Source organism: Lyngbya confervoides BDU141951 (genome assembly GCF_000817775.3).
Lineage (GTDB): Bacteria > Cyanobacteriota > Cyanobacteriia > Thermosynechococcales > Thermosynechococcaceae > Lyngbya > Lyngbya confervoides.
Map to the genome: position 1 here is coordinate 57,672 of NZ_JTHE03000109.1, position 57,671 is coordinate 115,342.

Annotated in this window: 47 protein-coding genes and 1 tRNA gene (2 of these 48 cut by a window edge); 19 read left to right on the plus strand and 29 right to left on the minus strand. The window is 54.4% G+C overall.

Features of this window, described 5'->3' with window-relative positions; translation table 11 throughout:
- The 3 genes from QQ91_RS19515 to QQ91_RS19525 all read left to right on the plus strand — a co-directional run.
- A protein-coding gene (locus QQ91_RS19515; protein ID WP_166277638.1) for an ATP-binding protein crosses the window boundary here: on the plus strand, positions 1 to 214 show its end. 959 nt of this gene lie to the left of the window's left edge; 214 of the gene's 1,173 nt are visible here — the last part of the coding sequence; its start codon lies off the left edge, out of view; the stop codon is at positions 212 to 214.
- Positions 214 to 2,424 carry a tetratricopeptide repeat protein gene (locus tag QQ91_RS19520; protein ID WP_166277641.1) on the plus strand — a complete coding sequence of 737 codons (2,211 nt, stop codon included), beginning with the start codon at positions 214 to 216 and terminating at the stop codon, positions 2,422 to 2,424. The genes QQ91_RS19515 and QQ91_RS19520 overlap by 1 nt, the downstream gene beginning before the upstream one ends.
- 150 nt (positions 2,425 to 2,574) lie before the next feature.
- A complete protein-coding gene (locus tag QQ91_RS19525) occupies positions 2,575 to 3,630 on the plus strand; it encodes a potassium channel family protein (RefSeq protein ID WP_166277644.1) in 1,056 nt (351 codons plus the stop codon).
- Between the two features lie 85 nt (positions 3,631 to 3,715).
- Here the strand turns inward: QQ91_RS19525 and QQ91_RS19530 are convergent, their stop codons facing one another.
- Entirely contained in the window at positions 3,716 to 3,934 is a 219-nt protein-coding gene (locus tag QQ91_RS19530) for a hypothetical protein (protein WP_166277647.1), read from the minus strand.
- A 687-nt stretch (positions 3,935 to 4,621) separates the two neighbouring features.
- On the opposite strand from QQ91_RS19530, the gene QQ91_RS19535 reads away from it, so the two are divergent.
- Positions 4,622 to 5,794, plus strand: a complete 1,173-nt coding sequence (locus QQ91_RS19535) for a coiled-coil domain-containing protein (RefSeq protein WP_166277650.1) — start codon at positions 4,622 to 4,624, stop codon at positions 5,792 to 5,794.
- On the opposite strand, the gene QQ91_RS19540 is transcribed toward QQ91_RS19535, so the two are convergent.
- Positions 5,791 to 6,357, minus strand: coding sequence for a DOMON-like domain-containing protein (locus QQ91_RS19540; protein ID WP_166277653.1), 567 nt, complete (start codon positions 6,355 to 6,357; stop codon positions 5,791 to 5,793). The genes QQ91_RS19535 and QQ91_RS19540 overlap by 4 nt on opposite strands.
- Positions 6,357 to 7,547: a phosphotransferase enzyme family protein gene (locus QQ91_RS19545; protein WP_166277656.1), complete on the minus strand. Its 1,191-nt coding sequence runs from the start codon at positions 7,545 to 7,547 to the stop codon at positions 6,357 to 6,359. Before QQ91_RS19545 ends, QQ91_RS19540 begins: the two co-directional genes overlap by 1 nt.
- A gap of 155 nt (positions 7,548 to 7,702) precedes the next feature.
- Between QQ91_RS19545 and QQ91_RS19550 the strand changes: the two genes are divergently transcribed.
- A complete protein-coding gene (locus tag QQ91_RS19550; RefSeq protein ID WP_166277814.1) occupies positions 7,703 to 8,179 on the plus strand; it encodes a pentapeptide repeat-containing protein in 477 nt (158 codons plus the stop codon).
- 70 nt (positions 8,180 to 8,249) lie between these two features.
- Here QQ91_RS19550 and QQ91_RS19555 read toward each other — a convergent pair whose 3' ends face one another.
- The gene (locus tag QQ91_RS19555; RefSeq protein WP_166277658.1) at positions 8,250 to 9,455 is read right to left on the minus strand and encodes a GNAT family N-acetyltransferase; all 1,206 of its coding nucleotides are present in this window, start codon (positions 9,453 to 9,455) and stop codon (positions 8,250 to 8,252) included.
- Between the two features lie 248 nt (positions 9,456 to 9,703).
- On the opposite strand from QQ91_RS19555, the gene QQ91_RS19560 reads away from it, so the two are divergent.
- Entirely contained in the window at positions 9,704 to 12,319 is a 2,616-nt protein-coding gene (locus QQ91_RS19560) for a hypothetical protein (RefSeq protein WP_166277661.1), read from the plus strand.
- Between the two features lie 1,080 nt (positions 12,320 to 13,399).
- Here the strand turns inward: QQ91_RS19560 and QQ91_RS19565 are convergent.
- From QQ91_RS19565 to pheT, 4 genes are all read right to left on the minus strand, one after another.
- Positions 13,400 to 14,308, minus strand: a complete 909-nt coding sequence (locus tag QQ91_RS19565) for a methylenetetrahydrofolate reductase (protein ID WP_166277817.1) — start codon at positions 14,306 to 14,308, stop codon at positions 13,400 to 13,402.
- Positions 14,309 to 14,496: 188 nt separating this feature from the next.
- A complete protein-coding gene (locus QQ91_RS19570; protein WP_166277664.1) occupies positions 14,497 to 14,940 on the minus strand; it encodes a hypothetical protein in 444 nt (147 codons plus the stop codon).
- 42 nt (positions 14,941 to 14,982) lie between these two features.
- Positions 14,983 to 15,993, minus strand: a complete 1,011-nt coding sequence (gene trpS, locus QQ91_RS19575; protein WP_166277820.1) for a tryptophan--tRNA ligase — start codon at positions 15,991 to 15,993, stop codon at positions 14,983 to 14,985.
- 122 nt (positions 15,994 to 16,115) lie between these two features.
- On the minus strand, positions 16,116 to 18,569 hold the full coding sequence (pheT, locus tag QQ91_RS19580) for a phenylalanine--tRNA ligase subunit beta (protein ID WP_166277667.1): 2,454 nt from the start codon (positions 18,567 to 18,569) through the stop codon (positions 16,116 to 16,118).
- Positions 18,570 to 18,942: 373 nt separating this feature from the next.
- Here pheT and mfd point away from each other — a divergent pair, with 373 nt between their 5' ends.
- Entirely contained in the window at positions 18,943 to 22,464 is a 3,522-nt protein-coding gene (mfd, locus tag QQ91_RS19585; protein ID WP_166277670.1) for a transcription-repair coupling factor, read from the plus strand.
- A 233-nt stretch (positions 22,465 to 22,697) separates the two neighbouring features.
- On the opposite strand, the gene QQ91_RS19590 is transcribed toward mfd, so the two are convergent.
- On the minus strand, positions 22,698 to 23,513 hold the full coding sequence (locus QQ91_RS19590) for an acyl-CoA desaturase (RefSeq protein WP_166277673.1): 816 nt from the start codon (positions 23,511 to 23,513) through the stop codon (positions 22,698 to 22,700).
- Between the two features lie 193 nt (positions 23,514 to 23,706).
- Here QQ91_RS19590 and QQ91_RS19595 point away from each other — a divergent pair, with 193 nt between their 5' ends.
- On the plus strand, positions 23,707 to 24,939 hold the full coding sequence (locus tag QQ91_RS19595) for a methionine gamma-lyase family protein (RefSeq protein ID WP_166277676.1): 1,233 nt from the start codon (positions 23,707 to 23,709) through the stop codon (positions 24,937 to 24,939).
- 3 nt (positions 24,940 to 24,942) lie between these two features.
- On the opposite strand, the gene QQ91_RS19600 is transcribed toward QQ91_RS19595, so the two are convergent.
- Positions 24,943 to 25,185: a NifU family protein gene (locus QQ91_RS19600; RefSeq protein WP_166277679.1), complete on the minus strand. Its 243-nt coding sequence runs from the start codon at positions 25,183 to 25,185 to the stop codon at positions 24,943 to 24,945.
- A gap of 161 nt (positions 25,186 to 25,346) precedes the next feature.
- Here QQ91_RS19600 and QQ91_RS19605 point away from each other — a divergent pair, with 161 nt between their 5' ends.
- Entirely contained in the window at positions 25,347 to 26,900 is a 1,554-nt protein-coding gene (locus tag QQ91_RS19605; protein ID WP_166277682.1) for a photosystem II high light acclimation radical SAM protein, read from the plus strand.
- Between the two features lie 99 nt (positions 26,901 to 26,999).
- Here the strand turns inward: QQ91_RS19605 and psaK are convergent, their stop codons facing one another.
- The gene (psaK, locus tag QQ91_RS19610; protein WP_166277685.1) at positions 27,000 to 27,260 is read right to left on the minus strand and encodes a photosystem I reaction center subunit PsaK; all 261 of its coding nucleotides are present in this window, start codon (positions 27,258 to 27,260) and stop codon (positions 27,000 to 27,002) included.
- A gap of 367 nt (positions 27,261 to 27,627) precedes the next feature.
- Here psaK and gltB point away from each other — a divergent pair, with 367 nt between their 5' ends.
- Positions 27,628 to 32,280 carry a glutamate synthase large subunit gene (gene gltB / locus QQ91_RS19615; RefSeq protein ID WP_166277688.1) on the plus strand — a complete coding sequence of 1,551 codons (4,653 nt, stop codon included), beginning with the start codon at positions 27,628 to 27,630 and terminating at the stop codon, positions 32,278 to 32,280.
- Between the two features lie 424 nt (positions 32,281 to 32,704).
- On the opposite strand, the gene apcB is transcribed toward gltB, so the two are convergent.
- The gene (apcB, locus tag QQ91_RS19620; protein ID WP_166277691.1) at positions 32,705 to 33,214 is read right to left on the minus strand and encodes an allophycocyanin subunit beta; all 510 of its coding nucleotides are present in this window, start codon (positions 33,212 to 33,214) and stop codon (positions 32,705 to 32,707) included.
- 574 nt (positions 33,215 to 33,788) lie between these two features.
- On the opposite strand from apcB, the gene glnA reads away from it, so the two are divergent.
- Together glnA and QQ91_RS19630 are read left to right on the plus strand one after the other, a co-directional pair.
- Positions 33,789 to 35,210, plus strand: a complete 1,422-nt coding sequence (gene glnA / locus QQ91_RS19625) for a type I glutamate--ammonia ligase (protein ID WP_166277694.1) — start codon at positions 33,789 to 33,791, stop codon at positions 35,208 to 35,210.
- A 176-nt stretch (positions 35,211 to 35,386) separates the two neighbouring features.
- Positions 35,387 to 35,776 carry a cyclic nucleotide-binding domain-containing protein gene (locus QQ91_RS19630; protein ID WP_250833413.1) on the plus strand — a complete coding sequence of 130 codons (390 nt, stop codon included), beginning with the start codon at positions 35,387 to 35,389 and terminating at the stop codon, positions 35,774 to 35,776.
- Between the two features lie 128 nt (positions 35,777 to 35,904).
- Here QQ91_RS19630 and QQ91_RS19635 read toward each other — a convergent pair whose 3' ends face one another.
- The 12 genes from QQ91_RS19635 to QQ91_RS19690 form a co-directional block, all read right to left on the minus strand.
- A complete protein-coding gene (locus tag QQ91_RS19635; protein ID WP_166277697.1) occupies positions 35,905 to 36,501 on the minus strand; it encodes an ATP-dependent Clp protease proteolytic subunit in 597 nt (198 codons plus the stop codon).
- A gap of 70 nt (positions 36,502 to 36,571) precedes the next feature.
- Entirely contained in the window at positions 36,572 to 37,225 is a 654-nt protein-coding gene (locus QQ91_RS19640) for an ATP-dependent Clp protease proteolytic subunit (protein WP_166277700.1), read from the minus strand.
- A 23-nt stretch (positions 37,226 to 37,248) separates the two neighbouring features.
- On the minus strand, positions 37,249 to 37,935 hold the full coding sequence (locus QQ91_RS19645) for an ATP-dependent Clp protease proteolytic subunit (protein ID WP_166277703.1): 687 nt from the start codon (positions 37,933 to 37,935) through the stop codon (positions 37,249 to 37,251).
- 229 nt (positions 37,936 to 38,164) lie between these two features.
- On the minus strand, positions 38,165 to 39,013 hold the full coding sequence (gene proC, locus QQ91_RS19650) for a pyrroline-5-carboxylate reductase (RefSeq protein ID WP_166277706.1): 849 nt from the start codon (positions 39,011 to 39,013) through the stop codon (positions 38,165 to 38,167).
- A gap of 36 nt (positions 39,014 to 39,049) precedes the next feature.
- Positions 39,050 to 39,643 carry a cell division protein SepF gene (locus QQ91_RS19655; RefSeq protein ID WP_166277709.1) on the minus strand — a complete coding sequence of 198 codons (594 nt, stop codon included), beginning with the start codon at positions 39,641 to 39,643 and terminating at the stop codon, positions 39,050 to 39,052.
- A gap of 516 nt (positions 39,644 to 40,159) precedes the next feature.
- Positions 40,160 to 40,837 (minus strand): YggS family pyridoxal phosphate-dependent enzyme, encoded by a 678-nt coding sequence (locus QQ91_RS19660; protein WP_166277712.1) that lies wholly within the window; start codon positions 40,835 to 40,837, stop codon positions 40,160 to 40,162.
- Entirely contained in the window at positions 40,837 to 41,103 is a 267-nt protein-coding gene (pipX, locus tag QQ91_RS19665) for a transcriptional coactivator PipX (protein WP_166277715.1), read from the minus strand. Before pipX ends, QQ91_RS19660 begins: the two co-directional genes overlap by 1 nt.
- Positions 41,104 to 41,239: 136 nt before the next feature.
- On the minus strand, positions 41,240 to 42,769 hold the full coding sequence (gene trpE, locus QQ91_RS19670; RefSeq protein WP_166277718.1) for an anthranilate synthase component I: 1,530 nt from the start codon (positions 42,767 to 42,769) through the stop codon (positions 41,240 to 41,242).
- A gap of 288 nt (positions 42,770 to 43,057) precedes the next feature.
- Positions 43,058 to 43,480 (minus strand): photosystem I reaction center subunit II PsaD, encoded by a 423-nt coding sequence (locus QQ91_RS19675; protein ID WP_166277720.1) that lies wholly within the window; start codon positions 43,478 to 43,480, stop codon positions 43,058 to 43,060.
- Positions 43,481 to 43,614: 134 nt separating this feature from the next.
- On the minus strand, positions 43,615 to 45,546 hold the full coding sequence (locus tag QQ91_RS19680) for a DICT sensory domain-containing protein (protein ID WP_166277723.1): 1,932 nt from the start codon (positions 45,544 to 45,546) through the stop codon (positions 43,615 to 43,617).
- A gap of 183 nt (positions 45,547 to 45,729) precedes the next feature.
- Positions 45,730 to 45,802, minus strand: a tRNA-Arg gene (locus tag QQ91_RS19685).
- A 150-nt stretch (positions 45,803 to 45,952) separates the two neighbouring features.
- Positions 45,953 to 47,170: a murein hydrolase activator EnvC family protein gene (locus tag QQ91_RS19690; protein WP_250833414.1), complete on the minus strand. Its 1,218-nt coding sequence runs from the start codon at positions 47,168 to 47,170 to the stop codon at positions 45,953 to 45,955.
- A gap of 190 nt (positions 47,171 to 47,360) precedes the next feature.
- Here QQ91_RS19690 and mnmE point away from each other — a divergent pair, with 190 nt between their 5' ends.
- Positions 47,361 to 48,758, plus strand: a complete 1,398-nt coding sequence (mnmE, locus tag QQ91_RS19695; RefSeq protein ID WP_166277728.1) for a tRNA uridine-5-carboxymethylaminomethyl(34) synthesis GTPase MnmE — start codon at positions 47,361 to 47,363, stop codon at positions 48,756 to 48,758.
- Between the two features lie 374 nt (positions 48,759 to 49,132).
- Here mnmE and QQ91_RS19700 read toward each other — a convergent pair whose 3' ends face one another.
- The gene (locus QQ91_RS19700) at positions 49,133 to 49,306 is read right to left on the minus strand and encodes a hypothetical protein (protein WP_166277730.1); all 174 of its coding nucleotides are present in this window, start codon (positions 49,304 to 49,306) and stop codon (positions 49,133 to 49,135) included.
- A 558-nt stretch (positions 49,307 to 49,864) separates the two neighbouring features.
- Here QQ91_RS19700 and QQ91_RS19705 point away from each other — a divergent pair.
- Positions 49,865 to 50,821 carry an RNA polymerase sigma factor, RpoD/SigA family gene (locus tag QQ91_RS19705; RefSeq protein WP_166277733.1) on the plus strand — a complete coding sequence of 319 codons (957 nt, stop codon included), beginning with the start codon at positions 49,865 to 49,867 and terminating at the stop codon, positions 50,819 to 50,821.
- On the opposite strand, the gene QQ91_RS19710 is transcribed toward QQ91_RS19705, so the two are convergent.
- Both QQ91_RS19710 and QQ91_RS19715 read right to left on the minus strand, forming a co-directional pair.
- Entirely contained in the window at positions 50,814 to 51,911 is a 1,098-nt protein-coding gene (locus tag QQ91_RS19710) for a M28 family peptidase (RefSeq protein WP_201277207.1), read from the minus strand. The two genes, QQ91_RS19705 and QQ91_RS19710, sit on opposite strands and share 8 nt — an antisense overlap.
- The gene (locus tag QQ91_RS19715; RefSeq protein ID WP_236095983.1) at positions 51,908 to 52,627 is read right to left on the minus strand and encodes a diacylglycerol/polyprenol kinase family protein; all 720 of its coding nucleotides are present in this window, start codon (positions 52,625 to 52,627) and stop codon (positions 51,908 to 51,910) included. Before QQ91_RS19715 ends, QQ91_RS19710 begins: the two co-directional genes overlap by 4 nt.
- Before the next feature lie 151 nt (positions 52,628 to 52,778).
- Here QQ91_RS19715 and hisH point away from each other — a divergent pair, with 151 nt between their 5' ends.
- Both hisH and rsmD read left to right on the plus strand, forming a co-directional pair.
- Positions 52,779 to 53,429 carry an imidazole glycerol phosphate synthase subunit HisH gene (gene hisH, locus QQ91_RS19720; RefSeq protein ID WP_166277739.1) on the plus strand — a complete coding sequence of 217 codons (651 nt, stop codon included), beginning with the start codon at positions 52,779 to 52,781 and terminating at the stop codon, positions 53,427 to 53,429.
- A complete protein-coding gene (gene rsmD, locus QQ91_RS19725; RefSeq protein WP_166277742.1) occupies positions 53,426 to 53,983 on the plus strand; it encodes a 16S rRNA (guanine(966)-N(2))-methyltransferase RsmD in 558 nt (185 codons plus the stop codon). The genes hisH and rsmD overlap by 4 nt, the downstream gene beginning before the upstream one ends.
- A gap of 54 nt (positions 53,984 to 54,037) precedes the next feature.
- On the opposite strand, the gene petG is transcribed toward rsmD, so the two are convergent.
- Positions 54,038 to 54,151 carry a cytochrome b6-f complex subunit V gene (gene petG / locus QQ91_RS19730; protein ID WP_166277745.1) on the minus strand — a complete coding sequence of 38 codons (114 nt, stop codon included), beginning with the start codon at positions 54,149 to 54,151 and terminating at the stop codon, positions 54,038 to 54,040.
- A 261-nt stretch (positions 54,152 to 54,412) separates the two neighbouring features.
- Between petG and QQ91_RS19735 the strand changes: the two genes are divergently transcribed.
- Entirely contained in the window at positions 54,413 to 55,825 is a 1,413-nt protein-coding gene (locus tag QQ91_RS19735; protein WP_166277748.1) for an energy transducer TonB, read from the plus strand.
- Here the strand turns inward: QQ91_RS19735 and QQ91_RS19740 are convergent.
- Entirely contained in the window at positions 55,822 to 56,343 is a 522-nt protein-coding gene (locus tag QQ91_RS19740) for a pentapeptide repeat-containing protein (RefSeq protein ID WP_166277751.1), read from the minus strand. The genes QQ91_RS19735 and QQ91_RS19740 overlap by 4 nt on opposite strands.
- A gap of 53 nt (positions 56,344 to 56,396) precedes the next feature.
- Between QQ91_RS19740 and QQ91_RS19745 the strand changes: the two genes are divergently transcribed.
- On the plus strand, positions 56,397 to 56,780 hold the full coding sequence (locus tag QQ91_RS19745; protein ID WP_166277754.1) for a DUF4346 domain-containing protein: 384 nt from the start codon (positions 56,397 to 56,399) through the stop codon (positions 56,778 to 56,780).
- An 18-nt stretch (positions 56,781 to 56,798) separates the two neighbouring features.
- A protein-coding gene (locus tag QQ91_RS19750; RefSeq protein WP_166277757.1) for a sensor histidine kinase crosses the window boundary here: on the plus strand, positions 56,799 to 57,671 show its 5' portion. It continues 297 nt past the right edge of the window; the window shows 873 of its 1,170 coding nt (coding positions 1-873); the start codon lies at positions 56,799 to 56,801; its stop codon lies off the right edge, out of view.

Sequence of the window (57,671 nt, forward strand, 5' to 3'; positions counted from 1 at the left end):
GGATGTGTTGGCAGTTGAGGATCAACCGCTTTCTTTTCGAGAGTTGTACAACCGTGTGTTGACGAAAACCGAGGCGTTTGATGAGGAAACAACACGGGCCATGGTAACGATGCTGATGCGGGATCACTATATCGAACTGCCGGAGGTGAATGCCCATCGCTTTCGATTTTCCCTGATTCGGAACAGCTGGAAAGTGCACCGGGGGTTGGGCTGATGCGGGTTTCACGATATACGCCGAGTTTGCTGAGCCATGAAAATTTAGAGGCGATTTTTGTGCAGCGGCATAAGCTGGCTCAGACGTTGGTGGAGCTGGTGCAAGAAAGTGTGGTGTCGAGGAATAAGCATTACACGTTGCTGATTGGGCCGAGGGGAATTGGTAAAACGCATTTGGTTTCGCTGGTTTACCATCGCGTGATGGAGCTGGAGGCCATTCAAGATCGGCTCAAAATTGCTTGGCTGCGGGAAGAGGAATGGGGGATTAGTTCGTTTTTTGATTTACTGTTGCGGATTTTGCGGGCATTGCAGGAGGCGAATCCAGGGGCAAAGCTGAAGGAAAAGACGGTGGCATTTTATGAAATGTCGTTAGATGTGGCGGAGAAACAAGCGCTTCAGCTTTTGCATGAATATTTAGGCCAGAATACGCTGTTATTGCTGATGGAAAATTCGGATGAGATTTTCCAGGGGTTGGGGGATGAGGGGCAGAAAAAGTTGCGATCGCTTTTACAGGAAACGGGATGTTGCACGATTATTGCCACGTCGCAAAGTTTGTTTAATGGGGTGAAGCTACAAACCTCGCCGTTTTACGGATTTTTTCGGATTCGCTATCTGAAGGATTTTTCGGTGGATGAGGCGGTGACTTTGCTCCGCAACATTGCAGCGCTTGAGGGCAATCAGAATCTCGTGCGGTTTTTGGCGACGGCGGAGGGGCGCAGGCGGGTGCAGGCAGTGCATCATTTGGCGGGGGGGAATCCGAGGATTTATGTGGTGTTTTCGGAATTTTTGACCTGCGAGTCGCTGGATGATTTGATTGATCCGTTTATGCAAATGTTGGATGATTTAACGCCCTATTATCAGGCGCGGATGAGTTATCTTTCGCCACAGCAGCGCAAAATTCTTGAGGTGCTCTGCAGTCGGCGGTATGCGATGCCGGTGAAGGATATTGCCCAGCAATGTTTTGCGACGTCCCAGACGACTTCGAGCCAGTTGAAGGATTTGCGGGATAAGGGATATGTGGTGTCAGAAACCTATGGGCGGTTGGCTTTCTATGAGCTGCGGGAGCCGTTGATGCGAATTTGTTTATCGGTAAAGCAAGCCAGGGGTGAGCCGATTCGGTTAATTGTAGATTTTTTGAGGACTTGGTATGGCCGGAAAAACCTAGAGGCGATGTATGACGGCCTGATGACGGTTCGGGGGAGGGCTGCGAAGAATGACAGGGCAACAGCTTTAGGCGTACAAGGCTGTTCCACTCTGGCTACGGAAAACCATAGGATTTATTTGGAACAAGCATTGAGAGAAGAGCTTGAAAAAGAGTCAGATCCACGGATATCAGTTTGTGTTGAGGCATTGTATCAACACAGTAGGAGTCAAAACTTTGCTGAATTGTGTGCAGATGCACAGAAGTTGGTCAGGCTAAGGGGCAATGACCTTGACCATTTTAATTTAGGCCTTGCCTTGGGTAATTTGGGCCGTTACGAGGAATCGATCACCAGCTTTGAGAGAGTCTTAGAGATCAAGCCTGATATCAATGAGGCGTGGTACGACCGTGGGATTTCCTTTGCTAACCTAGGTCGCTATGAAGAAGCGATCGCCAGCTATGACAGAGCGCTAGAGATCAAGCCTGATGATAATCAAGCGTGGAACCATCGGGGGATTTCCTTAGGATACCTAGGTCGCTATGAAGACGCGATCGCCAGCTATGACAGAGCCTTAGAACATCACCCTGATTCTATTTGGGCAAGACTAAACCGGGCAGAACTCTTATTTTGCCAAAATATCTCTGAACAGCAGCTCACCGAGCTGGAATCTGCTCTCCAGTCTTTGACCCATGCCGAACAGAAACGAGGGTGGCATTTTGATCTGGGCCTTCAGGCTCTGTTTCAGAAATTTGACGATTCTGCCAACTGGCAATCCTGGCTCCGCAAACTCATCCAAGTCTTCGATGACGCGAACTGTATCAGCGCCCTCACCCAGGGACTCACCCAGCAGGCTGCCAAACTAACGTCAGAACAGGTGAGTCAGGCTAAAGCCGAAGCCTGGCTGCAGGTCTGGCAAGAACTAGTGGGCGATCGCCGCGAGTTTCAAATCCCGCTGCGCCTGCTCAGCGCCACCCTCCAGTACAAAAAAGCCCCCGACGACCTCAGCGTATTTATGGCACTGCCGATTGAAGAGCGAAAAATCCTGAAGCAGTTGCTAAACATTGAATAAACCCAAGAGATATCTGCCTTTTGCCAAAGAATCTACCCTTTCGTAGCGTTTGATACGCGATCGCTCTCCCATATTCCGTCAAGATAGGAGGCTGTCCCCCGCGATCGCCTTCCCCTGCGGCTGCCTTGCTCCTAGCTGCCTGGCACTTTAATGAAGACCTCAATCCGGCGTATCCTCTTTGGTGCAATTCTATTCCTGGCGACCCAGCTGGTTGCGGTTTTTGGCTACCGCTTAGCGGGGTGGAGCTGGATGGATGCGGTTTATATGGTGGTCATCACCATCTTTGGGGTGGGATATGGGGAAGTTCGACCGGTATTAGATCCGGGATTGCGCCTGTTTACGATCTTTGTCATTGTGGCGGGAACCTCCTCCGCAGTGTACGTAGTGGGCGGCTTTTTGCAGATGGCCACCGAGGGAGAAATCAACCGAGCCTTAGGAGCACGGCGCATGAGTCGAGAGATTGAAGTGTTAGAGGGCCACCTGATCATTTGTGGATTTGGGCGCATGGGGTTGCTTCTGGCCAGACACATGGTGGAAGCGCAGCGTCCCTTTGTCATCGTTGACCGCGATGAGGCCAGAGTGGATCAGGCCCAGTCCCTGGGCTATCTGGTGCGTTTAGGAGATGCCACCGATGAGCAATTGTTGATGGAGGTGGGGATTGGACGGGCGACGACCTTGGCCACGGTATTGCCCAATGATGCGCTGAACGTGTTCATCACGCTCACGGCCCGTAACCTTAACCCAGGGCTAATGATTTTAGCGCGTGGGGAGCAGGGGTCAACGGAAAAAAAATTACTGCAGGCCGGTGCCAACCGGGTGGTCCTTCCAGCGTCCATCGGAGCGATTCGTATGGCCCATCTGATTACGCATCCTGCCTCCCTCGACTTTTTGTCTGCCAATAATAGTCTGTCCAGCTTGAATGAAATTTTGGCCCAAATCCATGTGCAGTTGGATGAACTCCCGATTAAGCCCCAGTCCGATTGGGTGGGCACCAGTATTGAAAACGTAGAAATTCGCGGCAAAGGATCCTTTATTGTGGTGGCCCTGCGACGGGCCGCGGGTGAGATGATTATTCATCCCAGCCCCGAGGTATTTCTGCACGGCGGGGATACCTTAATTGTGGTTGGACGCCGTGGGGACTTGCCAAAAATCTCTCGCCGTCTGGCTCAGGAACGGCGGGGGCTGTATCGGGGAACCCGATTTTGATCTGGGGTTGGAACGGCCTCCTCCGAGTGTCGAAGATGGGATTGATCCTCTGGGGATGCGATCGCTCAGGGGTTCTTCTTCTCCCTTAGATTTCCAGCTCAAACTTGATTCCTTCCAACTGTGGGTGTGGGTAGGCTTGCGCGTAGGCCAAACTCAGCTGCCGCATGGCCTCTACATAGCTGAAGGCACAAACCAGTTTGTCCCAGGAGGGCGTTTTTTTAAACCTGATGCCCTGCTGCTTGGCGGCTCGTCGGTATCCCGCGTAGCTGACGATGCGGACTGCGATCGCTCCTCCTGGTTCCACCAGCCAAAAAAGAGTTTTGCCGTCCGCAAAAATTGCATCAGCCGTCGAATCAGGTTTGGAGAATCAAAATTGGCGGTTGAATCCTCAAAATCTCGGATCTGCTGAAAAGCCTGGGAGAGCGACTCGATATGTACGGTCATCTGGCCTAGTTCGGACTCTAGCATCTCAATGGCAGCGCGCTGGGACTGTTCAATCTACCGCTTTTCGGCGGCGAGCATTTGAATGGCCGCTTGCAGGCGATCGCGGTTTTCACACAGAGCCTAGATCTCCGACTGATAGAGCTTTGCCTGCTCTCGATATTGACGGTTGTAACGCCGGAGCTGACCTTTCACGAGGGAGAGTTGGGCGATCGGCGGCGCCATCGTCCGCTGAAGGGTGGCATACCCCTGCTATCCCACAATAGGCTGTTTAAAATTTCAAGGCAGCCGCTGGACATAGCCCATCAACGGCAATCAACAATTGTTTGTAAATCTGCAAAATTGAGGCTAGTCTTGATTTTGACCGGGGCTTTGGGGCGTTTGGCTGACAATCAGGCTGAATTGAGATGAATATTCCTGTACGCTTAGCAAAAATACCGAGGGAAGTTTAAGGTATGTGGAGGAATCTCTAGATCCGGTGGTGCTGGGGGAAGTCAGAGGGATGCCCTCCAGTTGATGTTGGCGATGATGCTCAATTTCTGAAGCTTCTGTGACTATTGACGGCCCACAAGACCCGAATGTAAATGATTTGTCCGCTCCAGAGCCCGATGCGGGGGATGGGTCGGGCGATCGCCCCGAGACGGCCTTAGCATCAGCAGATTCTGGAGATGTTTTGCCTCCCTCTGATGTGGATCTCGCGGATTTAGGTCTCGAGAAAACCAGCGCTGAAACTCGTCTCGATCGCCTTGTTGCGGAATCCAGAGAGGCCGATTACGCCCCGCGACGCATTCGACAGCTTGAAATGGCTCTGGAGCAGTGTCAGGGCTATATTCATGAACTCAAGGCGACCCTGTCAGACCAGGAATTTTTGGCCACTCAGCTTGCGGCGACGGAGGAATATTCCCACATTCAACAGCAAGCTATCTCCACGCTGCAAGATCAGCTGCGGCAGTTTCATGCTCAAGATCAGCAGATCCAGATCCTGCAAGATCAGCGGCAAGCTCTGAGTTTGCAGCTTGATGAACAGCATCATGAGCTGATTGCCCTGAGAGCCTTTCAATCCCACTCCACTGCAGAGCAGGAAAATCTCCATCAGCAAATTCACAATCTCCGCGAACAGCTTCAGCAATCCCAGGATTCTATCGTCCAATCCACCCAGCAGCGCATCATTTCCCAAAAAACGGTGGATCGACTGCGCCAGGATATTCGCAGACAACAGGAAGAAGTGTCGAGTTTGGAATGGCAATTGAACAAGGCCAAGGAAACGCTACAGCGCTATGAATCCATTATTCAGGCCCTGCAAAAGTCTCAGCAGCCGGACTCCCAAAAGAATTTAGCGATTCAAGATCTAAGCGCAACCCTTTACAAGGCCCAGAACAAAATTGCCAGCTTAGAAAATGAACTGGCCCAGCAAACCCTGATTCAAGCTCGACTCCAGCAGGCTTCGAGTGAACTGGAGCAGCAATCGCTTTCTGCCCAAGAGCGTATTGAACACCAGGAGCAGCAAATTGCTGAGATGCAGGAGCAAATTTTGCATCAGGCTCAACAGGGTCGCGAATATGAAACGGCGATTCAGCATTGGAAGGATCGCTTGCAGCGCTATGAAGACGCCTTCGAGGCCATCTGGCCGATTCTGCAGGGAATGCAACGCCAGTCTTCAAAGATCCCGCCCCAGCTTCTCAACGCGGTCCATCAAGTGATTGATCAATATTTTCAGGCCTAGGCGCGGTCCGCTGGGTAGGCAGGACAGTGGCCTAGAAAGCTATCGGGATGATGAAAGTCGGCGGTGGCGCTTGGGTGGGTTAAGGCCCAATAGCTCAATAATCCTGTCTGGGTTTCCAGTACCGTTGCTATCGCCAGATCAAGGGGCTGAGTCGGCGGGGCGATCGCGGTGAGATCCACCGCGTAGCTCAGGTGGTAGTGGTGTGTTGTGCGTTTAATCTGTACTGGTAGATCCGTGACGGCAGGGCAGGGGGTCATCCCCGCGCGGTAGCTGGAAAATGCATATCGGTTCCAATCGCCCGTGGGAGAGACATTGACCTCCCAGTAGCGATCAGCTGCTTGGGGCCGCACAAAGCACTCAAAACAGCTATGCTGCCAGAGATGATGGCGACGCTGGCTCAGGGGATGGCGCTGCGGTAGGGCCAGCGCGGCGATCGCCCCCGTCAACTCAAAGGATATCCTCAGTAAAGACCGCTGGCGCTTGACGGTGGCGGTGATCTGTGGGGGGGGATCGAGATCCGCAAAACTGGAGGTCTCAAAGGGGATGAGCGTGTAGGGTGACATCAGCGCAGCGACTGAATCAGGGTTCGAATGGCTGGAGCCTGGGCTTCGATACTTTCCACAAGCTTAAACTGCACGACCGCGCGGTGTAGATTTTGCTCAGGATGGGTCACCTTAAAGTAGGAGTTGCCTGCCAGGTAATCGGTAAAAAACCGCAGTCCCAGCTCAAAGGGCAGCAAACGGATACTGTCGTACAGATAGTCATAGTCGGTCGGCTGCAAAAACGCCTGCCCAACGGTGCAATAGCCTCGTAACATCGCTGCACAAAGATCCAGGTCGAAGGAAACGCGGTGGAATTCGGTGGTCTCTTCCCCCAGGGGATTACAGCCTGACCGCAAACAATCTCCAATGTCGTAATGGATTAATCCTGGCTTAACGGTGTCGAGATCAATGAGCCCCACCGCCTGGTGCGTCTGGGCGTCAATCATGACATTGTTCACCTTTGGGTCACCGTGAATCGGTTGCAGCCGAAGCCGCCCCTGGTGCTTTGCGGTTTCTAACACAGAGGACCAGGCGCGGCGATCGCGGATCATGCCCAAGCCATAGACGAGATAGTGGGTGCGCTGGGCAGCCAGGGAATCTTGAGCCCCCGAGGGAAAATCCTCAGGAGGCAGATTGCTGATCTGGGTAGGGTGGGCAGCGCAGACAGCGTCGAACTGATCCAGATAGCGAGGGGTAATGTGAAACCCTTCCAGGGTGTCGATGAGGTGAGAGACCGGTAAATCGTGAATTAAACGATGAAACACCCCCAGGCCAAATCCCACTTCCTGCGCCAGTTGGGGCGAGTGGATTTGATTGTAGGTGCAAGCTGCGTCAATATAGGTCATTGCGCGCCAGGTGTAGCCCTGCGAGTCCTGGAGAGAGCGTTCCCCCTGGGGCGTTGGGATCACCCTGGGGACCTCCCAGCGACGCGGATTGGCGGCGGGAAACACCTGACCCTGTTGGGCGATGTGATCTCCAACCCGACAAATGTTTTCGACCACCTGTTGCGGCTTTGCAAATACGTGGGGATTAATGCGCTGCAGGACAAATTGCTGAGGCGTAGCCCCGCTCACCCTCACCTGGTAGGTATCGTTAATATTGCCCTCTCCCAGGGATTGCACCGTGTGAATATGGGCCTCGGGGAAAAATTTGGCGGCAATCTTTTGGGCCACGGCGAGACTGCACGATGGGTCGGTGATGCTTCCGGTCATCCTGGGAATCGTGAACCATTAAGCCCCCATTATGCCACTGATCCCGCGCTGACCGAGGCTCCTCAAAAGTCGCTACAGTGAAAACAGCAAAAATAAGGCGGAGGTAAACAATGGCGATCGCAGCTGACTGGAGGCGAGGAGTCCTATGGGGAGTGATGATTCTGCTGATTGGAATGCTCGGGTGGTCTGGGGGGAGCGTTGAGGCGGCAGCGATCTGGCAGCGAGAAAACACCGTGGACTATACCCTGGCGGAGCTGCAGGGAAGTGATTTTTCAGGCCAGGATGTGTCCGGCACCTCCTTTGCCGGGGCGGATCTGCAAGAATCCAACCTCAAGGATGCCAATTTAGCAGGCACCATTCTCACAAAGGCCTCCTTTGTCCGGGCTAATTTGCAAGGGGCCAATCTGAGGGAAGTGTTTGGCGATCGCGTGGACTTTAACGAAGCGGATGTGTCCAATGCCATTTTTGTCGATGCCATCCTCACCAGCAGCCATTTCTATGGGGCCAACATCGAAGGCGCCGACTTCAGTGGGGCTATGCTAGATCGCTATCAAGTGTCCCAGATGTGCGAAACTGCCGCGGGCGTGAATCCCACCACTGGCGTCCAGACTCGCGAGAGCCTGGGCTGCTAGGACTGCGGGTATTGGCTGCTTGGGGCTTACCCCTTGCTCAGTGGGCGGAAGGCGTGCCCTGGGCGATGTCTCAGATCCCAGGCTGAGTCTCAAACCGAAAGGGCAGATTCTGATTAATGGCAGCAATCTGGCGCTGTTCCATGCGATTAATCTCGGGGATATATTGCTCAAAAACCCGCCGCAGCTTGGGGTGATAGAACCGATGCAAACTGGTGTTGGGGGTTGCCGGAAAGCCACGCCGCTTTTTGTGTCGCCCCCCGGCCCCTGGGTCAAACTGCTGAATCCCCTGATCAATGGCCCATTCAATGGGTTTGTAGTAGCAGGCATTGAAGTGCAAACAATCTATTTCCTTCACGCTGCCCCAATAGCGTCCGTAAAAGCGATCGCCCTTACGTAGACAAAAGGACATGCCTACCGGGGTATGGGGCGCATCTTGATGAACAGCGCTGATCAGCACCACGCGATCGGCAAAACTTGAGGCTAAATTCAGGAAAAATTGACGGGTGAGATATTTGCTACCCCACATGAATTTTGAGCAGGTGTCATCGTAGAAGTGGTGCATGCGGTCATAGAATTCCGCAGGAATCTCCTCCCCAGTGAGAACCTCCAGGTGTAATCCAGCCTTAGCCAAAGCCTTGCGCTCCCGCTTGATATTGCGGCGCTGATTGGCATTAAAATCACCCAGGTAGCTCTCAAAGGTGCCGTAGTTTTGGTTGTTCCAAACGTAGCTGTGGTGTAGCCAGGGGATAAACCCCAACGGCTCCATCTGCTGTTGCCAACCAGGATCCACAAATAAAAAATGACAGCCCTGGATACGGTTATGGGCACAGAAATCATCAATGGCTCCCACCATTGCCCCCATCATCTCTGCTGCGGGTTCGGCAGGATCCATTAAAAATTGATAGCCCTCTGCGGGGGTAAAGGGCGTCATCCCCAGCAGTTTAGGGTAATAGTTGACCCCCATTTGATAGGACACCTCAGCCCATTCTTGGTCAAAGACAAACTCGCCATAGCTATGGCTTTTGAGATAAAGGGGGGCCGCTGCCACCAGGATGCGCCCCTGGAGGGGATCTGGATGCTTGCGCCAGAGGGCCAGATGCTTGGGCAACCATCCAGTCTTAGGCACTGCACTGCCTGAAACCTCTAGATTATGGAGCCAACTCCACTCCAGAAAAGGGGTCTTGAGCGGAAGGGCCAGGCGATCCCAGTCAGCTTGGGGAATATCGCTAATCTTGCTATGCCACGTTAGGCAATAGCTCGCCGCGGAGGAACTCATGGAGACAGGGATAGTGTTGCCGTTACTTTGGTCATTATGGTGGTTTCTGAATTTGAAATTCAAGGGAAACTTTCTGGCCCGAAAAAAGTTGGATCAACAGGCCAAGTGCTGCCAGATTCGGGCACTCTAATATTAATCTTTCCTCACAAAATTTGTGGGGCATCAAAGACTGAACTCGCTGTGGGCTGGACCGTTAACTGAGTCAGTGACTGAGTTAGGCGCAGTTCTGGACCTTTCCTGGAGTCGGTTTGAGCTCTCTTCTCGCAGGGAACCAAGGGGGATTAAGGCGTCCTTCTCCTCTGTTCCGCCTGTGCGAAGTGGGGCACATCCGGCGGTTTCAGGCTGCACAGCGGTTGGAGGATTTGAGGGCCGGAGCGTTGCGTGGTGAATCAGGGGGAACACAGAGTATGGGGTTTTTGGCAAAGTGGTTTGGACGCTGGCGGGTAGATCAACAGCGCCGAGATTGGACCGCTTCGGTTCAGCGGGTGATGGAGGATGAATCCCTGAAATCTCGTCTCCAGCGCCTGACCACTTTTCATAAGCAGCTGTTTCCTTGGTTAGCCATTCCGGGACCAGGAGTTCCGATTACGGTTCCCATCGCCGCCCTGCTATGGCAGGTTCAACCCGCCCAGGCTCACGCAACCCTAGGTATCCTGGCCGATGCGGGCTTGATCCAGGCTCAGGGAGAAGGGTATCTATTGATCCACGATTTTCGAATTCTGGCGCGGCACCTGTTGACCGACGGATTTCCAGCGGGGATGGTGTTCCCTAGCCTTAATCTCTCCTGGTCTCGCGCCCACGCCATTTTTCTCCAACGCCTATTGTCAGACTCATCTCCATGGTCCGATCACTACCTCTCCACTCAACTGGAGTGGCATCTTCAACAGGCTGATCAGCCCGATTTAATCCAGGGCCTTCTGGATGAATATCTCCAACGAGATCAGCCCGATTTTCTGGAGAAACTACTGGGGGCGGGATTTTGGCTAGATCGCGCCCTGGGAATGGCCCAGGCCCAGGCTCACGCTATTTCCGATGCCCATGCAAGGGTCTATGCCCAGGCGCAATACGCCCTCTTAAGATCCCTGCGGCGGCTGCGGATGCAGGCCGTCCCAAGTTCCTGGGTTCGGGAGCTACTGTATGCGGAGCAATGGACCCTGGAAGAAGCCTTTGCCTACCTGGACATGCAGAGTGATCCCCATCTCCGGGCCCAAATTCTCCAGGATCTAGGGCCGGTGCTCTGCCCAGAAGAATGGCCAAGATTGCTGAGTGCGGTGGAATTCCTGGGGGCTGATGCAGCCAAAGCCGTGGCCCTAAGGGGCCTGGTATCACACCTGCCCTCTAAACATAAGCCTCGTGTTCTGGAATGCATTGAGGGGATGGAAAACAGCTTTTACGCGGCCCTTGCCCTGGGCAGCTTTGCCCCCTTTCTCCCCCTTCCCTTAATGGATCGGGCCGTGCGGATGTTGGCGTCGTTTTCCGATGAGATGAATCAGGCGACGGTTTTGGCTCAGTTTCTTCCCCATGTGACCAAGCCCGTTCGAAAGCGCTTGCTTGGTTTGTTCCAGCGCTTTCAATCTTCGGAGGCGAAGATGCTGGTATTGGTTACCCTGCTGGATCACCCGCCTAAATTAAAATCTGAGGTTTATGAACTGGCTGAGGCGGTATTGTCTCCCCTCGACTATGCTCAATTTCAAAAGCAGGTGCAGGGTAATGTGCCTCTGGAGGAGGGCAACTTGCTGGCCTCTGTGGAAGGGGCCGCAACTGAAGCGGAAAAGGCAATGATCCTGATTGATGCTGCTTCTGCTTGTTCGGCAAAGCAGCTAGAGGATCTCTGGGCGATCGCTCAGGGGATTGAGGACGAGGGGCTGCGGATCAACACGCTGTTGCATTTGATTCCCCTATATCCCAACTTTGATGACCAGCAATGGCAGAATCTGTTGGCCTCTGTTCAGTCCCGATCTGTCCAGCTAGATATCCTGGTGCAATGGGTGCAATGGTCTGAGCAAGCGCTCCCTATGGCTCTAGCCTTTGTAGAACAGCTTTCAGATCCGCTTAGCCAGCTAGATGCCAAGATTCAGCTTTTGGCGGATTATCCCAAATGGGCCGATGAAGTGCTGGAGGCTATTGCCCGGCAGCCAGACGAATCCCGGCAGGTGGAGCGGCTGGTCAATACTATCCCGCAACTTCCCGATCGACTCATTGCTAAGGCCTTGGACTTGGCGCTCACCCTCAAATCGCCCCTGGGCCGGGAATGGGTTCTCAATCAGCTTACGCCCCGCCTTGATCTGGACCAGATGCTGGCCACAATTCATCAGTTGGGATACCTGACCTACCCCCAAGCCGCTCTGGTCAATCTTGCCTGTCAGATTGAAAAATATTCCCTAGAAATGGGAGTAGATAGCGCCCTAGATGATATTCTGGACAGCCGGTGGAACGAAATCCAGGGACTCGATCCCCTGATCAAGGGAACTCAAAACTGGCGACAAACTCTAGCCGCCATTTTGGCCATGCCCGATCCCTACTATCGAGCGCGTATTTTGGGGCGGTTTTTACACGAGCTGGATTGGCGTTTAATGGAAAAGAAACAGTGGTCTGAGATCTTGCAATGTTTAGAGAGCAGTACGCCTCAGGATCTGATCAATCTTTTTCCCCAACTCGCCTTGGGGGCAATGGCACAGGTTGGTACTGAAATCCTGCCTCCCTTTAAGCAGCTGTGTTTATCCCTGGCCACGGTCAGCGAGGCGCTTCCTCGGGTTCCCCTAGATAGGCTGCATACTGATTGTAAAGTTTTTGACCCGGCAACTCCTGCCGAAGCAGTTTCGGATACCTATAGGTTTGGGGAGGATATTGCTGACGGATTGTAACCAGCTGTACCTGGACCTCGTACCAGTGCTGTAGCTGATCCACCAGACTTTTGAACTGTTCAAAGGCACGGGCATGTTTCTCGGACAGGGCAATGTACTGGAATAAGAGGCCGTAGGTTTCCAGGGTTTGCTGCCGAGATGGAATCCCCAGAATCAGGCCCAGCTTATCAAAGGATTCAAAATGAGTAATAATCTTCAAACTTAAACTATCCTGACTGAGGATATCCGAGCATCGGAGGTCCTTAACAATGTCTGCTAGCTTGCGAAAGATGTTGTATCCCTGAAATTGATACTTTTTAAAGGCATAGAGGAGATTTAAACTCAGATCATTGCTCGCAATGCGCTCTAGATAGCTGTGGTAGCGCTTTAGAGCTAGCTTCCCCTCCTGACTTTTGAGAATGGGAAATAGATCCTGAAACTTAGCCTGGGTCTGGCGACGAAAGGTTGTGGCCTGAACCCTTTGATGGCAGAGGCTCTCGACAAAACTATAGAACTCGTTAAAGCGTTTGCCGCGATGATTGAACTCAATTTGCTCCAGGTTGGTGAAGGCCTGGTGAGCTCCGATGCCTGCCTGCAAGAGAGCCAACGCGGGCTTGAGTTCGTGGTAGGGACCCGATCGGTCTTGAAAGTCTTGGTTGAGCCGCACAAAGCTCAGAAACTCGGCACTTCCAAATTTAGATCGATAGAGGCTTTGGGTTCGACTGGCAATATCGCTGATCTGCTGAAACCGCTCCCGATACAGGGCGATGGCTTCTGGACTGACTGGCTCTCGGTAAAAATAGTCTTGAAGCCGCTGCATTAGGCTTCTCTGACCAATCAGTGGGCGATTCCACCAGGGCCTTGTCTGCTGAGTCTGGGGGGGTGGAAAGGGGCTGGGGTGGAGAACCATGGTTCAACTCTATTCGCGATCGCAGCTCGGGAAGGCGACAGAACTACGGATTAACTTTAGCGATTGTAGAGCATCCTAAAATTCTTCCCCCAGAGACTTCTAGCGTAGGTGCGAGTCCAGAGCGCTTTTGCGGCTGAGAAGGAGCTTGCTTGACCCTTGTGTCTTCCTGGCGGAAGGGGGCGAGATTGCCCTCACCGAGAATCGTGGGAGGGCTCCCGTAGGGGATCGACCCCCGCCCGGTCTAAAATTGTGGGAATGAGATCTTCCCGTCTGACGGCCATTATGTGCACGCCCTGGCACAGTTGGCGGGCTGCCTGCACCTGCTCAGCGGCAATTGCAATACCGGCCTCGAGGGGATCGCTCGCCTCGGCCAGCCGTTGGATTATGGCCTCGGGAATCTGGACTCCAGGCACATTTTTGTTGATGAATTGGGCGTTCTTGGCCGATTTTAGGAGAAAAATACCTGCTAAGACTGGTTTTCCGTAGGGTCGGGCAATTTTTGTCATGAACTGATCTAGACGGTCAAAGTCAACGATCAGCTGACTTTGAAAAAATTGGGCTCCCGCTTCGATTTTACGGGCAAATCGCTTTTCAAGGCTGGACCAGCTTGCTAGTTGAGGATCAACGGCGGCTCCTGCAAACAGATGAGTGGCACCATCGGGAAGCTTTTTTTCGTTGCCATCTTGTCCCTGATTTAAGGCAGCAATGAGACGCAGCAAGCGCACGGCCTCTAAGTCGAAGACGGCCCTAGCCTGGGGAAAGTCGCCTGCGCGAATCGGATCCCCCGTCAATGCCAAAATGTTATTTAAACCCAGGGCACTGGCGCCCATTAAATCTGCCTGGAGGGCAATCCGGTTGCGATCGCGGCAGGTCATCTGACAGATGGGGTCGAGACCCTGCCGTTGCAGCACTAAACAGGCTGCCCAAGAACTCATGCGTAGAACGGCCCGACTGCCGTCCGTGATGTTCACCCCGTGAACGCGTCCCTTCAAATGCAGCGCTTGTTGGACCATGTGCTCCACTGCCCCCCCCTTGGGGGGGGTTACCTCCGCCGTAACCACAAATTCTCCCCGCCGCGCGGCCTCGGCGAAGCTAGGAATTTGCGGCTGTCCTGGCCTCGGTCGCGTCAAGGAGGGGTTCAAGGAAAGATCGGGGATAGAACTCACGATAGTAAAAAATAATTCAATAAAACGAAGATAAAGATATAAGTCCTGACTTTACCTGGATTGGTCTGCTCTGGCACAGGGGGGAAGTGAAAATCTCTCCTGGTCAAAGGCCAGGATTCGGGTTAGTCCAGCGCGGGACAGAGTTGACAGGCCTCTGCCGCCGCACTGGGATCGAGGATGGTGCGATCGCCCGCGGGCTTGCCGTCGGTAAAGATGCGATCATAGAGTAGCTGATTCATGCATCGCTGGATAGACTCTGCCTGGGTTCGAGATCGAATGCCGCGACAGGCCACCGCCGCAGATCGAGGATCAATAATCGTGCGATCGCCTGCTGGCGTCCCGTCTCTGAAGGTGTGGTCGTAGAGTAGCTGGTTTACGCAAAGTTTAATCAGATTACCATCCACCGAGATCGGCTGGGCTGCAATGGGCACCAGTCCAGGTTCCCCCAGCGTCCCGCCGATGATCAGCCAGGGGGTGGCAACTCGGTATAGCCCTGAACCCAGAGAACGAAGGAACGGGGGGATGAAGGATGGTATGGCTCCAATCGCATGGCCCCGATGACCCATTGTGACCTCCCGCGTAGCAGCAATTCTATTCTAGGGGGGCTTCTACTGGGGATTTGTGAAACCCATGGCGGACCGGACCGATTGCAAGGTCGACTGCGCCACGGATTCGGCCTGCTCCCGTCCCTGCTGGAGGACGGAATTAAGGTAGCCAGGATCCTGGGTCAGATCCTGGTACTGCTGTTGAATGGGCCGCAGCGCCTCAATGGTGGTTTCGGTGAGGAGGGGCTTAAACTGGCCCCAGCCCATCTGAGTACATTCCTGGACAACGGCCGCCTTAGACTGACCGGAGAGCAGCATATAGAGCGTTAAGAGGTTATGGCATTCCGGGCGATCGGGATTATCAAACTCCAGGCCTCGCACGGGGTCAGTTTTGCAGCGCTTAATTTTCCTCTGAATCACCTCGGGTGCGTCTAGTAAATTAATGCGACTCTGTTCCGAGGGATCGGACTTAGACATTTTGCTGGTGCCATCGGTGAGGCTCATAACTCTGGCCCCGGCGGTTTGAATTAAAGGCTCGGGGATTTTTAAAAGGGGCTGATCCTCAGACCCAAACTGAAAATTAATTCGATTCGCAATATCACGGGTTAGCTCTAGATGCTGCTTTTGATCCTCCCCCACGGGCACGAGATCCGCCTGGTAGAGCAAAATATCGGCGGCTTGAAGAACCGGGTAGTCCAGTAGGCCCACGCTCACGTTTTCCCCCTGCTTGAGGGCCTTTTCCTTAAACTGAATCATGCGCTCAAGCCAGTTAAGCGGAGTTTGGCAATTTAAGAGCCAGGTCAGTTCTGCATGGGCTGAAACATGGGATTGGACAAAAATCGTGGTGTGGTTGAGATCCAGCCCGCAGGCTAAATAGAGGGCCACCAGCTTGTAGGTGTTGCGGCTCAAGTCCGCCGGCTGATGGGGAACCGTAACGGCGTGGAGATCGGCGATGAAGAAAAAGTTATCGTACTGCTGTTGTCCCTCAACCCAGCGACGAATGGCCCCCAGATAGTTGCCTAAATGAAGGTCACCCGTGGGCTGCACCCCCGACAAGACTCGTTGTTTTCCCATGATCAGCAGTGGATAAAAAGCAGTGGATAAATCGGTATTTGCAGGGGTTTGCAATAGACCTTAGGACCGAGAGAGCTCCCTGGGGTAGGGGATCTAGGCCTGTCCCAGGGGGTTGGCAATACCTAGCTGCGTAGGCTGACGCTGAGCTTGGCTTCCAGGGCCTCGCGAATCCTTTGATGCAACGGGTTGACCTCCTCCTCGGTGAGGGTTCGGTCCGGGGCGCGGTAGACCAGACGAAAGGCCAGGCTCCGTTGCCCCGCTGGCACCGTCTCTCCCTGATATTCATCGATTAGATCGACCTGGTTTAACAGGGAGGCGTTGCTCTTTTGCGCTGCGGTTTGAATGACCCGGCTAATTTCAGCCACTGAGACGCCTGTGGAAATGAAGAAGGCCAGATCTCGATCCACGGCTGGGTAGGGAGAAAAGGGCTGAAAATGAATTTGGGAGTCTTCGATATCTGCCATTGCATCGAGCAGAACCGCCAGGTCCAGCTCAAAACAGTAAACCGCATCCGGCAGATCTTGATCCTGACGCAGCAGCGGATGGATCTGCCCCAGGCGCCCGAGTCGCTGGCCTTGAATCCACAGTGAAGCCGTCCGCCCTGGGTGTAAGCGATCGTCCTGGCGATCGGGCTGATATTCCACCGAGAGTCCCAGGCTGGTCAAGGCCGCCTCTAAAATCCCCTTGGCTTCAAACCAGCTCATGGGGGAGTCGCGATTGCTGTCCTGCGCCCAGGTTCCTTGACGGACATCTCCCCCCATAATCCCGGCGATCGCGGGCGATTCCTGTAGGCCCTGTTCGTCTTCCCAGAAAATGCGTCCAATTTCAAACCCGTTGAGCGGCCCATTGCCCTGCTCCAGATTAAACCTAAAGGCTTTAATCAAGGCCGTGAGCATTTCCGTGCGCAGGGCGGAGAATTCAATGAGCAGCGGGTTGATGACCGAAATCTGGCGATCGCCCCCAGGTTTGGTCCAGCTGTAGTGAATCAGCTCGGTCAAGCCAGCTCCGCGAAAGGCCTGGCGAATTTTACGAGTATAGACCTCGTCCTCCCCCAGGTAGCCAAACTCAGACTTGGCCGGCAGGGTGTCACAAAAATTGTCGTAGCCGTAGAGGCGGGCAATCTCCTCAATTAGATCAATTTCCCGCTCGATATCTCCTTGGCGATGGGCCGGAATCTCCACGGACCAGATCTGAGGGTCGTCCTCGGGCGTGACCCTAAACCCAAGCGATTCCAGAATGGGAAGAACCTGGGACGCTTCGAGATCCACCGGTTCCTCGTCCTGGCCCCAAACCGGGCCCAGAATTTGGTTGACTCGCTCCAGGCGCAGCAGGATGGTTCGCTGCTGCAAGGTTCGATAGTCGGCCTTTGCCTGACTCACCACGGTTCCCCCTGCCAGGTCCGCCAGCAGCGCTAGGGCATGCTGACAGGCAACATCGAGCTGCGCTGGATTAACGCCCCGCTCATAGCGGGAGGACGCTTCGGTCCGCAAGCCCTGTACCCGTGCCGAGCGGCGGATGGAGACGGCATTAAATAGGGCGCACTCCAGGATAATGCTCTGGGTTTGCGCATTGACCTCGCTCTGTTCTCCCCCCATCACCCCCGCCAGGGCCACGGGCTTATTTTGAACGGTAATCAGAAGATTTTGAGCCTCTAGCTGGCGAGATTGTCCGTCTAGGGTCCTTAAGGGGGGATCGTCATCGGCCAGGCGCACCCCGATCTGTAAATCGGTTCCGCCCGCAATGGTTTCCAGTGCCTGACGGTCAAAGGCGTGCAGGGGTTGTCCCCAGGTGATCAAGATGTAGTTGGTAATATCGACCACATTGTTAATGGCGCGAATGCCTGCTGACTCCAGACAGGTTCTGAGCCAGTCTGGGGAAGGCCCAACCTGTATGTTGTCCACGCGTGTGGCCAGGTAGGCGGGACAGTGCGCCGGATCGGCAATGGCCACGCTTAGCCCTGGGTCCTGCGGCCAGGAGGAGTCGGTCTTCACCTCCGGTAAACTCAAGGTTCCACCGGTGAGGGCGGCCACCTCTCGGGCAATCCCCACCATGCTCAGGGCATCGGCGCGGTTTGCGGTGGAGGTCAGGTCTAAAATGACGTCGTCCAGGCCAAGTAGGGGACGCACGTCATCCCCTACTTGGAACGACTGTACCGCCGGGTCAAAGCTGTGAATTCCTGCAGACTCTTTGGCTAACCCCAACTCAGCCAGGGAGCAGATCATTCCAAAGGACTTAACTCCGCGCAGCTTCGCAGGCTTGATTTTGAGATCAATGCAGGGAAGGTAGGTGCCGGGTCGCGCCACCGGAACATACAGTCCGGTTTTGACGTTGGGAGCCCCGCAAACGATGGTCGCAGCTTCGGCGTCTCCCACCTCCACTTGGCAAACGCTCAGCTTATTGGCATTGGGATGGGGCTGGCAGTCCCGGACGTAGCCCACGACTACCCCTTCGGCCCAGGTTTTGCGATCCTCAATATCTTCAACTTCAAACCCAGCCAACGTTAGTTGATGAGCTAGATCCTCTGGCGAAAGGTCAATTGCCACCAGGGTTTTAAGCCAATTGAAGGAGATGTGCATGGATAGGTGAAATCAGCATGGCCATGATCAAAGCGGATAGCCAGGTTGGACTGGACTGACTACCCGCTTAACAATTGTTTATTGTCAGTCATGGTGGGGTGGATTGCAACCAGGCCTATGGAAAACCGGATGAGGTGCCCGGCTTGCTGCCCGGAGCCGGGGCCTAATTCTGGAGAGACCCGCTCGCATCTTAGGGGGCCATCGCGCGGGTCTCGCTTGGGCAAACTGGGGGGATGGACTCAAGCTGGAGGTCTGTTCTGCCGCTGCCTGGGTGTAATTGGTTGCGGGCTGGTCGCGGTGGCCCTTCCACCCGGACAGGGAAAGAACAAGTTAGGATCGCACATGACCTTCTGACCCGTTTGATTAAAGAAGAATGACCTCCTTTTCCGCAGTCGTTCGCGCTCTTTCCCAGAGCCGTCTTGCCACGGAGCTATCGAGCAAGTTAGACCAGCAGCAATTTCTTGATCTCAACGGTGTCGCTCGGCTGCCGAAGGGACTGGTCACTTCGGCCATCGCCCAGCTTCGCTCCCAGCCCCTGTGCATCATCACCGCTACCCTGGAAGAGGCCAGTCGGTGGGCGGCTCAGCTAGAATCCATGGGCTGGAATACGGTGCATTTTTATCCCACCAGTGAAGCCTCGCCCTACGAACCCTTTGACCTTGAGTCTGAAATGGCCTGGGGGCAGCTGCAGATTCTCGCTGACCTGAGCCTGGATCACGATCTAGAATCCCAGGCGTTCCGCCACCCCTCCGACCCCAATAAGGTGGCCATTGTCGCCACCGAGCGATCGCTCCAGCCCCATCTGCCGCCAAAATCTGCCCTGAAGGACTTTTGCCTGCGGCTGCAGACTGGGATGGAGATGGAGATTCAAGATCTCAGGCGCAAGCTGGCCCATTTGGGCTATGAAAAGGTTGCTCTGGTGGAAACTGAAGGTCAGTGGAGTCAGCGGGGCGATATTTTAGATATCTACCCGGTGGCGGCGGAACTGCCCATCCGTCTGGAGTGGTTTGGCGAGGATCTAGAGCAAATCCGCGAGTTTGACCCCGGTACCCAGCGATCCCTGGACCGCATTCCCGCCATGACCCTGACGCCCACCAGCTTTCGGCCCATTATCCTCAAGGCGCTTCAGACCATTGACAGTCCGGCATTTCGCCACTACCTCAGCCAGGATCAGCAAGATCAGCTGGTTCAGGGCACCCTGGAGGGCACCCACAAGTTCCTGGGCTTTGCCTTTGACCAGCCCGCTTCGCTCCTGGATTACTTGCCAGATCACACCTTGATCGTCCTGGATGAGCCGGGTCAGTGTCAGCCCCACAGCGATCGCTGGGTGGAGCATGCTCAGGATCAGTGGACCTTCTACAGCGATGCCCAGCATCCTCTGCCGAAGCTGCACCAATCCTTTTCAGAGACCACCGCTGTCCTGGACCTCTTTGACCGCATCCACTTGCGTGAGCTGGCCGAGAGCGATCGCGGTTTAAACCTGTCTAGCCGTCCGGTGCCGGTGACTCCACACCAGTTTGGCAAGCTAGCGGAGATTGTGCGGGAACAGCTGGGGCAAAAATTTCAGGTTTGGCTGATGTCTGCCCAGCCGTCGCGATCGGTGGCGCTACTGCAAGAGCACGATGCCCCGGCCCAGTTTGTGCCCAATCCCAAGGACTATCCAGCCATTGAAAAGCTGCAAAATCAGCGCACTCCCGTGGGGTTGAAATATTCAGGCTTAGCGGAACTAGAGGGATTTATCCTGCCCACCTTCCGCGTCATGGTGGTCACCGACCGGGAGTTTTTTGGCCAGCATTCCCTTTCCTCACCGAGCTATGTGCGCAAGCGGCGGCGAGCGGCCTCCAAGCAGGTCGATCCTAACAAACTTTCTCCCGGTGACTACGTGGTCCATCGCAACCACGGCATCGGCCAGTTTAAAAAGCTAGAGAGCTTAACGATCAACCGGGAAACCCGCGATTATCTGGTGATTCAGTATGCCGATGGTCTGTTGCGGGTGGCCGCCGATCAGCTCGATGCCCTGTCTCGCTTTCGAACCACCGGCCAGGAGAAGCCACAGCTGCACAAAATGACCGGCAAGGTGTGGGAGAAAACGAAAAATAAGGTGCGTAAGTCCATCAAAAAGCTGGCGGTGGACTTGATCATGCTCTATGCCGAACGGGCCAAGCAAACCGGATTTGTCTTTCCTGAAGACCAGCCCTGGCAAGAGGAACTAGAAGAATCCTTTCCCTACGTGCCCACGCCGGATCAGCTGAAGGCCACCCAGGATGTGAAGCGCGATATGGAAAGTAATCGCCCCATGGATCGGTTGGTCTGCGGCGATGTGGGCTTTGGCAAAACCGAGGTGGCCGTGCGCGCTATTTTTAAGGCGGTGACCGCAGGGAAGCAGGTGGCGATGATGGCTCCCACCACCATCTTGACTCAGCAGCACTACCACACCCTTAAGGAACGGTTTGCCCCCTATCCCATTCAGGTGGGTCTTTTAAATCGCTTCCGCACGGCTCAGGAGCGCAAAGATATTATCCAACGGCTGAAAACTGGGGAGCTAGATGTGGTGGTGGGCACCCAGCAGCTACTGGGCAAGACCGTCCAGTTCAAAGATCTTGGTTTGCTAGTGATTGACGAAGAGCAGCGGTTCGGCGTGAATCAGAAGGAAAAAATCAAGACCCTCAAGACCCAGGTGGATGTCCTCACCCTCTCGGCCACGCCAATTCCGCGCACTCTCTATATGGCCCTCTCTGGCGTACGGGAAATGAGCTTGATTAGCACCCCCCCGCCCTCCCGTCGTCCCATCAAAACCCACATGTCGCCCTATGAACCTGAAACCGTCCGGAGCGCCATCCGCCAGGAGCTCGATCGCGGCGGACAGGTATTTTACGTGGTGCCCCGAGTGGAGGGGATTGAGGAAACGGCTGCCAAAATTCGGGAGATGGTGCCCTCGGCCCGCATTGCGATCGCCCACGGTCAGATGGTGGAAGGAGAACTGGAGGCAACCATGCTGGCTTTTAGCAACGCCGAGGCCGATATTCTCCTGTGTACCACCATTATCGAATCTGGCCTTGACATTCCCCGCGTTAACACAATTCTGATTGAAGATGCCCAAAAGTTTGGTCTCTCCCAGCTGTATCAGCTGCGGGGGCGAGTGGGCCGTGCCGGCATTCAAGCCCATGCCTGGCTGTTCTATCCGCGCCAGGAAAGCCTCACGGAAGCAGCCCGTAAGCGCCTGCGAGCCCTTCAGGAGTTTACGCAGCTGGGGTCCGGCTATCAGCTCGCCATGCGCGATATGGAAATTAGAGGGGTGGGCAATCTGCTGGGGGCGGAGCAATCGGGGCAGCTTAATGCCATTGGCTTTGACCTCTACATGGATATGCTCCAGGAATCTATCAATGAAATTCGCGGTCAGGAGATTCCTCAGGTGGACGAAACCTCAGTGGAGTTGACCCTTACCGCCTTCATTCCCTCTGACTATATCCCTGACCTAGATCAGAAAATGGCGGCCTATCGGGAGGTGGCCACCGCCGACTCTAAGCAGGATCTGACCCTGATTGCTGCCGATTGGAGCGATCGCTACGGCACCATTCCCCATGCGGCCCTGCAGCTCATGCGTGTTGTGGAACTCAAGCTGATGGCCAAACCCCTCGGATTTGCCAAAATTAAGTCGGAGGGCAAGCAGCACGTGATTCTAGAAACGCCCATGGAGGAACCTGCTTGGAAGCTGCTCCAGGAAAAATTGCCGAATCACCTGAAGTCTCGCTTTGTTTATTCCCCCGGTAAGGTCACAGTTCGGGGGCTTGGGGTTCTAAAACCGGAACAGCAGCTCGAGAACCTGATTGACTGGTTGGGCACGATGCAAACTGCTCTGCCTCACCCCGATCTGGAAGTAGCCCAGTTGGTTTAGGCTCTGTCCCCCTGCCCGGCTGCGGAAGGCCAGGGAGAAGTGAGAAGACCCTCTCCTCTTGGCTGGCAATACGGCAGCCAAGCCGGGCCTGTCCCTTGGGATTGCCGGGAGAGGAGACCACGCTTCCCCCTCACGGAAGAAAGGCGGCTGCTTAAAAAGCCCCCATCGCAAGCGTAGGATGAGGGCCTCAATCGGATAATTAATTGGGAATCTTTCGTAAACCTTCGGCTAGATTAGGCTTCTGCCAGGCGTAACCGCTTGGCTAATCCCAGCTTACTCAGGAGCCAAATGGTCACCCAGGTCAAATCAAATTCCCACCATTGCAATCCGTGGCGGGCCGAGTGGGGATAGGCATGGTGGTTATTGTGCCAGCCTTCGCCGTAGGTGAGTAGAGCCACCCACCAGCAGTTGGTCGAAGCATCATCGGAGTCATGGGTGCGATAGCCAAACTGATGCGTGGCGCTGTTCACAAACCAGGTGCAGTGATACACCAGCACCAGACGCACGAAAATTCCCCAAACCACAAAGGGCCAACCCCCGAGCAGATAAAAGATCACGCCCAAGGCAATCTGAATCGGCAGAAAGTATTGATCTAAAAATCGGTAAACCGGATCCTGGTTAATATCCCGAGTTAAACGCTCCACATCTTTCTTGGCCGGGACCTGATGCAGCATCCAGCCCATGTGACTCCACCAGAATCCCTTGTGGGAGTTGTGCTGATCTTGCACTTTATCTGAATGCAGATGGTGATTGCGGTGTAAACCCACCCACTCTATCACCCCTCCTTCGCAGGCCAACGCGCCACAGAAGACAAAAAAATACTCCAGCCATTTCGGGGTCTGAAAACTCCGATGGGTCACCAAACGATGCCATCCTAAGGTAATCCCCAAACCGCCAGTAATCCAGTGGAACAGGACAGCCAGTCCTACGGCTGCCCAGCTAAAATTGCCAGGCAGCAGCGCAAACAACGCTCCCACGTGAATTGCTGCCATGAATAAAATGACCGGCCACTGGAATCCTAATTTTTCGGTTGAAGTTGCAACTGTCATTCACATACCTTTAGAAAAGAACGAAATTAAATGCGAAAAAAGTCAGGTAGCTCTCCGCAGCAGCGCCGCTGACCCGACTTGAACGTAAAATTTCTTCATAAAATGCACCACGGCCTCTTCCACATCCCGTGGTCGCCACCGATACAAAACTTTTTAATGGTCGAACACAGGCTAACACAAATTTCTATTGTCTATGGAACCTCACATTCGGCTTGCTGCTGCTGAAGCCAAACTCTCATCCATATTTTCTAAGATTGACGCACAAGTCAAGAACCGCCTGGGGAAAGTCCTGAAGGCCTTTCGAGATCACCGAGTGGGACCGCATCACTTCAGCAGCGTTTCCGGTTACGGCCATGATGACTTGGGGCGGCAGGTCCTTGATCAGGTCTTTGCCCAAGTGATGGATGCTGAGGCGGCGGCAGTGCGGGTGCAGTTTGTTTCCGGCACCCATGCCATTGCCTGTGCCCTATACGGTATTTTGCGCCCCGGAGATGAGCTGTTGGCGGTGGCGGGCGCTCCCTACGACACCCTGGAAGAGGTGATTGGCCTGCGGGGGCGGAATCAGGGATCTTTGGCAGAGTTGGGGATTCAGTATCGTCAGATCAATCTCACAGAAACCGGAGAGATTGATTGGGAAAGCTTAGCTACGGCAGTGCGTCCGCAGACGCGCATGGTGCTGATCCAGCGATCCTGTGGCTACACCTGGCGCCCTAGCTTGAGTATTCTTGAGATTAATCGCATTGTGCAGAGTGTCAAAGCTCAAAACAGCCACACCGTCTGCTTTGTGGATAATTGCTACGGCGAGTTTATTGAACTCCAAGAACCCACCAGCGTCGGGGCAGACCTGATGGCCGGGTCTTTGATTAAAAATCCCGGCGGGACCATTGTCACCGCTGGTGGCTATGTTGCCGGCCGATCCGATTTAGTGGAGAGGGCTACCTGCCGCCTCACCGCTCCTGGGATTGGCAGCAGTGGCGGTGCAACCTTTGATCAAAATCGGCTGCTGTTTCAGGGTCTGTTTCTAGCTCCCCAGATGGTTGGAGAAGCCATGAAGGGCAATCACCTCACTGCTCAGGTGTTTCAATCCTTGGGCTATCGCGTCAACCCACTTCCGGAGGCACCGCGTCGCGATGTGATTCAGGCCGTGGAGCTCGGCTCACCAGAAAAGCTGATTGCCTTTTGTCGGGCTATTCAAGCCCATTCTCCCATTGGTGCCTACCTAGACCCGGTGCCTGGAGCCATGCCGGGATATGCCAGCGATCTGGTCATGGCGGGGGGCACCTTTATTGACGGCAGCACCTCAGAATTGTCTGCCGATGGACCCCTGCGGAGTCCCTACGTGGCCTTTTGTCAGGGGGGGACCCACTGGACCCATGTGGCGATCGCCCTGGAGGCTGCCGTTGCCGCAGTGGGTCCAGCCTTGTGAGGCTTAGATTACCTGCTCTACTTCACTAATTTCAGGGATCGATTCCTTTAACTTCCGCTCAATCCCCATTCTCAGGGTCATCGTTGAGCTAGGGCAAGATCCACAGGCGCCCTGTAGCCGGAGGCGGACCACCGGACCCTCGATTTCCACGAGTTCAACGTTGCCGCCATCGGCCATCAGGTAAGGCCGCAGCTCATCTAAAACGGTTTCGACGTTGTCATGGTTCAACTCTAGCGTCGCAGACATGGTTTACCCCTAGAAACGGTGTGATCTAACTGATTGATTGTCTTCATTGTGCCGTAGCCGATCTTGACTCGCAACTGAGCCGCCACTGCTGGACTCCGACACCTTTAGGCCAGAACGGCTTATGATGAAAGGGTCGAAACATTTGTTTACAAAGCCAAACCATGGATTGCTCCCCTGCCCGCATCCTTTATGTTCGACTGCCCTGCAACCCAATTTTTCCCATTGGTGTGGTGTACCTCGCGGACCATGTTCATAAGCAGTTTCCGGAGGTGGATCAGCGCATTTTTGATCTCGGAACAATTCCGCCCCTGGATTACTTTGATGCCCTGCGCCGCTGCATTGCCGAATTTCAGCCGAGTCTCTTGGTGTTTTCCTGGCGCGACATTCAGATCTATGCGCCCGTGGGCGGTCGCGGCGGGAACCCCTTGCAAAACGCCTTTGAATTTTACTACGCCAAAAATCCCTGGATTCGACTGCGGGGAGCCCTGGGCGGACTGCGCCTATTTCTTTCCTACTACTCGGAGCTATGGCGCAATCTGGGCTTGATTCGCCAGGGTTTCCGGCAGGCTCGCAAGTTCAATGCGCAGGTGCAAGCTGTCGTGGGGGGTGGGGCCGTGAGTGTTTTTTATGAACAGTTGGGGAACAGGCTCCCAACGGGAACGATTGTCTCTGTGGGTGAGGGAGAAGCCCTGCTGGAGAAGCTGCTCCGGGGAGACCCCCTGGATCAAGAGCGCTGCTACGTCGCTGGGGTGGATCAGCCCCGCGATCGCCTCATCCATGAATGGCCCACGGAGATCGAAAAGACTGCCTGCCAGTACGATTACATTGAACGCATCTGGCCAGAGTTTGACTATTATTTGCAGGCGCAGGATTTTTACGTGGGTGTCCAGACGAAGCGCGGCTGCCCACATAACTGCTGCTACTGCATCTACACGGTCATCGAGGGCAAGCAGGTTCGCATTAATCCTGCCGATGAAGTGGTGGCAGAGATGCGTCAGCTCTACGATCGCGGGATCCGCAATTTCTGGTTCACCGATGCCCAGTTTATCCCCGCTCGCCGCTACATGGCCGATGCTGAGGAGTTACTAGAGAAGATCCTCGCTTCCGGCATGCGCGACATCCACTGGGCCGCCTACATCCGAGCCGACAACCTCACCCCGCGCCTGTGCGATCTGATGGTTCAAACCGGGATGAACTATTTTGAAATTGGGATTACCAGCGGATCTCAGGAACTGGTGCGGAAAATGAGAATGGGATACAACCTGCGCACTGTCCTGGAGAACTGCCGCGATCTGAAAGCTGCGGGATTTAACGATTTGGTCTCGGTGAATTATTCCTTCAATGTCATTGATGAGCGCCCGGAGACCATCCGTCAAACCGTGGCCTACCATCGTGCCCTGGAAGAAATTTTTGGGGTGGACAAGGTTGAACCCGCCATCTTTTTCATTGGCCTGCAGCCCCACACCCACCTAGAAGCCTACGCCTTCGAACAGGATATTCTCCAGCCTGGCTATAACCCCATGAGTCACATGCCCTGGACCGCCAGGAAACTGTTGTGGAATCCAGAACCCATGGGGTCGCTCTTTGGGGAGGTCTGTTTGCAGGCCTGGCAGCAAAACCCCAGCGATTTTGGTCGAGAGGTTATGCGTCTTCTAGAGGAACGCTACGGGACAGCACCGCTAGATCGCGCCCTGCGTGCCCCTGTTGCCGTCTAGGATCCAGTGGCTTTGACCCGCATAAAAAGGGCCTCGAACCTTGAGGCCCCATGGGTGTCTTCAGGTTTAACGGTGTTCAGATCTGGGATGGCACCGAGCTTAGATCGCCCCGATATTGGTCAGGCCCAGAATCACGCCGGCCCCCAAAATATGGCCGAAACAGGTGGTTCCCAGCACTGCGCCCAAACCAAACCCGCCGAACAGATTCGGCGAAGGCATGGCTGGTCCAGTGGACTGATTCTTAATGGTGTACTTTCCGAAGGCGATCGCAATCACATTGCAGATCAACATGATTAGGCCAATGGTGGGACTCCAGTTGGAGGAACGCACGGCGACCGCGAGTAATGTTGGCGTTAACAATTCAGTGACTCCTAATCGACATTAAAAGAACGCAATGACGTCGGAAATGACGTTGAACCCTAGGCAATTCTTACCAGAGAACAGGGGGTGCCTGGTTGTCGTTGAATCAATAGTTTACGTTTGCGTAACTTTTCATGAAGATCAAACGGGTTGTGGCAAGAAAAATCGGGGGGAGAAGGGACGAAATTTGGATGTTCGCCCTCCTGAGAGTTCAATCACGGTCTTTGGTTGGCTGGTTTCCTGGGGAAGGATTTTATGCGTTACAATAATTAATCCTTTGGCAGATTGCTAGAGAGTTTTCTTTTTCCCCTCAGCGCTTCAAGGGTAAAGACGGTTTGGTTTTTGTTTATCTGGTGATAACAACGCTATGGCTATAGTTAATGCTGGCTTTCAATCTTCCTTGCAGGGGTCTTCTACCAAGGTTGATCAAGGGCAACCTTGGTTGGTGGAGGAGCGGGATGCCTGTGGCGTGGGATTTATTGCCAGTAAACGCGGCCAGCCGAGCCATCGGATTCTTCAAGAAGCCCTGGAAGGGCTGAGCTGTATGGAGCACCGGGGTGGATGTAGCGCCGACCAAGACTCTGGCGATGGCGCTGGGGTGATGACGGCCCTGCCGTGGGAGGTGCTGCGTCCCTGGGCAGACGCGGCCGGATTGTCCCTGGAGGATCCCCAAAATCTTGCTTTGGGGATGGTGTTTCTGCCGACCGATGCTGCTGGAGCCCAGCATGCCAGGACCACCATGGAATCAGTCCTGGCCCAGGAAGCAATCCAGGTTTTAAGGTGGCGTCCAGTGCCAGTACGTCCCCAGGTGTTGGGAGTGCAGGCGCGGGAGAATCAGCCCCAGATCGAGCAGGTCATTGTGCGCAATCAAGGGGATCACAGTGGAGATGACTTTGAGCGGCGGCTGTACCTGGGCCGCAAGCGCATAGAGTCTGCGATCGCGGCAACGGCGGCTCCCTGGGCTGGGGATTTTTATGTTTGTTCTCTGTCTTCGCGCACCGTTGTTTATAAGGGCATGGTGCGATCGGTGGTGCTGGCGGAGTTCTATGAGGATCTTCAGCAGGAAAGCTATGTGACTCCCTTTGCGCTGTACCATCGCCGCTTTAGCACCAACACCATGCCGAAGTGGCCCTTGGCTCAGCCGATGCGCTTTCTGGGTCACAATGGCGAAATAAATACGCTCCTGGGCAACATTAACTGGATGGCGGCGCGAGAGTCCACCTTTGCCCATCCGGTGTGGGGCGATCGCCTCCAGGATCTCCATCCCATCACCAATCCCAACAACAGCGATTCCTCAAACCTGGATAATTCCCTGGAGCTGCTGATTCAAACGGGACGCAGCCCCCTGGAAGCCACCATGATTTTGGTGCCGGAGGCCTTTCAAAATCAGCCGGAACTGGAGGCCTACCCGGAAGTGGTGGACTTTTATGAGTTCTATGCAGGGCATCAAGAGCCCTGGGATGGTCCGGCCCTGCTGGCCTTTAGCGACGGCAAAGTGGTGGGGGCTGCCCTCGATCGCAACGGTCTGCGTCCGGCTCGCTACTGCATTACGGAAGATGAGATGGTTTATGTGGCCTCGGAGGCCGGTAGCGTCATCATTCCCACTCAGAAAATTGTGGCCAAGGGGCGACTGGGGCCTGGTCAGACCATTGCCGTTGATCTTGAGCAGCAGGAAATTCTAACGAACTGGGATATCAAGACCCGCGTGGCGCGCCAGCAGCCCTACGGGCAATGGCTGGCCCAGCGACAAACGGTGTACGAGACTCAATTTGACGAGGGCCAACAGCTGCAGGCCCAAGCGTGCACCCGTCAACAAACGGCCTTTGGCTACTCGGCTGAGGACGTGGAAATGATTGTTGAGGCCATGGCTCGGGATGGCAAAGAGCCCACCTTTTGCATGGGCGATGACATCCCCCTGGCCATTTTGTCGGATCGACCCCACGTACTCTACGACTACTTCAAACAGCGTTTTGCCCAGGTGACCAATCCGGCCATTGATCCGCTGCGGGAGAAGCTGGTGATGTCTCTGACCATGCAGCTGGGACGGCGTGGGAATCTGCTGGATCCTCAAGCCGGCGATGCCCGACAAATTAAGCTGGAGTCTCCCATTCTCCACGATGCGGAGCTAGAGAAGATTCAGGCTTCGGATCTGTCGCCGCGCACGCTGTCCACCCTATATGCGCTAGATCAGGGGCCAAAGGGCTTGAACGCTGCCCTCCATCGGCTGTGTCAGGCCGCCGCCGCTGCGGTGAAGGCCGGGTGCCAGGTGTTAATTCTCAGCGATCGCACGGATCCGGATGGGTCGAGGACCTGGCTCTCGGAACATTGCAGCTACATTCCCCCTCTGCTGGCGGTAGGAGCTGTGCATCACTCCTTAATTGCCCAGGGAATTCGGCTCCAGGTTTCTTTGGTGGTCGATACGGCTCAATGCTGGAGCACCCACCACTTTGCCTGCTTGATTGGCTTTGGTGCGAGTGCGGTTTTGCCCTACCTGGCCTGGGAGTCCGTTAAGCAGTGGTGGCTGAATGACAAGACCCAAAAAATGATGGATCGGGGCCGCTTGCCGCAGCTCACGCTGCAAGAAGCCCAGGCCAACTATCGGGGGGCTGTGGAGGCGGGCTTACTGAAGATTCTCTCCAAAATGGGCATCTCTCTCTTGGCCAGCTACCAAGGCGCGCAAATTTTTGAGGCCATTGGCATTGGTCCCGAGCTGATTGATTTGGCCTTTAAGGGCACGGTTTCACGGGTTGGGGGCCTCACCCTAGAAAATTTAGCCCAGGAAACCCTTGCCTTTCATCAAAAGGCCTTTCCACAACTGAGTCAGCGCAAGCTTGAAAATTACGGGTTTGTGCAGTTCCGGCCCAGTGGTGAATACCACATGAACAATCCGGAACTGGCGAAGGCGCTGCACAGGGCGGTGTCTGACAAGCAGGTGGACCATTACGAACTCTACCAGCGGCAGCTCCAGACTCGTCCGGCCACGGCTCTGCGAGATTTGCTGGAGTTCCGCAGCGATCGCGCCTCGATCCCCCTGGAGGAGGTGGAGCCCGTGGACTCGATTTTGCAGCGATTCTGCACCGGGGGGATGTCCCTGGGGGCGCTTTCGCGCGAGGCGCACGAGGTGTTGGCCATTGCCATGAATCGCATTGGCGGCAAGTCTAACTCCGGGGAAGGAGGCGAAGATCCGGTGCGCTTTCAAGTGCTAGCCGATGTGGACGCGGCTGGAAATTCACCGACGCTTCCCCATTTGCACGGGCTGCGCAATGGAGACACGGCAAACTCCGCCATTAAGCAGGTGGCCTCCGGTCGCTTTGGGGTGACGCCGGCCTATTTAATGAGCGCCAGGCAAATTGAAATTAAGGTGGCCCAGGGTGCAAAGCCGGGCGAAGGCGGGCAGTTGCCGGGCAAAAAGGTGAGCGACTATATTGCCGCCCTCAGAAACTCCAAGCCTGGAGTCACGCTCATTTCACCCCCGCCCCACCACGATATCTACTCCATTGAGGACCTGGCGCAGCTTATTTTTGACCTGCACCAGATCAACCCCCAAGCTAAGGTTTCTGTGAAGCTGGTGGCAGAGATTGGCATTGGCACCATCGCTGCAGGGGTGGCCAAGGCCAATGCAGATATCATCCAAATTTCTGGACATGACGGCGGAACGGGAGCCTCTCCCTTAAGTTCGATTAAGCATGCCGGTACCCCCTGGGAACTGGGCCTGACGGAGGTGCATCGATCCCTGATGCAGAACCAGCTGCGCGATCGCGTCATTCTTCGGGTGGATGGGGGGCTCAAAACCGGATGGGATATCGTCATGTCTGCCCTGATGGGGGCCGAAGAGTTTGGATTTGGCTCTATTGCCATGATTGCTGAAGGCTGTATTATGGCGCGGATTTGTCACACCAACAATTGCCCCGTGGGCGTGGCCACGCAGAAGGAGGCCCTCCGCAAGAAGTTCAAAGGGATCCCGGAACATGTGGTGAATTTCTTTGGCTTTGTGGCCGAAGAAGTGCGCTCTATCCTTGCCAAACTGGGCTATCCTTCCCTGGAGGCCTTGATTGGCCGCGCCGACTTGCTGGCTCCGCGCCCCGATGTGGCCCTGGCCAAGACTCAAGCGGTGAATCTGGACTGTTTGATCCAGTTGCCAGATACCCGCAGCGATCGCAGCTGGCTTCAGCACGAGGAGGTCCATAGCAACGGGCCTGTCCTAGATGATCAAATTCTCAACCAACCGGAAATTCAGGCTGCCATTGCCCAAAACCAGTCGGCAAGCTATGGGACTTCGGTGATCAGCACCGATCGCACCGTGGGCACCAGAGTGGCGGGGGCGATCGCTCAACGCTACGGCAATAGTGGTTTTCAGGGCCGTCTCTCCCTGAACTTTGTGGGGAGTGCGGGGCAAAGCTTTGGAGCCTTTAACCTTTCCGGGATGGTGCTGACCCTCACGGGTGAAGCCAACGACTATGTGGGCAAGGGCATGAATGGGGGCGAAATCATTATTAAACCCGCCGCTGACAGTCCGTTTGCCGCCGCTGAGAATGTGATTATCGGGAATACCTGTTTGTATGGCGCCACGGGCGGGGTGCTCTATGCCAACGGGCGGGCCGGAGAGCGCTTTGCCGTGCGCAACTCTAAGGCAGAGGCTGTGGTCGAGGGCACCGGCGATCACTGCTGTGAATATATGACTGGTGGCGTCATTGCTGTTCTGGGTGGCACCGGTCGTAACCTGGGTGCTGGCATGACCGGTGGCTTGGCCTACGTGCTCGATGAAGCCGGGGATTTTCCGGCTAAGGTGAATCCCGAGATTGTCCAAATCCAGCGCATCTCTACGGCCGCCGGCGAAGCGCAGCTCAAGGCGCTGATTCAGGCCCATGCGGATCGCACTGGTAGCCCCAAGGCCCGGGCGATCTTGAGCCAATGGTCCAAATACCTGCCGCAGTTCTGGCAGGTGGTGCCTCCCTCGGAGGCGGATCGGCCTGAAGTGACGGAGAAAAGTGCCGACAGCAAGATACTCACGCCTGTGTAAGGATGTGAGGGTCAGGCCAGGGAGCAAACGTTAAAAAAATCAATAAAGCTTAATGCTGCTTTATTGATTGGAGTCTCTCTCAACGCCTATGGTGGGGGTGCCCCCTGTCACTTGCATTAAATCCGACCCTATGAATCCACTCACCGCGCTGTTTCGCTCTAACCAATTCCGCTCAAGAATGAGCATCGCGTTAGGCGTTTATCTCTTGACGGTTCTTAGTCTTGGCCTGCTGGCTCATTCCCAGCTGAATGCGATGAGGCTGCTCCCGACCTCGAGGCCTCTGGTGCGCTGAGGGTGGAAAATACAGGTCGATAGATGCCGATCAGCTGCAATCGGCCTGACGATCAAAATTTGTCAGGAAAACGTTAGTAAAAAAGCGATCCAGGACTGGATCGCTTTTTTCTTCGACGATGTAAGCAAGCTGCTAGATGTTGGCCTCGCTGAGCTGAGCGCACATGTAGTCAAAGGGCTCATCAATAATCGAGAGATTGGTGACGCCTGCTTCCGCAGCTTGATCCTTGACGACGCCTTTCATGATTTGAATACCGATGACCGTCGGTCCAATCGGTACACTGAGGGAGTTGTATGTTTCCCGCAGCCCTTCCAAGACGCGCTCATCTAGCACGTCTTGATCCCCGGCAATCAGGGCATAGCTGGCATAGCGGAGATAGTAGTCCATATCGCGCAGACAGGCCGCGTAGCGGCGGGTGGTGTAGGCATTGCCACCGGGCATAATCAGTTCCGGTAATGCCTCAAAAAGCCGCGTTCCGGCTTCTTTCACAATATTGGCGGCGTTTGCGTTGATCACCGTAGCGGCCTGGACGCGGTCAGCTCCGGTAGAAAAATAGTCTTTGAGCGAATCAATGGCATTTCGATCGAGATATCGTCCAATGGCATCATAGCGACCAATTAAGGATGTAACCGCGTCCCGCATGTGTTTAATCTCCCAAGGTGCAGCAAAAGTTCTTCTAAAAGGGATTTTCTTGACTGATTCTGATCTTTAAGACTCGGGCAATCACCGACAGGGGAAGCCGCATCGGTTGAGTCTTAACGAAACCAGACTCAAACATCATGACCAGGGCTGAAAAAGCAAAAATACCCTGTACCCCTGAATCTGGTTGGTTTCAGGCAAAATTCTATCACGCCTAGGCCTCCCAATCGGGTAAACCCCATCCGTAAATCCTTGCAGTTTGTAACAGTTAAATCCTTCAACCATCAAGATCACAATCTTGACGGATTTGCCTTGAATGCCAAGGTGAACCTGTGGGCCTTCGACCCGACCCTTCTCCCCTGGACAGGGGTTGCTTTTGTATCGAATAATACAAAACGGAGATTTTCTTGTCTTTAGGATGAAAACCTAAACAACCCATCTACAGAAAATTAGGGCTTTCCATCGGGCTGAGTTAACCCGTTTGTGATGCGGGGGTACCCCCACAGTATCAGGACGTTCTAGGTGCCTGTATACCGTGCTTTATCCTGTGATTGATTAACTGCTTAAGGAGTAATTCATGGCTCACACGCCTCAAGATGTCTTGAACTGGATCAAGAATGACGGGATCCAGGTTATTGACCTAAAATTCATTGACATGCCGGGGACTTGGCAGCATTTAACCCTGCACCATAGTCAAATTGATGAAAGTAGCTTTACAGATGGGGTTGCCTTTGACGGGTCGAGTATCCGCGGCTGGAAGGCAATTAATGAATCCGATATGTCCATGGTGCCCGATCCCACCACAGCTTGGATTGATCCGTTTATGGCCGAGCCGACCCTGAGCATGATATGCAGTATTCAGGAACCCAGAACCGGCGAACCCTACAGTCGCTGCCCCCGCAGCATTGCCCAGAAGGCAATTGACTATCTTGCCTCCTCTGGTGTGGGAGATGAAGCGTTTTTTGGTCCGGAGGCCGAGTTTTTCGTGTTTGAGGACGTTCGCTTTGATCAAACTGAAAATAAGGCCTTTTACTACGTCGATACCAAGGAAGGCCGCTGGAATACCGGTCGCGTTGAAGAGGGGGGCAATCTAGGCTACAAGCCCGGTTATAAGCAGGGTTACTTCCCCGTGGCCCCCACCGACTCTCTCCAAGATCTTCGCACCGAGATGCTGTTGGTTATGGAGAAGTGTGGGGTAGAAATTGAGAAGCATCACCACGAGGTGGCTACCGGAGGCCAGTGTGAATTGGGATTTAAATTTGCGCCCCTGATTCAGGCGGCTGACGCGTTGATGGCGTATAAGTACTGCATTAAGAATGTGGCCTACAAGCATGGCAAGTCGGTGACCTTCATGCCCAAGCCCCTGTTTAACGATAATGGGTCGGGGATGCATACCCACCAGTCCATCTGGAAGGGCGGTCAACCCCTGTTTTGGGGAGAGGGCTACGCTAATTTGAGTCCCATGGCTTTGCACTACATCGGCGGGATTTTGACCCATGCCCCCGCGCTGTTGGCGTTTACCAATCCCAGCACCAATTCCTATAAGCGCTTAGTGCCTGGCTTTGAAGCCCCCGTGAACCTGGCTTACTCCCAGGGAAATCGGTCCGCTTCTATCCGCATTCCCCTCTCAGGCCCCAACCCCAAGGCGAAACGTCTGGAATTCCGCTGTCCGGATGCTACGGCCAATCCCTACCTGGCCTTTGCGGCGATGCTTTGCGCGGGATTAGACGGCATTAAAAACCAAATTGATCCGGGCGATCCCCTGGATGTGGATATCTATGACCTGACCCCGGAAGAGCTTGCTAAAATTCCTTCCACTCCCGGCTCACTGCTCGACGCGTTGGAGGCCTTAAGGAGTGATCACAGTTTCCTCACTGAAACTGGAGTCTTTACCGAGGACTTTATTGAAAACTGGATTGAGTACAAGCTCGATACTGAAGTGAATCCGATGCGCTTAAGACCCCATCCCTACGAGTTTGCGCTTTACTACGATGCTTAGGAGAGAGTCGGCCTCAACTTCGATTACAGGGCTTAAATTCTGAACCGGAAAGACCTGTTTCTTCAAGCTAATCAAGGCCAGAAGGCTTTGGTTAGCTTGATTTTTTTTAACGAGATGGCCATCGCGCCCGGCCGAAAAATAGGTTAAGCTTTGGTTAAAATGTTGAGGGTGTTACCGTGAGTGCAGTCCGAACCGTTAGCGCATTCCAGCGGGATGCGACTCCCATGCTCTTTCAAAAGGGCGAAACTATTTTTAAGGCCGGAGAAGTGGGGGAAACCATGTATGGCGTGATCCGGGGTGAGGTGGAGCTTTGGGTCCAAGATCAACTGGTGGAGGTTATTCACCAGGGAGATGTGTTTGGTGAGGGAGCATTGGTGCAGCCTTCCCAGGTTCGAGCCTCCTCGGCAATTGCGCGTACGGACTGCGAACTGGCCAGTCTCGATCAATCTCGGTTTTTATTTGCCGTCCAAAATACTCCCATGTTTGCCATTGAAATTATGCGCAGCTTTTCCTCGCGGCTGCGCCGCCTGAAACAAGTTGCGGCATCGGGCCAGGCCCCTCGGTAGGTAAGCTCGGAATTCCATATTTTGAGGAAAGCAAAAGCCCCCTGAATCTGGTTCGGGGGGCTTAAGGCCGAAATTGAAGGCTGGCTCGGCCCGCGCGATCGCCACCGGGACGGTCGCCTGGGGGGCGCCTATGCTGGTGGCTCTTCAATGACCTGGTCGATCAAGCCATAGTCCTTGGCCTCCTGCGCTGACATAAAATAGTCGCGGTCAGTATCGGACTGAATTTTGTCTAAGGGCTGACCCGTTCGCTCCGCCAGAATGGAATCTAGCAACTGGCGGATGCGCAGAATCTCCTTGGCTTCGATCTCAATGTCTGAAGCCTGCCCCCGACTGCCGCCTAGGGGCTGATGGATCATGATTCGTGCATGGGGCAGCGCCAGGCGTTTTCCTTTCTGGCCTGCTGCCAGCAAAAATGCTCCCATGGAGGCAGCCAGGCCTACGCAAATCGTGATCACTTCAGATTTAATGTGCTGCATGGTGTCATAGATTGCCATGCCCGCAGTCACGGAGCCACCGGGGGAGTTGATGTACAGGTAAATCGGTTTTGATGGATCTTCGGAGTCCAGGTAGAGCATGTAGGCCACAATGGCATTGGCAATACCATCGTCCACCTCTTCTGATAGAAAAATAATGCGCTCGCGGAATAAGCGTTCGTAGATGCTAATCCATTGTTCGTAGGAGCTGCCTGGGAGGCGGTATGGAACGCTAGGGACACCAATCGGCATGGGTTTTACCTCAAAAAACTAAAATCTACTGACAACCTGGAACCAGAGAGAGGGATGATGCGGGAGGACCTTATCCTGGATTGCTTTCCCCTAAACCGCCTAACACGTGATCAATGAGCCCATAGTCCCTGGCGTTTTCTGGCGTAAGGCTAAAGGATCGCTGCATATCCTGGGCAATTTTTTCAGAACTTTGGCCAGTATTTCGGGCCAAGATTTCCAGCATCAGGCCCCGCTTTTTGAGCATCTCGTCCGCCGTCATTTGAATGTCGGTGGCTTGCCCCTGGATGCCAGCATAGGAATGGACTAGCCCCAGCTCTGTGTGGGGAAGACAGCCCCGTTTTCCCTTCTCTCCGGAAGAGAGGAGTAGCGTTGCTAGCCCAATGCATTGCCCGAGGGCAATGGTGATGATGGGAGAGCGAATATGCTGCATGGTGTCATAGATGGAAAGGCACGCTGTAATGGCCATCATGCCCGCGCTTTCATCCGCTAAGCCCATCGCCACCGGATCGCCATAGGAATTAATGTAGAGATAGATCGGCTTCTCTGGGTCTTGGGAGTCCAAATAGAGGAGGGCTGAAATTAAGGAGTTGGCCACCCCCATGGTGAGCGGCTGGTTGAGGAAAATAATGCGCTCTTGACTCAGCCGGGTATAAATATTAATCCACTGCCAAGCCTGACTTCCAGGGAGTTGATAGGGGACTCTGAGAACTTCATCGACAGGCATAATCAAGGTCAGTTAAGGAGTGGTTAGAGGGCAGGAACAGCAACAGGTAGATCCTTAGAGCTTTCCAAAACTCGGTCAATTAAGCCGTAGTTTTTGGCCTCTTCTGGAGTCATGTAAAACATCCGATCCGTGTCGCTGGCAATTTTTTCGGCGGTTTGACCAGTATTTTTGGCCAGGATGTCTAAGTAAGCCTGCTTATTGGCAATAATTTCCTTGGCGCGAATTTGAATATCGGTGGCCTGACTGCGTCCCATGCCGGTCCGGGCTTGATTTAAAACGATGGTGGCATGGGGTAAACTGGCTCGGAATCCCCTGGTTCCGCAGGACAAAATCATGGCTGCGGTGCCCATGGCTTGCCCAATACAAATGGTGTGAACCGGGGGCTTGACATAGCCAATGGTGTCGCAAATTGCAAAGGCTTCAGTTTCTTGTCCGATGGCATCGCCGCTGTACCAGGAGGTTCCGGTAGAGTTGATATAGAAATAAATCGGCTTTTCAGGATCGTCAAACTGCAAATAGAGCAGCTGAGCGATGATCAGTTTGGTTACGTCCACCCCAAGCTGACGCTTGTAGTCATCGGAAGACACCAGAGGTAACCCCAAGTAAATAATTCGCTCCTTCAGCAACAACGAGGCTAAATCAGGAGGCGGAGTCCGCATGTAAGCATCTCCGTAATAGGGGGCCTGAACCGCTTGAATGGGTGAGTCCATAGTGTCTTTACAGTTTGTAATCAACGATGCTGATTCCACTCTAGCAAGTTTCGGTAAAAGCGATGAGATTCTGCCATTGACGGTTATTCGCCTCTCCTGCAGCGTCTGTGTTGGCCTTAAGGGGGCCGGAATTTTGCCGTGGTAAGGATGGGCTGGATCAGCAAAATGGGAGCTAACCAACAGATTAACTCCCATTTTGTCGTCTTGATTTGGAGATTTAAACCGAGAGTTATTGATCGGAAAGCGGCTGATCGGAAAGCCGCCCTAGGGTCTGGCTTTGGCGATAGGCGCACTGAACTGCTTCAATGATCGCAGATCGGAACCCATGCTGTTCAAGGGCACGAATCCCCGCAATCGTTGTTCCCCCTGGGCTAGTAACTTTGTCTTTGAGCAAGGCCGGGTGCATCTGGCCACAGTGGAGTAGTTCAGCCGTTCCCCGCACCGTTTGCAGGGCAAGCTGAAGGGCGACTCCCCGCGGCAGACCCACCGACACGCCGGCATCGGCTAGCGCTTCAATGGCGATCGCCACGTAGGCCGGTCCTGAACCTGACAGCGCTGTCACAGCGTCCATCAGCGACTCTTGCACCTGCACGACTTCCCCCACGGCCTCAAAAATTGCCGCAGCAATTTGCTGGTGATCTTCCTGGGCATAGCTTCCTGGGGCAAAGGCAGAAATTCCCGCCCCCACCATTGCCGGAGTGTTAGGCATCACGCGAATCACAGGGGATTTCCCCGTCACAGCCTCAACTGCTGCAAGGGGCGTACCCGCCATAATTGAAATCACCAGTGTTTCAGGATGACTCTGGAGTGAGGTCAACGAGGACGCCAGGGACGTAAAGACCTGGGGCTTGATAGCCAAAATCAGAACCTCTACGGAAGCGAGCAAGGCCTCAAAGGAGGTCGCTAAGCGAAGGCCGTACTGAGTCTGAAGGTACTGACACCGTTCAGGATCAACCTCTCGAACGTGAATTGCTTCAGGCGCAGAAATTTGAGCAGAAAGAAGGCGTGAAAAAATTGCCTCTGCCATTGCGCCTCCGCCGAGAAAGCCAATCTTTCGGGCAGAAAGAGTGTGCGCCATTCCAGTTAACTGTACCTGTATTTCGGGTCGCCCTCCTTACTGGGCAATCTGGCTCATGACGAGATCGTTTTGCCAAGAGGTCGTGGAAATATTGCTCGTTGCCGGGGCTTGGGGCGCAGGGTGGACTGTTCCCGACTGCGGTGGCGTGGCCTGAGTTCTCACCTGGACGCAGTTAGGCGTAAACAGGAAGATGCTTTCGCCGACCCGCTCTTGGTGGCCATCAATGGTGAAGGTGGCTCCGGCCACAAAATCCACAGCCCGCTGGGCCTGAACGGCGTCCATCATGGTGAGATTGAGCACCACGGATTTGCGATCGCGCAGGGCTTGGATCACCCGAGGCATTTCTTCAAAGCTTTTGGGTTCCATCACCAGCACCTCAGAGGCGGCTCCCGACCAGAACCGTCCAGTGCCGGGCATTCCCACGACATTATCAAGTTTGGAAGGGGAGTCTGCCGGAGTAGAGGAGGCGGGCGTTTCTCTTTCCTCTGCCATGATCGGCTGAAGGACATCCTCGTACTCTTCCTCGTACCCGTCCTCCGCCATCATTTCGTCATCGTATTCATACTCGTCGTACTCCTCTGCACCGGGCAACCCCACGAAGTCCCGAATCTTTCCAAATAAATTACTCACAGGCTAGGCTCCAAAAATACAAGAACGGTTGATCAATAAGAATTCAGCTTATCTGAAAAATTGTAGTTTCCAACAAGTTTCTGCCATGGATGACCGCTTTCCCTGCCCCCCCAGTGAAAGCATGATTCCAAGAAGTACAGAATATTCAAAAAGTTGACAAGGATTGTATCAGACGAGGCGCGCTTCCAGTGAGGAAAATCTGTAGATTCAATAAAATCCACATCCCGTCAGAACTCTGTCGGATTCTACATGCCAGCGCCATCAAAATAGTATGAAATCGGAGAAATTGCAATTAAAGTTAAAAATCTATTCTTCCGGCTGAATAGCCTCTGAAAAAAGCAAAATAGATACCCTGTGCAGCATCATAACCCGGTGTCCTGTTTTTGCGGCTGAAATCCCAGACCCTAGCTGGAACCTTGAGGGGTAACCTTCAGGGGCAATCGCTTTATGGGTCTGATCCCGGCGTGATTTGTCGTGATCCCGCCCCCATGAACCGATCGTTACGACCTTCGCTCCTCAGGGGGTCCATAAGCTAGGAAACAAGATGCGCCCTAGCCGGACGACGGTGGCCCCGGCTTGGACCGCAAGTTGATAGTCCCCGGACATTCCCATCGAAAGTTCGGTAAGGGGGAGGGGGTGATCCCCATGCTCTTGAATCCCTTTGGCGAGCCGGTGAGTTGCTTGAAAGGTCTCCAAAATTTCGTCGTGGGATAACCCCAGGGGCAATATCGTCATCAGCCCACAGATATCAAGCCGGGAAAGCGCCGCCACCTCGGGTAGATCTGCAAGGAGATCGGTGGGGGACCAGCCAAACTTGTGCGGATCGGGCCGCATCTTAACCTGGAGACACAGTCGGGGACGAAGCTGCATCTGGGCTGCTAGTTGATTAAGGCGCTGAGCCAGTTTGAGTGAGTCCACGGAATGAATCCAGTGAAAGTGCTGCAAAACCAGCTTTGCCTTGTTGGTTTGCAGGTGACCAATAAAGTGCCAGGTCACATCCTGTAAATCCGCAACTTGATCTAGCTTGCTCAGGGCATCTTGAACCCGATTTTCGGCAAAGTCTCGAATCCCTGCCGCGTAGGCTTCCCGAATCTCTGAGGCGCTGACGTATTTGGTCACCGCGATGAGTCTTACCGAAGCGGGCAGATCCGCTTGAATCTTTGAAATCTGCGACGCAATTGATGGCTTATCCATTACTGGAAGGTCTGTTTATAGATCGCCTGGAGCTGCTGAATTTCTTGGCTTGTGCCCGTACGCCGCAGTTCTCTTAACCGATTTTCGACCTTAACTTTAGCTTCTTGACGGGAAATGGAGTCAAAATTGAGGCCATCTTCCAGACTCGCTACGATAAAAAATAGCCGCTGAGCATAGAGGGTAGTATAGAGGGCGTGATCTCGATCCAGACGACATAAACTATACAAGAGCCCAAAATTTGGGTGATTCAGGTAGATCTCGTTCATTATTTTCTAGGTACAAACAAAATTGGCTCCTGTGCTAGCGTTGTCCCCCCTAACGGCCCTTGGTTAGTTTAAAGCTTTATGGGGATGCATTGATCGTCCAATCTGCGCTCCTGCCGATGCTTCTTGAGGTTATCGGCTAGGGGCAAATCCTGCGGATCGATTCTAGTAACCCCTTTGCCTTATTCAGGGTTTCCTGGAACTCGCGCTCTGGATCCGAATCGGCGACGATGCCAGCCCCGGCTTGGACAGAAATTTCATGGTTGCCTGTTGGCCCCGGACGCACGACCATGGATCGAATCGTGATCGCCGAGTTCAGCTGTCCTTCGAAATCATAATATCCGTAAACGCCGGAATAGGGACCCCGACGACAGCCTTCTAGCTCATGGATGATTTCCATGGCTCGAATCTTGGGCGCGCCACTAACCGTCCCTGCCGGAAAGCAGGCTTGCAGAAGATCCCAGGCATTTTTCTTCTCCTCAAGCTGACCGGTGACGTTGCTGACGATATGCATCACATGGGAGTAGCGTTCAATCTTCATGAATTGATCGGGGGCAATTTGAACGCTGCCTCGTTTACAGACCCGTCCCAGATCATTGCGTCCTAAATCCACCAGCATGATGTGTTCGGCAATCTCCTTGGGATCCGCCAGAAGTTCTTGCTCGTAGGCCAGATCGGCTGCGGGGGTTTCTCCCCGAGGCCTTGTCCCGGCAATGGGCCTGACGGTTGCTGCCACCTGGTTGGGAGATTGCAGTTCTGCTTTGACCATGACTTCGGGACTCGACCCAATGATTTGCCAATCTTTAAAGTTGAAGTAGGCCATGTAGGGCGAAGGATTAATTTGCCGTAGGGAACGATATAGGGCGAAGGGATTGCCCTGGTAGGGTGTGGTCAGCCGCTGGGAGAGCACGACTTGAAAAATATCGCCAGCCTGAATGTAGTCCTTAGCCCGCTGGACGTTTTGACAGAATTTGGCCTGAGAGATGTTGCTCTGGTATGTGGGGGGGTGGGGATGGGGGCGCGACTGCTGACCCGTGAGCTCCAAGGGCGGATAGTCACAGGATTGCTGGAGCCGCGCCACCAAGTCATTCACCTTATCGCTGGCCCGCTGGTAGGCCACCGCTAAGCTTTCTGCTTGCCGCAAATCCGCATAGGCGATGGCAAAGATTTTGCGTTTCACCTGATCGAAAATCAGCAGGTTATCCACCTGCATCCAGAGTCCATCGGGCAAATCCGTGGCCTGAGCGGGATGAACGGGAACCTTGGGTTCGATCCAGTGAATGAGTTCATACCCCCAAAATCCAAAGAGTCCCCCAATGCCTCCGGGGAGTTCCGGGAGTTTCACCGGATGATAGGGCGCTAGACAATCGGCAAGGATTTCAAAGGGATTCCCCGAAAAGACTTGTACGGTTCCATTTCGATGGGTTTGGGTGGTTTTAGGGCCTCTACTTTCGAGGACCCATAGGGGGTCGCCGCCCAATAAGCTGTAGCGTCCCAAGGTTTCACCACCCTCTACCGACTCCAGTAGGAAGTTATAGGGTTCATGGGCACAAACCTTCAGCCAGGCCGAAACAGGAGTGTCCAGATCGGCAATCCACTCGCGGTAAACCGGAATAAAGTTACCCTGCTCGGCAAGCTGGGAAAACTGGGAAAAATCGGGAGAAATCATAGCAATTGTTTAGGAAAAACAGTCAACCCTACTTCATAACCGGGCCACGGTCGCTTCAACCCCCACCCGTGACTGCACAGCCGTCATGGGTGGGGAAGGCTCGGGTTGCGGTCCGCCTCCCTATTTTTCTACGACCGGGTTCCTAAAGGCAATGTGAACCCCTCGGATCCAGATGCGGGTTGGGGTGTGCATAAACAATGAACGAGGGTGGAGAAGGAACTCCACCCTCGTTTAGCAAAAGCAATAAACTTGAGCGTTTCAGCCAGTTGGCCTGGTCTAGGTCAGGGCCTAAACCTCGTAGGGTTCACGACCGGAAAACTTGAGCTGAGATGGATTGGGATTTTCGCCAATGGAGCGATCTTTGGTATTCACCTGCTCGCGACCTTCGGTGACCTTTTCGGGGAAGGTGCCATCGTTGGGATGCAGCAATACCGACTCTCCATCGGGAAAGACTCGGTAGATCTTGTAGTCGTTAATCTTCTTACTGCGAAGTTGACGCACCCCCAGGGCGAGGCATTGCTCTTTGCGTGCTAAGTAGAGAAGATTCTCGCCTTCACGCATGACTGCAGCACCGCCAGTGGGCATTTCAAAGACCTGCTCCTTCGGGCTGGTCCACGTGATTGCATATTTCTCTTCGACCTCGGCCTTGGACAGCAACCCACCTGTGCTACCGCCAAAGACCGGCATTTGTCCCGTTAATGATTCTGCCATTAATTCCTCTCCAAAAACGGTACGGAATAAGGTACCAACGCTTCATATAGGCTGAATCCTATCATTGTGCCTGTGAGGATGATTCAAATGGAATCAGAACTGTAACAGTTCTTCAGAAGTCGGGGAAGAGCCTGTCACCGTGGGCTTGCCAGGGGAACTGTAAAGGAAAAGGTGCTGCCCTGGTTTTTGCCTGCGGACTGTGCCCAAATCTTGCCGCCCATATTGCGAATGATTTGTCGGCAAATGGCCAGCCCCAGACCGGTGCCTCCCGTGGTTCGTCTGAGTGCCCCTTCCTCCTGGTAAAAGCGCTCAAAAACGGCCTCTAGGCGATCGGGTTCAATCCCTCGTCCGGTGTCAATAACGGAGACCTGGATGAGTCGATCCTCCAAGACCTGGGCTTTTAAGGTGAGCTGATCCTCGGCGCTGCTGAATTTACAGGCGTTATCAATGAGTTTTACCAGTACCTCCACCAGCCATTCTCCATCCGCCTGGATAAAGGGCAAATCCTCGGCAACCTCCAGGTTGATCTCAGGCACGGTTTCGGGGGGATAGCGGGTGCTCACGCTGCTCAGGGCAAGATTGACGCATTCAAACAGGGAAATTGCCTCTGAATGCCAGTCGACCCGGCCACTTTCGAGGCGAGAGAGTGTCAAAAAGTCCTGGACGAGCTTCCGCATTCGCTCGGCATCGGTGAGAGCAGTGCTGAGCATGGTGTCTCGCAGCTCCTCTGGCATGTCTGGCTCGGTGGCTAGGCTTTCGAGACAAACCTGAATGGTGGACAGGGGGGTTCGCAGTTCGTGACCGGTGATGGCAATCAGGTTGCTCCGCGTTCGCTCGAGGTCGGCAAGCTGTTCATTCAGGCTTTCAAGATCAGCATAGGCTTGCGCCTGGATCAGGGCGACCCCAACCTGGGCCGCGATCGCCTCAATGACGGTAATGTTGTCTTCATAGCGCTGACGCGCCTCACTCTGACACTGATGAAGCTCGATCAGGCCAATTAACTGCTTTTGATAGATGATGGGAACCATCAACAGGGAGTGAATGCTGGCGCGAATCAGCTGGCGCAGAAAGCCGGGGCTAGCCAGAACCTTCTCATTTTCGCGAATGTGATCGATAAAAATGCAGTCTTGAACCTGAGAGAGTTCCTCGAACCAGGGATTATCGGCGTAGTTCCAGGTTTGATGAATCAGGGAAGGCAGGGCGGCGGCGCCTTTAAATTCGTATTCAATGAGGGCAGACTCGTCTTGGGCACTGCACTGATAAATGATGCAGCGATCGCTCTGTAGGGTGTGACCCAATTCTTCCACCGCCACGCTGAGCACGTGGTGCGGATCTAAGGACTGGCGAATAGCGGTGCTAATGGAGTTGACCAGCCGCTCCTTGCGTTCCTTAGCGGCAATTTGTCGATAGGCTTTATTTTGCTTATACTGCCCCGCTTGCAGGTAGGTGACCAGGCGATCGGCAAAGGGAGCGGTATCAACGGCGTTGAAACCCGTCACAACCTCCAGGTCAATGGCCTCCAGCGCTTGCTTTACCTTGGATTTGAGTTCTGGTCGATATTGCAAAATTCGCTGGAGCAGGAGTTCCGCTGCTTTACAGCTAACGGCCCGATCAAAGGTCCAAATGCCTTCAAATCGGCGGGCTTGATCCGTTTGTACCATGGGCGGCGGCTGATCGTGATTCTCCTGGGGATGTTCACGACAAATCAGGCAGAGGGAATAGCTCTTTCCCAGAACCACAAGGTGCCACTCCTGACTCAGGCCATCCTCTGGGGCAAAGGCAACGGTTTCGTAGGCATCGGAACAGTTTTTAAAATCGGTCTCAGGCGCCGCTAGCACATAGACCTGGGGCGATCGCTCCGCAATGCGAAGATAGCGGCTAGCCTCTTGACGGTAAAAACGCTCCCGCTGAAAGCAGGCAATGACGATTGGTTCGTCCTCTCCGGCGAGAACCTGATCCTCCATCGCATGGGAGAGCGCCGTTAGGGAAGACTTGAAGTACATCTGCGATCGCAGATGGGGCTGTGCATCCAGCAACTCATGCAACAGGGAGGTCGCAATGATCATTCCACCCACTGAACAGGAAAGGATAATTGGGCCGCAACAGGTTTCCACCGCTCAAAGGAGAAGGGCGCATTGCCAGGGTGGGAATGCACCGCTGGAGGAAGGCTGTCCATGCATAAGCTTACCGCAATGGCTCACGTTCCAGTAAATCCATCGCTCTGGTTGAAATTGACCTCTGTTGTTGCACGAGCATGGAGGGATTCGAACCCCCGACCCTCAGAACCGGAATCTGATGCTCTATCCACTGAGCCACATGCCCCTAAAAGTTTTGGTCAAGCCAGCTTTTAGTCCTTCTCTCATTATTAAGGATCTCCCTAGCTTTCACAACTAAAATCTTGGGCCAGATTAAGCATCTTGCCCAAGATTCTTTGAGTAAACTGTCTGGCCCAAGATCCTTCCCAGGCGAGTGCTACAAAAAAGCAACCGGATCCATGGGCTCTCCCTTGATGCGCACCTCAAAATGCAGGTGAGGCCCGGTCGAAAGCCCCGTTGAGCCAACCGCCGCGATTAATTCTCCCTTGTTCACACTCTGCCCCACCGTGACAAACAGTTGGCTACAGTGTCCGTAGAGCGTTGTAATGTTGTTGCCATGATCAATGATCACCGCATATCCATAGCCTCCATACCACTCCGCTAGAATCACCGTGCCGCTATCGGCTGCCACAATGGGGGTTCCCTCTTCGGCCCCCACATCTAAACCGGCGTGGAATCGTTGGCTGCCCAGAACCGGGTGAATCCGCCATCCGAAGGGACTGGTGACCGATCCTTGGGTGGGCAAAATCATCTGGCCTGTTCCGGGAATGGGCGGTTTGCCATTTTGGTAGCTGGACTGAATTGCAATACGCTGCTGAATCAAGATAGACAGGTTCTTGGAGTCGCGTGAGAGTTGAGCCTCCGCTGCTTCAAGGGCGCGCCGGTCCGTATTCAGGCGCAACACCAAATCGCGTTGGGCCTTCGCCTGCTGCTCGTACTGATCTTTCTGGCTATTGAGCTGCTGTAGGAGTAGGGCAATCTCGTTTTTACGCGTTTCGATCTCAACTTTTTTGGCGTTAACCTGGTCGGCTTCCTGCTTGAGTCCGCTCAAGACTCGTTGATCCGCCGCATAAACTCGTTTGAGATAATATTGCTTGTCCAGTAAATCCTCTAGGGATTGACTTTGGAGTAGGGTGGACCAGTTCTGCGTTTTTCGATTCCGCTGCAGATATTTCAGGCGATCCGCCGTTACCTCTCGCCGTTGTTGATACCGAGATTCCACCGTCTGGAGTTCCTTTTGTACCTTTTCCAGGGACTCGGTGGCCACCTGAAGCTGCTGCTGCTGGTTATCTAACTGACTGGTGGTTGCCTGCAGGGTTTTTTGCAGCCCTCCCAGGCGCTCCCGGGCTGCTCCTTCTAGTTGCTGAAGCTGCTCCTTTTGCTGATTGACCTGCTGGCGGTACTGATCGACCACCGTCTGACGCTGTTGCAGATCATCCAGGGTCCAGGTTTGAGGACTGGCTTGATTGGTGCTCGCGCCATGGGCCTCGGCTGGGTTCTCATTGGCATGGGCCGGGCCAGATCCTATGAGAAAGGTCATCGCCAGGATGGCTACCCATAAAGCTCTGGTTAGGGGACGAAAATAGGAGGCCATTGCCTATACTGAAATCTCACGAACGATAATCGCTGGCTTTACATATCCTATGTGATAGCGCTTTGATGGAGCTTGGAATATCAGCAAGGATAGCCAGGAGACAGTTAGATCGGTGCGCTTGGCTTTTGGGGTTGTTCTTTTGGTTTTGGGCTGTTCTTCTGGTTAATGTACCCTAATCCTTAGGTGAACTATGCACAATTGGGAGGCTTCCCCGGTCGGTGGGGGAGGGACCACGATTGCGGCGATTGCAACGGCGGTGGTTCCGCAGCAGGGCAGTATTAGCATTGTGCGGCTTTCTGGGCCGGACTCGGTTCCGATTGCTCGCCGCCTGTTCCAGGCTCCAGGGCATCAGCCTTGGGAGAGTCATCGAATTTTATACGGGAAGGTTTGCCACCCGGTGACCCAGGCGGTCATTGATGAGGCTCTCCTGCTGTTGATGCTCCAGCCTCGATCCTTTACCCGAGAAAATGTGGTGGAGTTCCACTGCCATGGCGGCATGATTGCGGTGCAGCAGGTGCTGCAACTGTGTCTGGATCAAGGGGCGGTTCTGGCCCAGCCGGGTGAATTCTCCCTTCGGGCCTTTTTAAATGGTCGCCTTGACCTGACCCAGGCTGAGAGTATTGCCGATCTTGTGGGGGCGCGATCGCCCCAGGCGGCTCAGGCGGCAATGGCTGGGCTGCAAGGCAAGCTGGCCGCCCCCATTGCCCAGATGCGTCGGACCTGCCTGGATCTGCTGGCGGAGATTGAGGCCAGAATTGATTTTGCGGAGGATTTGCCGCCCCTGGATGAGGGCGAACTGGCGGACCAAATTCAGCAGATTCTGCAATCTTTGACCCAACTCTTGGCGACCGCAGACCGCGGAGAGCTGCTCAGAACTGGCCTGAAGGTTGCCATTGTGGGACAGCCCAATGTGGGAAAATCTAGCTTGCTCAATGCCTGGAGTCGCAGCGATCGCGCCATTGTCACTGACTTGCCAGGGACCACTCGCGATGTGGTGGAGTCCAATCTGGTGGTGGGCGGAATTCCGGTGCAGGTTCTAGATACCGCGGGCATTCGCGAGGCCCATGACCAGGTTGAGCAATTGGGCATTTCGCGATCGCTCCGGGTGGCCCAGGAGGCAGATCTGGTTTTGTTGACCATTGACGCCTCCCAGGGCTGGACCCGATCGGATCAAGCCCTGCTGGAGACCATCATGGATTTGCCTAAGCTCTTGGTGGTCAATAAGGTCGACTTGGTGGATCAGATCCCCCCCCTGCCTACGCAGCCGTTTCAAGCGGTGGTCTACACCGCCGCGGCCCAGGCCCAGGGCATTCAGGATCTGGAAACTGCCATTCTCCAAGGGACCGCTCAGGGGCAGGTGTCTGCGGCTAACCTCGACTTTGCCATTAACCAGCGGCAGGCCGCGGCCCTGGGCCAGGCCCAGATCAGTTTGGAAAATTTGCTGCAAACCCTTGCGGATCAGCTTCCCTTGGACTTCTGGACCATTGATCTGCGAGAGGCGGTGCAGCGCCTGGGAGAGATTACCGGCGAGGATCTGGTGGAATCGGTGCTCGACCAGATCTTTTCGAAATTTTGCATTGGGAAGTAATTATTGCATCAAGCGTGGGGGGGGGGGAGGATCGAGCGGCGACTGCGCAGCCCGTTTAACGCCAGTCCACCGACAGCGGTGGTTAACACATTGATACCGTCGCAGGGGAAGAAGGAAGGAGATCACATGATCGCGCTGCTTTCTCCGCACTCGAACCAATTCTTGACCGCATTTTGGACAGAAGGCCTTCATGAAATCTAGACAAATATCACTGGATTGCTGAATCCGTTAATCATGGCATGGTTTGAGGATTGGTTAGGCAAAAAGCTCGGCCAGGGGCGCTGAACCTAAGGCCAAGAGTGGGCTTTATCCTTTTGCGTGACAGGCTGGCGAGCAGCGGCCGGGGCCAGGTTCACCCGGCAAAGACAGCGGTCTCACCCGCGTCGGAACCACAGATAGAAAGCCAAACCCAGAGAGGGCAAGAGGACAATCCCTAAGGCCACCGCTGGAGTCTGAGAGAGGGGCAACAGCGGACCGACCCACTGAATTCCCAGGGCGATGGCGAGGGAAATCAGGGCAATCTTGATCAGTGGTTTGACGTAGTTCATGGAAACTGGGCCTCTGAAGGTCTGCGGGAAAAATCTGGCGCTCTCCAATTTAAGCTCTCCTCCAGTGAATCGTTACATTCTTTAACCGCTCTCAGAAATCTGAGCGGAAGGAATTCCGTACATTCAAGGAGAAGCAGTCAAAAATAGTGTCTAATTCTCAGGAATGAAAAACTGAGGCGAATGCTGGCGGCTGGAAAGCTTCTATGAAGCATAAATTTCCTGTTTGGTTCTTAAAAGAAGGATTTTTTGCATGATTTTAGTCCTTTGATCCTGAGGCATGCAGAAAGGACTGGGGGGGGCCTATGGACATTCCTTAGATTTCCTGTTACATTTTGTAATATTAGAGCGATTCTCTTTCCAGCCAGTTCAGTTAAATTCAAAGCTGCAGAGGGGAAAGAAGGTATTGAGCTTAACATTTTGGAATGTAAAGTTCACCTAGCCTCTAGGTGCAGCGAACGTCGGGCAGACGTGAGTGAATGGTCGTGAAGCAGTGGCGTGTATCTAGTTCTCTAGGATTTTTTTATTTGTTCGTCACCAGTTGTGCAGGGGCATCCAGACATGAAGACAGCGGAATCATCTAAGGATTTGGTCAGAGCCTATCTCCGTGAGATTGGGCGCATTCCACTTCTGACCCATGAGCAGGAAATTACCTTTGGCAAGCAGGTTCAGCAGCTGGTTCATCTCAACCAGGCGAAGGAGTCCTTGCAAAATCAGCTGGATCGCGAGCCAACCCTGACAGAGTGGGCTGAGAAAGTTCAGATGTCTCAATTAGACCTGCGGGAGGCCATTGCCCAGGGACAGCAGGCTAAGAAAAAGATGGTGGAAGCCAACTTGCGTCTGGTGGTATCCGTGGCTAAGAAATATATCAAGCGCAATGTGGATCTGCTGGATCTGATTCAGGAGGGCACCATTGGCCTGCAGCGAGGCGTGGAAAAGTTTGATCCGACTAAGGGATACCGCTTTTCTACCTATGCCTACTGGTGGATTCGGCAGGCGATTACGCGGGCCATTGCCGAGAAGGGACGAACCATTCGTCTGCCAATTCACATTACGGAAAAGCTCAATAAGATTAAGAAGACTCAGCGGACGTTGTCCCAACAGCTAGGGCGCGCTGCCACAATTGCAGAACTGGCGGAGGCGCTGGATCTGACCAGTAAGCAAGTGCGCGATTATCTAGAGCGATCGCGTCAGCCCCTCTCCCTGGATGTCAAGGTGGGTGAAAATCAGGATACCGAGCTGATGGATCTGCTTGAAGACCCTTCGGCGTCTCCTGAGCGCTTTGCGGTGCAATCCTCCCTGCGGAGTGATCTAGAACAGTTGATGAAGAGCCTGACCAGTCAGCAGAAACTGGTTATCAAGCTGCGCTTTGGTTTAGATACCGGGAAGCCCTTGACCCTGGCTAAGGTGGGTGAAAGTTTAGAGATTAGCCGCGAGCGAGTTCGCCAGATTGAGCGCGAAGCCCTGAATAAGCTGCGTAAGAACAAGAACGCCATCTTTGAATATCTGGCTAGCTGAGGCTGTTTTCAAAAAAGGAGGCCAGGGGAACCTCCACGTTTAAAAGCTGCCAAACCGTAGTGGCCACCGTTTGTGCCGACTCCCTTAGGAAGGTGAGATCCAGGGTTTCCAGGGTATCGGTTGGCTGATGGTAATGGGGATTGCGTAGAAAGGCCGTGTCACTGACCATAACCGCTCCAATCCCTTTTAGCCAGAAGGGAGCGTGATCGCTCCGCAGCACAATGGGGGTGAGCAATCCCTTAAAGGGAACATTGAAGGTGAGCAGTGGCAAAGCAGACTCCGCTGGGGGGCGACTTTGATCAAAAGCTGCGCTTAGCCAGGGATGCTCTCCATCGCCCACAACGGCTAAAAAGTCGCCCAAGGCAGTGGGAGGTTGCACCTCAAGTTCGTCCGGGGTCTGTTGACAGCCCACGCGCTGACAAGAGTAGCCCAGCATTTCTAATATAATGGCGCCATCGAGATCTACCAGCGCCTCGGGCTGATCCGTAAAGGCCGCGCTGCCCACGACGCCGCGTTCTTCGAGATCAAAAAATGCCAGGGTCAGGCCTTTGGGCGTTTCAACGGTGCTGAAAAGTTGGGCCAACTCCAGGACTACGGCTGTTCCTGAGGCGTTGTCGTCCGCTCCAGGCGTTCCGGCAACGGTGTCGTAGTGAGCCCCCACTAAAAGGCGATGGGCCTCTGGGACTTGACCGGGCCGCTGGGCAATCACATTAACCCCTCCGGGAAAGGTCTGCTCCTGGTAGGTCCATCCCTGGTTGCTCAGGACATTTTCTATGTAACGACGCGTGGCCTGGCGCTGCACAGGATCGTGGCGCTCTTGGGTCAGGGCGCGTAAATGCGTCAACAGGCGATCGCCACTGACCGTGGGAGCTGAGGCGGCATCCACCAGAGGGGGGTGGGGCAACACTGGCGACGGGCTTGTGGATATCGGAGGGGGCGAATCCACCGGAGTAGAGCCTTGACAGCTAATCACCAAGCCTGCACAGAGGACGACAAGACCCAATAAGGCCCAGGATGCAGAAATCCACTGGCGGAGGGCCTTACCCACCGGGAACACCACAGATTGGCTGAACCAGCGCCAGATTGTCATCGTGCAATTGCCCATGTGATACAGCCAAAACAAAGGGCTGCACTGCCCAGGGGAACGGTTAAATTATCTAACCCAAACCTTGAAAGCGATTCTAACGCAGTTGCCCAGAGGCTGACGATGGCGGCGATGGCGATGAGCAAAAACATGGGCAGCTGTGCGCCGTAGACAAGGCCCAAAATCCCCCAGGTAATCAAAAAGCTAACGATTAGCATCGTTAAAGATCCTTCCCAGGTTTTTTGGATTCCCCAGAGTTGATATCCATGGGTGCCATAGCGCTGGCCAATTAACGCTGCTAAGCCATCTCCCCAGGTCATGATTAAGACGCCAATGACGGCAAACTGAGGCAGGGCGGGGCGCCAGAATCCTAGCATCAGCAAGCCAATGCTGAGGGCATAAAAAAAAGTGCCCCAACTCTGGCGCCCTACCCCACTGACGCTGGCCAGGATAGGGAGGCGATAGGACAGCAGCGTCACCCCGCAAAAGATTAGGGAGGCAAGCAGTCCCAGTTCAGGGGGGGTATGGAGCCACCAGGCCCATAGAATAACGTTTCCGGTGCCGATGTGAACGATTTTTCGCGGGATTTCTTGACTAAATCCATCCTGGCGTGCTATCCACTCTGCCAATCCCAGCACCAGGGCAATCCACAGCCCCACAATCGTCAGGGAGGAAATCCAGGGATCGAGCCAGATCGATAACAGGTGCATCGGATCAAACATGGGATGGGGCTGCAGGGGAACGGAACAAACGATGGCTGAGCCTGCTGAGTGGAGAGATCTCAGGGCCAGATTAACCCAGGCGCTACACAAGGGCGGTGAAGGAGACCCTCTAGGTTCAGTACAATAAATGAGTTTACTAGGGGATAGGACCATGACCACCATTGCTGTCATTGACTATGACATGGGGAACCTGCACTCCGTCTGTAAGGGACTGCAAAATGCAGGCGCCCAAACAGTGGTCAGCGATCAGGCTACGGTGATGGATCAGGCCGATGGCATTGTGCTGCCGGGAGTGGGGGCCTTTGATCCTGCCATGGATCATTTGCGATCGCGTCAGCTTGAGCCTGTGATTATCCGGACGCTTCAGACCGGCAAGCCCTTTCTGGGAATTTGCCTGGGGCTACAGGTGCTCTTTGAAGGCAGTGAGGAAGGGAACGAGCCAGGACTAGGAATCTTTCAAGGCACCGTGCGTCGATTTGCCCCAGAACCCGAACTCACCATTCCCCATATGGGGTGGAATCAGCTCCAGATTTCCGACCCTCAGCAACCCCTCTGGCAAGATCTGCCTGCCCATCCCTGGGTTTACTTTGTGCATTCTTACTATGTTGCGCCTGAGGACGAGTCCATTGTCGCGGCCACCACTACCCACGGCCGTCAAACCGTGACGGCGGCGATTGCCTCGGGAAATATCTTTGCGGTGCAGTTTCATCCCGAAAAGTCTTCCCTCGCGGGGCTGCAGCTGCTCTCCAACTTTGTTAACCGGGTGAAAGCGCAGAAGCAATCTCCCCTGGTCCAGCGATGACTCTTCGCATCTATGGCAAGCGCACGATTCAGACCCTTCCTGGATCCTTAACCCGCCCCACCGCCGCGAAGGTGCGCGAATCGATTTTTAACATATGGGCCGAGAGAATTCCTAACTGCCGCTGGCTGGACCTGTGTAGCGGCAGTGGTGCAATGGGGGCGGAAGCCTTGATGCGAGGTGCCAGGGAGGTGACGGGAATTGAGCGATACGCTCCAGCCTGCAAAATCATCCGAGAAAATTGGCAAAGGGTGAGCCGCAGCGATCAAAAGTTTGTGGTCTTGCGGGGAGATGTTTGCAAAATGTTGCTGAAGCTCCAACCCGCCTACGATCTCATCTATTTTGACCCGCCCTACCAATCCCAGCTTTACGAACCCGTTTTAGAAATCCTGGGCGAGAGACGCTTGCTCAATGCCGCAGGGGCGATCGCCTCGGAGCACGATCGCCAAATCCAGCTTCCTGATCGCATCGGTGCGCTGCAGGTTTTCCAACAGCGCACCTATGGCAACACCCGGCTCACCTTTTATCGCTATGGGGTAGCTGCTGACAGTCGCTGACTGTTCAGCCCGCCGTTTTACCCAGGAAAACAAGGATATGACAGGTGCGGTTCATTACAGGCCCAGTTCATTTCCGCGCTTGTATTGGAGGTAGGCGGCCACAAACAGGCCCGCTAGCGTGATAGGGATCAGACCCAACACAATTCCAGACAAAAGGGGTTCAACCACTCGTTCGACTCCTTAATTAACTTGCGCAATGCAATTAATCTTAAGCAAATTCAGGAATCTCTGACCACCCATTGCGGAAACTTTTTCCCACAGAGGCGGGTCTTGGTGTTCCCAGACAGATGAGGTTTGACTAGATCCCAGGCCGTTGGCGAACGGCGGCCCTTCAGTCGACTCGCTACAATAAATAACTGGTCAACGAGTAACTGGTCAGTGCAAGGACCAACCGTGGCCAACTTAAACTTCAGCTTGAGAAAAATTGGCATGAGTTTTGCGCAAAAGTTTGGCCGCGGCCCCGAATCTAACTCCCTCAGTCTCGCCATGTTTGCTTCGGTGGGATTTCACGCGGTTTTATTTGTAGGCATGGCTCTAATTCCGGCCTCCAGTGAGCCCAAACCTCGTCCCCTGAGGATTGTGAACCTGCTTCCCCCAAGCCAGCAGTCCGCCGCTTCGCAGACCCAAGCCAACACAGCCACCCTGGACTATCTGCTGCAAAACCCGCTTCCTGACCTGAGCGCAAATGCCGCTCCGCCGCTGGGGAATGCGGACAGTCCTGGTGTCCCCTCAGATCCCAATGCTGCTGTTTTCAACGGCAACCGCCGCGGCTTCGGATCCGTAGACACCTCAAAATTACTGACTAAAAATGCCCCGAATCAGTCCTTTACCTCCTTGCCCTCTTCCCCCAGGCCACCGGTTTCTTCACCCGCTTCTCCATCGGTTTCTTCACCCGCTCTGCCGCCCTCTTCCCTGGAGCCCGCGACAAAGCCGCCGGTGCCTGCTCCTCTGGGTGCCCTACCCCCCATTGGGACCGTCCCGGATGTGGGGGCTGGTGCGCCTGAACCGGGACGGCTGCCAGCCCCCACCTTTCCCGGTGGCGTAGCCCTCAATCCCCGGGGGGGAAGCTTGGGGGGCGGTGAAACTCCAGGGGATGGCAGCGGAACCATTCCTCCCAGTTTGGACGGTCGCATTCCAATTTTGCCCCTGCAGGTTGCCTACAACTATCCGCAGGAGGCCTGTGCAGAAAAACTTCAGGGAACGGCAACCGTTGCCCACTACCGAGACCCCAACGGTAATTATGTGGCGGGGAGTGAAGAGTTTGAGGACCAATCAGGAATTTCGGTGCTAGATAGCACCGCTGTAAGTGCCGTTAAAAATCAGCCCGTTGTTGGAAATGGCCAGTATCAGCGCTATGTGAGTCGATTTGACTTTACCTACTCCGAGTCAGCCTGCTCCGCCAAGGCCTCGCCCCCCTCTTCCCCCGCCCCCTCGGTCACTCCCGGTGCATCTACGACCCCGGCCAGTGACTCAACGCCGACACCGTCTCCAACCCCTTCTGCGCCGCCCCCCTCCAAGGCCAGTCCCTCTCCTTCCCCTTCCCCTCAACCCCAGGCCAAGCCTTCCCAGTCCGATGGCAGCCCTCCGGTGAGATCTCCACAGCCCTCCGCCGCTTCCCAGGAAGCAGCGACCTCCTCGACCCAACCGAAGGATCCGGCCCCACAGCCCACAGTTTCTCTGCCCCCCGCTTCCCCCTCCTCCTCTCCCGCGGGGGCACCTGGGTCTGCTCAGGATTTAGTTCTCCCTGATCCTGCCGCCCCTGGCCCGGCGTCCCAGGCTGATCCCCAAGCGACGGTAAGCGCAGATGACTCTGAGGCCGCGCAGGAAGAGGCGGCTCCCTAGGGTAAGGATTGCCCAATGCTGCCATCGGGCAGGATGGTTTCCCAGAGAATGGCTTCGGAGAGATCGTTTAAACTGAGTTCGGCTCCCCAGAGATTGGCGCCGCTGAGGTCCGCTTGCTTAAAATCTGCCCCGATGCAACGAGCATGGCGGAGGGTTGCGCCCCTGAGATTACATCCTGTCATCACGCTCCCTTCCAGATTGGCGTGATCCAGCTGAGCATTTAAAAGGGTTGAACGACTGAGCAGGGCAAACTTGAGGGTGGCGAGCTTGAGCTGAATTCCCGTGAGATTGGCCCCCATGGCCTTGGTGGCGGTTAAATTAGCCCGGCTTAGATCCGCTTCTATGAGATCGATGCCGTGGAGAACGCTATGGCTCAGGTTTGCGCCCGATAGCAAAATATGGTTAAGACAGGTGAAGCTGAGGTTGCAGCCTGATAGGTTAAGCCTGGGAAAGCTGCGTTTTCCTGTCCCGTAGTCTTGAATAAGTTGCTCTCCGGCGGATACAGTGCTTTGTTTCATAATGAAGGATAGAGGACCCTACAATAAGATGATCGTGACGGTCACTGCGAATAATGAACTCTATCTTGGCTGAGCAAACCCAACTTAATGACAAGCTATCACACCGATTTATTGCCTTAGACCCCGCAGGATATTTCTTAATTTATCTCGATCGTGAGCATAGTCTCATTTGCGCAGAACACTACACCAACGAGATTAACGAAAAGGGTTTAGCCGTTGATCCAGACACCGGCGAAGTCATTGCTTGTCAAGGAAACGCGCCGCGGGTGCCCACAGCAATCTTTCGGGCCAAAACCGCGAAGGAGTTGTGCATTGCGATCTTGGAGCAGCCGGATCTGCGGCTGGTGTCTTACCTGGATCACGCCGCCTACCTAGGCCGAGAATTTATGAAGGCCGAATATGCGCTGGCGCATCAGCTTGACTATATCCAGGATTGACTGTACTCGATATTCCAGATGCTGCATTCAGCCCTTGGTCCACCGGAAATCCTGCCTCTGTTGGGACAATTGATTGATCAATCCAATGACCTAACCCTGGTGATGGGTCCTACCGGGGAGGTGAACTACCTCAGTTCCTCTGCGCAAAGGGTTTTGGGCAGTCTGCCTGAAGTCTATTCCTGGCGCGCCCTGCTCAAGCGGGTTCATCCCGATGATCGATCCAGTTGTTTACGCTACGGGCAAGTCATGTTGGTCAAGGATGCGCCAGGACGCTCTCCAGAGATTCGCCTGCGAGACCTGCGGAACCACTGGCACCAATACGAGCTTAAACTGGTGCCCCTTGAGCCAAGTGAGCCGACAGCTCTCAAGGGTCGAGGGAGTTTCTGGGGGATTTCGCTGCGACCCCGTCCGGATCGAGACTGTCTTGTCTCTGAGGTGGGGCTGTCTGCGGTTCTCAAACCCCTTCAAACCCGTTCCAGCTTTCTTGCCGTCATGTCTCATGAGCTGAGAACGCCCATCAATGCAATTAATGGGTTTTCGCAGCTTTTATTAAGACAGCGTCATGCCCCTCTGTCTCCGCAACAGGAAGATATGGTGATGCGCATCCTGACCAATGGGAAGCATTTGTTGACCTTAATTAACGATGTGCTCGATCTCTCCAAACTAGAGGCTGGGTGGATGCAGCTGCACCCGCAGAGTGTTAATATCAACGACTTAATCGAGGGGACAGTGCAGGAAATTTCCTCCTTGGCTACGCAAAATAACCTGGACTTAGAAATCGTTCAGCGTCTCGATAATCCAGTGATTCTGAATGACCCTACCCGGCTGCGGCAAATTCTGGTCAACCTTCTTTCAAATGCCATTAAATTTACCCAGGATGGTCAGGTGTGG

What these genes read in the sequence shown, in the direction of transcription:
- QQ91_RS19595 (WP_166277676.1), top strand. Translation starts at nt 23,707, where the DNA reads ATGGAACCTCACATTCGGCTTGCTGCTGCTGAAGCCAAACTCTCATCC.
- QQ91_RS19570 (WP_166277664.1), bottom strand. Translation starts at nt 14,940, where the DNA reads ATGGGTCATCGGGGCCATGCGATTGGAGCCATACCATCCTTCATCCCC.
- QQ91_RS19600 (WP_166277679.1), bottom strand. Translation starts at nt 25,185, where the DNA reads ATGTCTGCGACGCTAGAGTTGAACCATGACAACGTCGAAACCGTTTTA.
- proC (WP_166277706.1), bottom strand. Translation starts at nt 39,013, where the DNA reads ATGGCGCACACTCTTTCTGCCCGAAAGATTGGCTTTCTCGGCGGAGGC.
- QQ91_RS19520 (WP_166277641.1), top strand. Translation starts at nt 214, where the DNA reads ATGCGGGTTTCACGATATACGCCGAGTTTGCTGAGCCATGAAAATTTA.
- QQ91_RS19605 (WP_166277682.1), top strand. Translation starts at nt 25,347, where the DNA reads ATGGATTGCTCCCCTGCCCGCATCCTTTATGTTCGACTGCCCTGCAAC.
- QQ91_RS19635 (WP_166277697.1), bottom strand. Translation starts at nt 36,501, where the DNA reads ATGCCGATTGGTGTCCCTAGCGTTCCATACCGCCTCCCAGGCAGCTCC.
- QQ91_RS19700 (WP_166277730.1), bottom strand. Translation starts at nt 49,306, where the DNA reads ATGAACTACGTCAAACCACTGATCAAGATTGCCCTGATTTCCCTCGCC.
- QQ91_RS19555 (WP_166277658.1), bottom strand. Translation starts at nt 9,455, where the DNA reads ATGAGTTCCTCCGCGGCGAGCTATTGCCTAACGTGGCATAGCAAGATT.
- QQ91_RS19540 (WP_166277653.1), bottom strand. Translation starts at nt 6,357, where the DNA reads ATGTCACCCTACACGCTCATCCCCTTTGAGACCTCCAGTTTTGCGGAT.
- QQ91_RS19545 (WP_166277656.1), bottom strand. Translation starts at nt 7,547, where the DNA reads ATGACCGGAAGCATCACCGACCCATCGTGCAGTCTCGCCGTGGCCCAA.
- QQ91_RS19590 (WP_166277673.1), bottom strand. Translation starts at nt 23,513, where the DNA reads ATGACAGTTGCAACTTCAACCGAAAAATTAGGATTCCAGTGGCCGGTC.
- QQ91_RS19710 (WP_201277207.1), bottom strand. Translation starts at nt 51,911, where the DNA reads ATGACAATCTGGCGCTGGTTCAGCCAATCTGTGGTGTTCCCGGTGGGT.
- QQ91_RS19740 (WP_166277751.1), bottom strand. Translation starts at nt 56,343, where the DNA reads ATGAAACAAAGCACTGTATCCGCCGGAGAGCAACTTATTCAAGACTAC.
- QQ91_RS19550 (WP_166277814.1), top strand. Translation starts at nt 7,703, where the DNA reads ATGATTCTGCTGATTGGAATGCTCGGGTGGTCTGGGGGGAGCGTTGAG.
- gltB (WP_166277688.1), top strand. Translation starts at nt 27,628, where the DNA reads ATGGCTATAGTTAATGCTGGCTTTCAATCTTCCTTGCAGGGGTCTTCT.
- apcB (WP_166277691.1), bottom strand. Translation starts at nt 33,214, where the DNA reads ATGCGGGACGCGGTTACATCCTTAATTGGTCGCTATGATGCCATTGGA.
- QQ91_RS19640 (WP_166277700.1), bottom strand. Translation starts at nt 37,225, where the DNA reads ATGCCTGTCGATGAAGTTCTCAGAGTCCCCTATCAACTCCCTGGAAGT.
- QQ91_RS19660 (WP_166277712.1), bottom strand. Translation starts at nt 40,837, where the DNA reads ATGGATAAGCCATCAATTGCGTCGCAGATTTCAAAGATTCAAGCGGAT.
- mfd (WP_166277670.1), top strand. Translation starts at nt 18,943, where the DNA reads ATGACCTCCTTTTCCGCAGTCGTTCGCGCTCTTTCCCAGAGCCGTCTT.
- QQ91_RS19715 (WP_236095983.1), bottom strand. Translation starts at nt 52,627, where the DNA reads ATGTTTGATCCGATGCACCTGTTATCGATCTGGCTCGATCCCTGGATT.
- QQ91_RS19675 (WP_166277720.1), bottom strand. Translation starts at nt 43,480, where the DNA reads ATGGCAGAATCATTAACGGGACAAATGCCGGTCTTTGGCGGTAGCACA.
- glnA (WP_166277694.1), top strand. Translation starts at nt 33,789, where the DNA reads ATGGCTCACACGCCTCAAGATGTCTTGAACTGGATCAAGAATGACGGG.
- QQ91_RS19705 (WP_166277733.1), top strand. Translation starts at nt 49,865, where the DNA reads ATGAAGACAGCGGAATCATCTAAGGATTTGGTCAGAGCCTATCTCCGT.
- QQ91_RS19735 (WP_166277748.1), top strand. Translation starts at nt 54,413, where the DNA reads ATGAGTTTTGCGCAAAAGTTTGGCCGCGGCCCCGAATCTAACTCCCTC.
- QQ91_RS19680 (WP_166277723.1), bottom strand. Translation starts at nt 45,546, where the DNA reads ATGATCATTGCGACCTCCCTGTTGCATGAGTTGCTGGATGCACAGCCC.
- rsmD (WP_166277742.1), top strand. Translation starts at nt 53,426, where the DNA reads ATGACTCTTCGCATCTATGGCAAGCGCACGATTCAGACCCTTCCTGGA.
- QQ91_RS19645 (WP_166277703.1), bottom strand. Translation starts at nt 37,935, where the DNA reads ATGGACTCACCCATTCAAGCGGTTCAGGCCCCCTATTACGGAGATGCT.
- pheT (WP_166277667.1), bottom strand. Translation starts at nt 18,569, where the DNA reads ATGCACATCTCCTTCAATTGGCTTAAAACCCTGGTGGCAATTGACCTT.
- pipX (WP_166277715.1), bottom strand. Translation starts at nt 41,103, where the DNA reads ATGAACGAGATCTACCTGAATCACCCAAATTTTGGGCTCTTGTATAGT.
- QQ91_RS19525 (WP_166277644.1), top strand. Translation starts at nt 2,575, where the DNA reads ATGAAGACCTCAATCCGGCGTATCCTCTTTGGTGCAATTCTATTCCTG.
- mnmE (WP_166277728.1), top strand. Translation starts at nt 47,361, where the DNA reads ATGCACAATTGGGAGGCTTCCCCGGTCGGTGGGGGAGGGACCACGATT.
- QQ91_RS19690 (WP_250833414.1), bottom strand. Translation starts at nt 47,170, where the DNA reads ATGGCCTCCTATTTTCGTCCCCTAACCAGAGCTTTATGGGTAGCCATC.
- QQ91_RS19745 (WP_166277754.1), top strand. Translation starts at nt 56,397, where the DNA reads ATGAACTCTATCTTGGCTGAGCAAACCCAACTTAATGACAAGCTATCA.
- trpE (WP_166277718.1), bottom strand. Translation starts at nt 42,769, where the DNA reads ATGATTTCTCCCGATTTTTCCCAGTTTTCCCAGCTTGCCGAGCAGGGT.
- hisH (WP_166277739.1), top strand. Translation starts at nt 52,779, where the DNA reads ATGACCACCATTGCTGTCATTGACTATGACATGGGGAACCTGCACTCC.
- trpS (WP_166277820.1), bottom strand. Translation starts at nt 15,993, where the DNA reads ATGGGAAAACAACGAGTCTTGTCGGGGGTGCAGCCCACGGGTGACCTT.